The 48087-nt window shown below is 33.5% G+C and carries 41 protein-coding genes, 3 pseudogenes and 1 other annotated feature; of the genes and pseudogenes, 7 read left to right on the forward strand and 37 right to left on the reverse strand.

The features are described from left to right. On the reverse strand, positions 1-2852 hold a 2852-nt coding region (locus Q4528_RS11485), incomplete at its 3' end, for an SdrD B-like domain-containing protein (RefSeq protein ID WP_439848933.1). Here Q4528_RS11485 and Q4528_RS11490 point away from each other — a divergent pair. Then, positions 2779-3048 (forward strand): hypothetical protein, encoded by a 270-nt coding sequence (locus Q4528_RS11490; RefSeq protein WP_046466383.1) that lies wholly within the window; start codon positions 2779-2781, stop codon positions 3046-3048. The two genes, Q4528_RS11485 and Q4528_RS11490, sit on opposite strands and share 74 nt — an antisense overlap. Positions 3049-3168: 120 nt before the next feature. On the opposite strand, the pseudogene Q4528_RS17175 reads toward Q4528_RS11490, so the two are convergent. From Q4528_RS17175 to tadA, 4 genes and pseudogenes are all read right to left on the reverse strand, one after another. Continuing rightward, positions 3169-3322: pseudogene (locus tag Q4528_RS17175) on the reverse strand (YSIRK-type signal peptide-containing protein); the annotation flags it as partial. Positions 3323-3957: 635 nt separating this feature from the next. Further along, positions 3958-4524 carry an NADPH-dependent FMN reductase gene (locus tag Q4528_RS11500; protein ID WP_029056362.1) on the reverse strand — a complete coding sequence of 189 codons (567 nt, stop codon included), beginning with the start codon at positions 4522-4524 and terminating at the stop codon, positions 3958-3960. A gap of 27 nt (positions 4525-4551) precedes the next feature. Beyond that, positions 4552-5418, reverse strand: coding sequence for a Cof-type HAD-IIB family hydrolase (locus Q4528_RS11505; RefSeq protein ID WP_017637557.1), 867 nt, complete (start codon positions 5416-5418; stop codon positions 4552-4554). Between the two features lie 97 nt (positions 5419-5515). Further along, complete coding sequence (gene tadA, locus Q4528_RS11510; RefSeq protein WP_070451991.1) at positions 5516-5998, reverse strand: tRNA adenosine(34) deaminase TadA; 483 nt, start codon at positions 5996-5998, stop codon at positions 5516-5518. Between the two features lie 66 nt (positions 5999-6064). On the opposite strand from tadA, the gene Q4528_RS11515 reads away from it, so the two are divergent. Together Q4528_RS11515 and Q4528_RS11520 are read left to right on the forward strand one after the other, a co-directional pair. Further along, on the forward strand, positions 6065-6673 hold the full coding sequence (locus Q4528_RS11515; protein ID WP_017637555.1) for a deoxynucleoside kinase: 609 nt from the start codon (positions 6065-6067) through the stop codon (positions 6671-6673). 1 nt (position 6674) lies between these two features. Continuing rightward, on the forward strand, positions 6675-7337 hold the full coding sequence (locus tag Q4528_RS11520; RefSeq protein ID WP_303521668.1) for a deoxynucleoside kinase: 663 nt from the start codon (positions 6675-6677) through the stop codon (positions 7335-7337). A 72-nt stretch (positions 7338-7409) separates the two neighbouring features. On the opposite strand, the gene Q4528_RS11525 is transcribed toward Q4528_RS11520, so the two are convergent. The 5 genes and pseudogenes from Q4528_RS11525 to Q4528_RS11545 form a co-directional block, all read right to left on the reverse strand. Continuing rightward, positions 7410-8108 carry an HAD family hydrolase gene (locus tag Q4528_RS11525; protein ID WP_017637553.1) on the reverse strand — a complete coding sequence of 233 codons (699 nt, stop codon included), beginning with the start codon at positions 8106-8108 and terminating at the stop codon, positions 7410-7412. Positions 8109-8332: 224 nt separating this feature from the next. Further along, positions 8333-9409, reverse strand: coding sequence for a branched-chain amino acid aminotransferase (locus Q4528_RS11530; protein WP_017637552.1), 1077 nt, complete (start codon positions 9407-9409; stop codon positions 8333-8335). Between the two features lie 252 nt (positions 9410-9661). Beyond that, complete coding sequence (locus Q4528_RS11535) at positions 9662-10621, reverse strand: NAD-dependent epimerase/dehydratase family protein (RefSeq protein WP_017637551.1); 960 nt, start codon at positions 10619-10621, stop codon at positions 9662-9664. Between the two features lie 269 nt (positions 10622-10890). Then, positions 10891-11730: pseudogene (locus Q4528_RS11540) on the reverse strand (SDR family oxidoreductase). 121 nt (positions 11731-11851) lie between these two features. Further along, positions 11852-13486, reverse strand: a pseudogene (locus tag Q4528_RS11545) (ribulokinase). A gap of 211 nt (positions 13487-13697) precedes the next feature. On the opposite strand from Q4528_RS11545, the gene Q4528_RS11550 reads away from it, so the two are divergent. The 3 genes from Q4528_RS11550 (at position 13698) to Q4528_RS11560 (ending at position 16956) form a co-directional block, all read left to right on the forward strand. Beyond that, positions 13698-14765, forward strand: a complete 1068-nt coding sequence (locus Q4528_RS11550) for a zinc-binding dehydrogenase (RefSeq protein ID WP_029056355.1) — start codon at positions 13698-13700, stop codon at positions 14763-14765. A gap of 27 nt (positions 14766-14792) precedes the next feature. Further along, positions 14793-16028: an MFS transporter gene (locus tag Q4528_RS11555; protein ID WP_046466379.1), complete on the forward strand. Its 1236-nt coding sequence runs from the start codon at positions 14793-14795 to the stop codon at positions 16026-16028. Positions 16029-16185: 157 nt separating this feature from the next. Further along, the gene (locus Q4528_RS11560; RefSeq protein WP_017637546.1) at positions 16186-16956 is read left to right on the forward strand and encodes a DeoR/GlpR family DNA-binding transcription regulator; all 771 of its coding nucleotides are present in this window, start codon (positions 16186-16188) and stop codon (positions 16954-16956) included. Between the two features lie 75 nt (positions 16957-17031). Here the strand turns inward: Q4528_RS11560 and Q4528_RS11565 are convergent, their stop codons facing one another. The 3 genes from Q4528_RS11565 to Q4528_RS11575 form a co-directional block, all read right to left on the reverse strand. Further along, on the reverse strand, positions 17032-17979 hold the full coding sequence (locus Q4528_RS11565) for an ornithine cyclodeaminase family protein (protein WP_046466378.1): 948 nt from the start codon (positions 17977-17979) through the stop codon (positions 17032-17034). A 259-nt stretch (positions 17980-18238) separates the two neighbouring features. Continuing rightward, positions 18239-18757: a GNAT family N-acetyltransferase gene (locus Q4528_RS11570; RefSeq protein WP_046466377.1), complete on the reverse strand. Its 519-nt coding sequence runs from the start codon at positions 18755-18757 to the stop codon at positions 18239-18241. A 66-nt stretch (positions 18758-18823) separates the two neighbouring features. Next, positions 18824-20011, reverse strand: a complete 1188-nt coding sequence (locus tag Q4528_RS11575; protein ID WP_046466376.1) for a glycine C-acetyltransferase — start codon at positions 20009-20011, stop codon at positions 18824-18826. Between the two features lie 171 nt (positions 20012-20182). Here Q4528_RS11575 and Q4528_RS11580 point away from each other — a divergent pair, with 171 nt between their 5' ends. Beyond that, a complete protein-coding gene (locus tag Q4528_RS11580; protein WP_046466375.1) occupies positions 20183-21349 on the forward strand; it encodes a M20 family metallopeptidase in 1167 nt (388 codons plus the stop codon). 252 nt (positions 21350-21601) lie between these two features. On the opposite strand, the gene tuf is transcribed toward Q4528_RS11580, so the two are convergent. The 24 genes from tuf to radA form a co-directional block, all read right to left on the reverse strand. Beyond that, positions 21602-22786 carry an elongation factor Tu gene (tuf, locus tag Q4528_RS11585; RefSeq protein WP_017637541.1) on the reverse strand — a complete coding sequence of 395 codons (1185 nt, stop codon included), beginning with the start codon at positions 22784-22786 and terminating at the stop codon, positions 21602-21604. A 231-nt stretch (positions 22787-23017) separates the two neighbouring features. After that, on the reverse strand, positions 23018-25099 hold the full coding sequence (fusA, locus tag Q4528_RS11590; protein WP_029056350.1) for an elongation factor G: 2082 nt from the start codon (positions 25097-25099) through the stop codon (positions 23018-23020). Positions 25100-25218: 119 nt separating this feature from the next. After that, complete coding sequence (gene rpsG, locus Q4528_RS11595; RefSeq protein ID WP_303521678.1) at positions 25219-25689, reverse strand: 30S ribosomal protein S7; 471 nt, start codon at positions 25687-25689, stop codon at positions 25219-25221. Positions 25690-25760: 71 nt separating this feature from the next. Beyond that, positions 25761-26174, reverse strand: coding sequence for a 30S ribosomal protein S12 (rpsL, locus tag Q4528_RS11600; protein ID WP_002451222.1), 414 nt, complete (start codon positions 26172-26174; stop codon positions 25761-25763). Between the two features lie 89 nt (positions 26175-26263). After that, a complete protein-coding gene (locus Q4528_RS11605; protein WP_017637538.1) occupies positions 26264-26524 on the reverse strand; it encodes a ribosomal L7Ae/L30e/S12e/Gadd45 family protein in 261 nt (86 codons plus the stop codon). Positions 26525-26669: 145 nt separating this feature from the next. Further along, the gene (gene rpoC / locus Q4528_RS11610) at positions 26670-30266 is read right to left on the reverse strand and encodes a DNA-directed RNA polymerase subunit beta' (protein ID WP_176745280.1); all 3597 of its coding nucleotides are present in this window, start codon (positions 30264-30266) and stop codon (positions 26670-26672) included. Positions 30267-30424: 158 nt separating this feature from the next. Next, positions 30425-33976: a DNA-directed RNA polymerase subunit beta gene (gene rpoB / locus Q4528_RS11615; RefSeq protein WP_072291878.1), complete on the reverse strand. Its 3552-nt coding sequence runs from the start codon at positions 33974-33976 to the stop codon at positions 30425-30427. 217 nt (positions 33977-34193) lie between these two features. Continuing rightward, a complete protein-coding gene (locus tag Q4528_RS11620) occupies positions 34194-34802 on the reverse strand; it encodes a class I SAM-dependent methyltransferase (RefSeq protein ID WP_017637535.1) in 609 nt (202 codons plus the stop codon). Between the two features lie 157 nt (positions 34803-34959). Next, positions 34960-35328 (reverse strand): 50S ribosomal protein L7/L12, encoded by a 369-nt coding sequence (gene rplL, locus Q4528_RS11625; protein WP_017637534.1) that lies wholly within the window; start codon positions 35326-35328, stop codon positions 34960-34962. A 39-nt stretch (positions 35329-35367) separates the two neighbouring features. Continuing rightward, entirely contained in the window at positions 35368-35868 is a 501-nt protein-coding gene (rplJ, locus tag Q4528_RS11630; protein WP_017637533.1) for a 50S ribosomal protein L10, read from the reverse strand. Positions 35869-35906: 38 nt separating this feature from the next. After that, positions 35907-36051: a sequence feature (ribosomal protein L10 leader region), on the reverse strand. Between the two features lie 188 nt (positions 36052-36239). Beyond that, complete coding sequence (gene rplA, locus Q4528_RS11635; RefSeq protein WP_017637532.1) at positions 36240-36935, reverse strand: 50S ribosomal protein L1; 696 nt, start codon at positions 36933-36935, stop codon at positions 36240-36242. A 219-nt stretch (positions 36936-37154) separates the two neighbouring features. Continuing rightward, complete coding sequence (rplK, locus tag Q4528_RS11640) at positions 37155-37577, reverse strand: 50S ribosomal protein L11 (protein ID WP_017637531.1); 423 nt, start codon at positions 37575-37577, stop codon at positions 37155-37157. 181 nt (positions 37578-37758) lie between these two features. Then, positions 37759-38307 carry a transcription termination/antitermination protein NusG gene (gene nusG, locus Q4528_RS11645; protein WP_002451213.1) on the reverse strand — a complete coding sequence of 183 codons (549 nt, stop codon included), beginning with the start codon at positions 38305-38307 and terminating at the stop codon, positions 37759-37761. Between the two features lie 10 nt (positions 38308-38317). Beyond that, positions 38318-38500, reverse strand: coding sequence for a preprotein translocase subunit SecE (gene secE, locus Q4528_RS11650; protein WP_017637530.1), 183 nt, complete (start codon positions 38498-38500; stop codon positions 38318-38320). A gap of 53 nt (positions 38501-38553) precedes the next feature. Continuing rightward, complete coding sequence (rpmG, locus tag Q4528_RS11655) at positions 38554-38697, reverse strand: 50S ribosomal protein L33 (protein WP_026083498.1); 144 nt, start codon at positions 38695-38697, stop codon at positions 38554-38556. Between the two features lie 118 nt (positions 38698-38815). Further along, positions 38816-39397: a sigma-70 family RNA polymerase sigma factor gene (locus Q4528_RS11660; RefSeq protein ID WP_029056347.1), complete on the reverse strand. Its 582-nt coding sequence runs from the start codon at positions 39395-39397 to the stop codon at positions 38816-38818. Between the two features lie 70 nt (positions 39398-39467). Further along, positions 39468-39995: an NYN domain-containing protein gene (locus Q4528_RS11665; RefSeq protein WP_017638455.1), complete on the reverse strand. Its 528-nt coding sequence runs from the start codon at positions 39993-39995 to the stop codon at positions 39468-39470. After that, positions 39995-40741, reverse strand: a complete 747-nt coding sequence (gene rlmB / locus Q4528_RS11670) for a 23S rRNA (guanosine(2251)-2'-O)-methyltransferase RlmB (RefSeq protein ID WP_017638456.1) — start codon at positions 40739-40741, stop codon at positions 39995-39997. Before rlmB ends, Q4528_RS11665 begins: the two co-directional genes overlap by 1 nt. A gap of 4 nt (positions 40742-40745) precedes the next feature. Then, positions 40746-41135, reverse strand: coding sequence for a Mini-ribonuclease 3 (locus Q4528_RS11675; RefSeq protein ID WP_026083540.1), 390 nt, complete (start codon positions 41133-41135; stop codon positions 40746-40748). A gap of 1 nt (position 41136) precedes the next feature. Continuing rightward, on the reverse strand, positions 41137-42537 hold the full coding sequence (gene cysS, locus Q4528_RS11680; RefSeq protein ID WP_017638458.1) for a cysteine--tRNA ligase: 1401 nt from the start codon (positions 42535-42537) through the stop codon (positions 41137-41139). Next, complete coding sequence (gene cysE, locus Q4528_RS11685; protein ID WP_176745279.1) at positions 42521-43150, reverse strand: serine O-acetyltransferase; 630 nt, start codon at positions 43148-43150, stop codon at positions 42521-42523. Before cysE ends, cysS begins: the two co-directional genes overlap by 17 nt. A 365-nt stretch (positions 43151-43515) precedes the next feature. After that, positions 43516-44970: a glutamate--tRNA ligase gene (gene gltX / locus Q4528_RS11690; RefSeq protein ID WP_017638460.1), complete on the reverse strand. Its 1455-nt coding sequence runs from the start codon at positions 44968-44970 to the stop codon at positions 43516-43518. 284 nt (positions 44971-45254) lie between these two features. Further along, positions 45255-46328, reverse strand: a complete 1074-nt coding sequence (locus tag Q4528_RS11695; protein WP_017638461.1) for a PIN/TRAM domain-containing protein — start codon at positions 46326-46328, stop codon at positions 45255-45257. 26 nt (positions 46329-46354) lie between these two features. Further along, entirely contained in the window at positions 46355-47719 is a 1365-nt protein-coding gene (radA, locus tag Q4528_RS11700; RefSeq protein ID WP_017638462.1) for a DNA repair protein RadA, read from the reverse strand. Between the last annotated feature and the right edge of the window lie 368 nt (positions 47720-48087).

The raw sequence follows: 48087 nt of genomic DNA on the forward strand, positions 1-48087 counted from the left end.
GAGTCGCTATCTGAATCTGAGTCGCTATCTGAGTCGGAATCGCTATCTGAATCTGAGTCGCTGTCTGAATCTGAGTCGCTATCTGAGTCCGAATCACTGTCTGAGTCTGAGTCGCTGTCTGAGTCTGAGTCGCTGTCTGAATCTGAGTCACTGTCTGAATCGGAATCGCTATCCGAGTCTGAGTCGCTGTCGGAGTCTGAGTCGCTATCTGAGTCGCTATCTGAGTCGCTGTCTGAGTCGGAATCGCTATCTGAGTCTGAGTCACTATCTGAATCTGAGTCGCTATCTGAGTCGGAATCAGAATCGGAGTCACTATCTGAGTCGGAATCGCTGTCTGAATCTGAGTCGCTGTCTGAATCCGAATCACTGTCTGAATCTGAGTCGCTATCTGAGTCGGAATCGCTATCTGAATCAGAGTCGCTGTCTGAATCTGAGTCGCTATCTGAGTCCGAATCACTGTCTGAGTCTGAGTCGCTGTCGGAGTCTGAGTCGCTATCTGAATCTGAGTCACTGTCTGAATCGGAATCGCTATCTGAGTCTGAGTCACTATCGGAATCTGAATCGCTATCTGAATCTGAGTCGCTATCTGAGTCGGAATCGCTATCTGAGTCTGAGTCGCTGTCTGAATCGGAGTCGCTGTCTGAGTCCGAATCACTGTCTGAGTCTGAGTCGCTATCTGAATCTGAATCGCTGTCTGAATCTGAGTCGTCATCATAGTAACCATTATCTATAGTCATATCATCATGATCAGTAATAGTTACATGGACATCTTCACCATCAGCGTCTTTATCGTCTTCACCAGAATTAGTAGTTGTTTGAGTAAGTCCTTCAGGTTTATCAAAATGAACAATATAATCTCCACTATCTAAATCATCAAAACGATATTTACCATTTTCATCTGTAGTTGTTGTTTTAAGTACATTACCGTCTTTATCTTTTAATGTTACAGTTACACCTGGAATACCTTTTTCTGTATCATCTTGTTTGCCATCTTTATTTGTATCTTTCCATACATAATCACCTAAACTATATTTAGGTGTTTTATAGAAACCACTATCTAATGTCCAGTTATTAGCATCTTTAATAACGCCTGTAACAGTTAATCCATCTGAATCCACGGTATCATCGTTACCAGCGTTTGCAGTTGTTGGCGTATAACCATCTGGAGTTGTAAACTCAACTGTATATGTGCCATTTTGTAAGTTATCAAATTGATATTTACCAGAAGCATCTGTAGTAGTACGGTCAATTTCCTGACCTTTACTATCTTTAAGAATTACATATACACCTTCAATACCTTTTTCTGTATCATCTTGTTTACCATCTTTATTTGTATCTTCCCATACATAGTCGCCTAGTGAATATTTTTTGGCATCTCCAGTTGCAGTAGAAGAACCTGCTACAGCAGCATATGAATTTGACCATCCATAAGATTTTTCATTTGTTTCTAATTTATAATCAATTTTACCATTAGTGTCTGTAGAACTATCTTGAGGGTAAGCTACTTGTTGAATAATATATTGCTTATTACTACTTTTAGCTCCATTTAATAAGTCAATCGTCGCAGTTTGATTATTATTACTATAATTTATTTTAAAATTACTAGTTACATCCTTAAGGTTTGCAGTATTAGGTGCAAAACTATCAACAAACTGATTTTGATTAGTTACTTCATAAATTTTGAAATTATTTTTACTAGGATCAAACTTAAATCCAGTTAAATTAGTTGTGAATTTCTCAGTAGTAAATGTACTTTTAGGTTGATTAATATATGCAGTCATATGACGTGCTAATGTATCATTTTCTATATAATTAGTACTAGAAATAATCGGAACATTTTTATTACCATAGTCTACAATTACATTTTTTGAATATGAGTCACTTCCTAATGTCACTTGCATAGGATAAGATGTTTTATCTGTAGTTGCACTTTCTTTTTTGGCAAAAGCAACTTTTTCAAAACTACCTTTAATATTATTATATTGATCTACATAGTTAGTAAACGTATACGTTGTCGAATTAGACGCGCTATCATAAACTCCCTTAGCAACTAATCTTCCATTTTCATCATATAAATTTTGTTCTGTAGTAGGTAAAGTCACTGAACCTGGACGGATATATTGACCGTATTTAAAGGTCATTTGATCGCCTTCATGTACATCATCATCTATTGTGTAATCGGCTTTTACTTTTAATACATCACTTGATGTTGCCCAAAATTCTTTATTGCCTGTTTGAGTATTTGTATGACCTTTATCAATAGCTATATCAATATTAGAAAAATGTACTTTATTATTTACATTCGTACCTTGTTTTGCAGCAGCTAATTTTCTTACAGCTAAACGACTTACAGTTTTTGGTGTAGAAGTTATAGAGCGTTCAGTAGCATAAGTTGTTTCTGATTCTTTCTTATTTGAATAATCTTTAGCTAATGCATTTAATAATGTATTTTCATCAAGATTATTATTGTCTAAATCTAAGTTTTCAACTTGTGCTTTAGCATCTGCTTTACTTGTGTTATTTGCATTAGCAATATAATTAGTTAAAGCATCTTGTTTATCTTGTTTTGTTGTAGCATTTTGAACATCGTTAACTACAGTGTCAACGTCTTGTGAATTATTTGTTTTTTGTGAATTTTGAGATTGAGTTTTTGTTTGAGATGTTTCTTCTGAAGTAGTTTCTTTTGAATCAGTTTGATTTGATTCTGGGGTTTGTTCTGTAGTAGTCTCAGCTTTTGGTTCTTCTTGTGTTAGTTGTTCTTTAGTAGTGTTTGATTGTGTGTCTTCTGTTGTTGATTCTTCTTTAGTTGTTTCTGCTTTTGGTGCCTCTTTTGTTGGTTGTTCTTTAGTAATGTCTGTTTTTGTGTCTTCTGTCGTTGATTCCTCTTTAGTTGTTTCTACTTTTGGTCTTTCTGTTGTTGATTCTTCTTTAGTGTTTGCTTGTGTTGTAGATTCTTTAGCAGCATCTTCTTTTGTTACTTGTTCTTCAGAAGAATTTGCTTTTGAATCTTCTTGTGTAGATTGTTCTTCTGTTACGTTATTTCTTTAGTTAGATCTGTTTGTTCGGGACGATCATTGTTATTTGTAGTTTGTTCGTTTGTTTGAACAACATCTTTTTGTTTCACAGCATCATCTTGTGAGGACGTATCTTCACTTGTTTGTGCTGACGACTCTTCAGTAGTATTTTCAGCTGCTTTAGCTTCTTGGTTTCCAACACCAAATACTAATGTAGCTCCTACTAATATTGATGCGGTTCCTACTGTGAATTTTCTGATAGAATATTTGTTCAATTTGTTAGGTAAAAAATCTAGTCTTTTTTTCATATTTTCCTCCTAGCTACTTTTAAAAATTATATGTAACAACCATATATTTATACATATCGTTGTCATCTCAAATATAATATAAACAATATTGTTTTGCAACGCTTATTTATTTTTGTATATAAACAAATATATTCGTTATGTTTAATTGTTCTTATTTTTATTTACTAAAATTTAAAAAACTTCAAATTTTAGTAAACTTAATTTACAAAATAATTACAAAAAAAATTATCCTCTCAATTGTTCAATGTCTAGTTAGAGTTAGTGATTACAAGTTCAATCGTTTCTCTCTAAAAAATTGGACACAAAATTTAACAATTAAAAGGATTATCGTTATATGTATACTATATGCTTAATTACAATTGTACTTTTAATATTTAATTGTAGCGTTTCATTAGATATTGCAAGCCAATAAATGACTTCCAATGATTTAACAACATTATTGTATAATCTTTTTAAAAGAATATCAATCATAAAAATGCCATAAAATTAAATAACTTAATTCTAAAAATGTATAGAATTTACAAACAAATTACTTTTTAAACATAATAAAACTCAAACAATAATGATAGAGTTCTGAATAATTTAAACCCTTATCAAATATTTGTTTGAGTTAAGTTAGTAATTTATATAATTGTTTATTTCAAATGATCATATGGGCTATTATTAGCAAATGAAACAATTTGGTCGACAAATAATCTTGCACGTAATTGAAATTCATCATCTTCTAAGTATAAGGTACCATCATCCAATTTAGCATAATCACTGTCGTGTGTAGCAATTTGTGTTGGAACTGCTATTCCTAATAAGCTTCTAACGATAATCCGTAATTGTGAAAGTGGCTCCGAGCTTACTATACCTCCACTATTACCAATTAGACCAACAGGTTTCATTTTAAAATAATCCATGTTTAAATGATCTAATGCATTTTTTAAAATACCTGAAAATGAGCCATGATAATTAGGTGTTCCTAGTATAAAGAAATCTGATTCCATAGCTTTGCTTTGTAACATATCTACATTTTGTTTAATTTCATCAGTTGCTTGTGTTGTACCTGCAAAGTCCAATTGATGGATTGGATTTTTAGCTAAATCAAAAATTTCCAATTCGACATCATGTTCTTCAAATTGTCCTTGTAAATATTGGGCTAAGGCACTTGTATGAGACCCCAATTGTGCACTTCCTATTATTGCTATTCCTTTCATTATCTTGTTAACTCCTTTTTAGCTAAATTATTGATTGTCATTAATCAGTTTCATAATTGCTTTTCCTACACCACTATTTTCGTTAGTGTCAGTTGTATACTTTGCGATAGCTTTTACTTCTGGTGCTGCATTGTCCATAGCAACAGGATATCCCACACGTTCTAACATAGAAACGTCGTTTAAGTTATCGCCAATTGCCATTACGTTTTCCATTTTGACTCCTAATCGTTCAGCAATTGTTTCTAATGCAATGCCTTTTTGTGCATCTGAATGAGTAATTTCTAAATTTCCTCTTGAAGAAGAAGAAATAGCAAGGTTTGGTGATGCCGCAAGTTCTTGTCCAATACGGTCCATCTTTTCTAAATCTGGATTAAAAGCTAATACTTTCATGATTAATTCACCTGGAATATCCTCTATATCATCATAACTTTCGACGACTTTTAAAGTTCCATTATCAATACGTTTTTGAATTCCTGCTTTTATCTTTTCAACATCTGCCTGTTGACCAGCACGTTCAGCAATATCTATATATATATCTAAGTCTTTTTGAGGATTTTCAGTATAAATACCTCTATTAGTGTAAATTTGGTAGTATATACCTTCATCTTTTAATTTTGAAGTCACTTTATTAACTAATTCATGATTGAGATGAGAGGTACTCATAATATTAAATGTTTCATCGCGAACTTCCGCCCCGTTCAAACAAATATATGGCACTTTCAAGTCTGTATCAGCTACTGGTGTATTTGCTTCATAAAAAGCTCTACCAGTTGCGATGACTACAGTAATACCTTGTTCTTGAGCATATCGAATTGCTTGTTGATTCTCTGGAGAAATTTCATGTGATGCATTTAATAACGTACCATCCATATCTGTTGCTATTAACTTAATCATTCGTTAACCTCGTTCCATTCTATTATTTATTATCTAGATAATTTATTTACAATCAAACACTTGCTTTACTATTCTATTTTAACAAATTCTTTTGTATCTATTGAATAGCCCGTTTGTCTGATTTTTTCTTTTCTCTTAAATTTTTAAAAAATTTTCTCAGTAGATTACCACACTCTGCTTCTAACAATCCGCTTTCTACTTGTGCTCTGTGATTAAAATTCGGTTGATTCAATAAATTCATTAAACTACCCGAACAACCACCTTTAGGATCTGCAGCACCATATTTAATAGAAGGAATGCGACTCATTACTATAGTGCCCGCACACATAACACATGGTTCAAGTGTTACAAATAAAGTACAATCTTCAAGACGCCAACTTCCTAAAACATCAGCGGCACGCTCAATGGCTAAATGTTCAGCGTGTGCAGTGGGTTGTTGCATAGTTTCTCTTAGATTATGTGCACGAGCTATAATTTGATGATTTTTAACTATAACTGCACCAATAGGCACTTCGCCTAACTGTTCAGCTTTTTGGGCTTCTTCTATGGCAATTTTCATATAATATTCATCAGTTTCCATTCGTGTCCAGACACCTCACTTGTGTTACAATACTCACTGTCTATCTTAACATTTGGAGAAGTGAATATGAATAAACCATTTATCGCAATTGAAGGTCCAATAGGTGTTGGTAAATCTTCCCTTGCACACAAATTAAGTCAATCATTAGATTTTTATGAAGAAAAAGAAATTGTTGATGAAAATCCTTTTTTATCAGATTTTTATGAAGATATTTCAAAATGGAGTTTCCAAACTGAAATGTTCTTTTTATGTAATAGATATAAACAATTTCAAGATATCAACTTTAAACATAAAGGTATTGTTAGTGACGCACATATTTATAAAAATAAAATTTTTGCGAAAAATACACTACAACCTGAAGAATTTAATAAATTCACACGTATATATGACATACTTACCGAAGATTTATCGATGCCTGATACTGTTATTTTTTTAGATGCAGAATTAGAAACGCTTAAGGCGAGAATAGCTAAACGTAATCGTAGTTTTGAGCACCAAATTGAAGATGATTACTTATTAGCTTTGAAACATGACTATCATAATTTTTATGAGTCTTTACAAAATACAAACGTAAATACATTATTCATTGATACGACTAAACTAGACTTTGTTAATAATGAAGATGATTACCAAGGTATTTTAAAACAAGTAAAATCAATGATTGGAGATATATAAAATGAATTCGTTTAACATACCACAAGATGCTATTATTACAATTGCAGGTACAGTTGGAGTAGGTAAATCAACACTCACTCAAGCTTTGGCAGATAAATTAAATTTTAAAACTTCATTTGAGAACGTAGAACACAATCCTTACTTGGATAAATTCTATAATGACTTTGAGCGCTGGAGTTTTCATCTACAAATTTATTTTTTAGCAGAACGTTTTAAAGAACAAAAACGAATGTTTGAATATGGAGGCGGTTTTGTACAAGACCGTTCAATATATGAAGATGTTGATATATTTGCGAAAATGCATGAAGAACAAGGTACAATGAGTGAAGCTGATTTTCAAACATACTCTGAACTATTTAACGCTATGGTTATGACACCTTATTTTCCAAAGCCTGATGTGCTTATTTATTTGGAATGTAACTATGATGAAGTCATAGAGAGAATTAAAGAACGTGGTCGTGATATTGAAATTAATACTGACCCTGAATACTGGCAAAAACTATTTAAACATTATGATAATTGGATCAATAGTTTTAACGCTTGTCCTGTTGTCCGCGTTAACATTAACGACTATGATGTGCATAATGACCCAGATTCATTAAACCCTATTATTGAAAAAATTGCTCATGTTATTAAAACATATAGAGAAACTGACCCTAGATAAAAAAAGGATTATAAAATTTAACGCCAATATAGATATCTTTTTGATAAAGACGTCTATATTGGCGCTTTTTAATTATTTTTGTGAAAATTGATCAATGACATTTTTAACTTCTTTAGCACTTTCTACTATAACATCTGCCTCATGGAGTTCTTCTTCTTTAGCAATACCTGTTAAAACACCAATACTTAATCCTAGGTGGGCATTTATCGCAGTCTTCATATCATTTGCTGTATCGCCGACGATAGCAACTTGTTCAGGTTTAACATTATAAGCGTCAAATAATGGGTCCAATACTTTAGGATTAGGCTTTTCTTCAGCATGTGTTTCTGTAGAAATAACTAAATCAAATAAACTAGTGGATTGTGTTGCTTCTAAAAATTGAGTTGCTCCTTTATTTGTATCACTTGTAACGATTCCTATTTTATAACCTTTTTCTCGTAATTCTACAATTGTGTCATACACGCCTTCAATCCAATTATTTTCTGGTTCTCTTGAATCTACTAATTCTTGACTTGTATTTCTTGCCCATTCAGAAGTATCTTGTCCAGTAATATTATCAAATGATTTTATCATTTCGCCTAATGAACCCGAACCCATAACTGAATCAGGTACAATTTTGTCATCCATTATACCAAGTTGTCGATGTGCAACTTCTTTATCATGTACAGGAAATGTATCTAGTAATTTATCGACAAGACGTATACCAATTTTTTCCCAACTTTTATCAAATTCTATTAATGTGCCATCTTTATCGAATAGTATCCATTCCATTGATATCTCTACACTCCATGTTTATATTTTCTTTCAACATATACCATTGTAGTACAACCTTACTTAAAAAAATAGAAAAGTCACTTATATACAACACATGCGTATATATACTTTTTTCTACTTCATATGAATTTGAAGAATATAAAAATTTATATTACTTTCTCACATGTAAAAAAGCTAGAAACCTTTAAATTATAAGGCTTCTAGCTCATACTCTATATATTTTAATATCTTGGAACTACAAATCTCCAACCATGGCGATCTTCAAGTGTTCCGTTTTGAATACCAGTATATTCATTATATAGTTTTTGAGTAACTTCACCTGGTTCATTATTATTAATCACGATTTCACGGTCTTCATAACGTAAAGTACCAACTGGTGAGATAACTGCTGCTGTACCTGTACCGAATACTTCAGTTAATTCACCTTTATCGTATGATTCAAATAACTCATCAATTGATACACGACGTTCTTCTACTTCATATCCTAAATCTTGAGCTAATTCAATAATTGATTTACGTGTAATACCTGGTAAAATACTACCATTTAATGCTGGTGTAACAACTTTACCATTTTCAACGAAGAAGATATTCATACTTCCTACTTCTTCTACATATTTTTGTTCAACACCATCTAACCAAAGCACTTGGTCATAACCTAATTTATTAGCGTTCGTTTGTGCTAATAGACTTGCTGCATAGTTACCTGCTACTTTAGCAAAACCAACTCCGCCTCTTACTGCACGAACATATTCATCTTCAACGTAAATTTTAGTTGATTTTAATGTATCTCCACCATAATAAGCGCCTGAAGGTGATAAAATAATTAATAATTTATATGCTTGTGACGCTCTTACTCCTAAGATACCTTCTGTCGCAAATACAAATGGACGAATGTATAATGATTGACCTTCTCCTTCAGGAATCCAATCACGTTCTACATCCACTAATTGTTTTAAACCTTCCAATAATACATCTTCATCTACTTCAGGCATTTCTAAACGAGCTAAAGAATTGTTAATACGTTTAAAGTTTTGGTCTGGACGGAATAAAACTACTTCACCATTATATTTATATGCTTTTAATCCTTCGAAAACAGCTTGCCCATAATGTAAACCTTGAGCTGCTGGTGAAATTTCAAAAGGTGCGTATGGTACTATTTTTAAATCATGCCAACCTTTATCAGCATCATAATCATAACTCAACATATAATCTGTAAAGTATTGACCAAATCCTAAGTTAGAACTATCTGGTTTTTCTTTTAATGTTTCTCTTTTTTCAAAATTGACTTGTTCTGTCATGATAACGGCCTCCTAATATTGCTACCAATATAAATATGTATACTAGATTATAGCAATCGAAATAATACTATTCAATAAGTTTTCCGAAAATTCAAAATAAATACTTATGTATACAATATATCTTAAGTTAAACACTATCATCTACATCTTACAAGTTATCTTACTGATTAAGCATAAAAAACACTCCTTCTAATGTAAAAATAATTAGAAGGAGTAAAAATAGTATTTATATCGTTATATATATTGAACGGGTTATTTTGTAGCTTTTTCTTTCTTTTCAATAGCTTCTAACATTAATTTAGTCATGCTTTCTAAATCATATTTAGGATCGAATCCCCATTCACCACGTGAACAACTCGTATCAATGCTATCAGGCCAACTCTTAGCGATATTCTCTCTGACAGGATCTACATCATAGTCTAATGTGAAATCTGGATAATATTGTTGAATGGCTTCTTTAACCATTTCTGGATCAATACTCATCGCACTTAAGTTATAGCCATTTCTAGTTTCTAATTTTGCTCCATCCGCTTCCATTAACTGAATAATAGCATCGATTGCATCATCCATATACATCATATCCATGAATGTACCTTTATCAATATAGCTTGTGTAATGATTTTCTCTCACTGCTTTGAAATAGATTTCAACAGCATAATCTGTAGTACCGCCACCTGGTTCTTTAACATGTGAAATTAAGCCAGGAAATCTCACGCTACGTGTATCTACGCCAAATTTTGTGAAGTAATATTGGCATAACAATTCACCAGCAACTTTATTAACACCATACATAGTTGTAGGTTGTTGAATGGTTACTTGTGGTGTATTAACTTTAGGTGTTGAATCACCAAATGCACCAATAGAACTTGGTGTGAAGAAATGTAAGTCATATGTTCGTGCTGCTTCTAGAGCATTCATTAATCCACCCATATTTAAATCCCAAGCGAACATTGGGTTCTTCTCAGCAGTTGCTGATAATAAAGCAGCCATATGCATTAATGTATCTGCTCCAAAATTCTCAACTAATTCAAACATTTTATCTCGATCAGTCACGTCTAAAATTTCAAATGGACCATCTTGAACTGGAGAATCTGCTTCTGGTTCTCTAATATCTGTTGCAAGCACATTATCTGTACCATAAATTTTTCTACATTTTACAACTAATTCAGTACCTATTTGGCCTAAAGCACCTGTGATCATAATTTTCTTCATTATAAAATCTCCCCTTGTGTTTATAGAAAATTCATTGTTTTTCTTGTATGTACAAACATTCTATTTACATCTATATTGTAATATAAAAGCGCTTTCTTGTATATATAGTGAGTACAAAGTTAATATTTTAAAATAATTTGAATAACATTACTTTTATTTTTGAGTACTTCCAGTATTCATTTATTAAACACACATATTAAACACACAAAAATGGTTAATATAAAAATAAGTGACGATGTTTTTATATTAACATCATCACTATCTATCAATTACTTCATTAAAAATGATTTAAATGTCTGCGGTTTATCATTTACTAGCATTTCAAAATCATTAGACTGTTGATCTAAAAGTCCTCTTGCTCCAGCTTCATACATTGATGCTAATAAATCACCAAATCCTTTTGGTTCATCATACATTTTAGCAAATATCTCTAAAGAAACCGGATCATATTCAATTTTAGTTCCCGATACTTCCGAAAGTATATTTGCAAGTTCGTACATATCATAACTGTATCCGGATAATAAGTAGCGTTTCCCCCATGAATTGGGATTATTTAATATAGCGATAATTCCTCTTGCAATATCATGTCTTGAAATATAATTAATTCGACCATCCCCCACCGGATAAATCAATTTATGCATATTCATCAATTCTGGAAGATAGGGTTTTAAAGGATCCATATACATTGCCATTCTAACGTACGTAAAATCAATACCACTTGTAGCTAATAACCGTTCTGCATATCCAAAGTATGGACTCATATGAAATGGATTGTCGTGTTGATCTGCATAATATCCAATATATATAATATGCTTTACTCTGCTTTCTTTAGCTGCATCAACAAGATTCTCTACTTCTGGAATACGTTTTATAGAGGGGTGTATAATACTTGGAATAAAAATAACTGTATCAATATCATGAAAAGCACTAACCATACTTTCTTTATTGAAATAATCTAAGTGTCTTACTGTAACATGTTCTTTCTAATCTGTTGGTACCTTATCTAAATTTCTTACACCTATATAAAATTCTTTCATTTTATGTTCTACAGCTTGATTAGTAATATGTGTGCCCAAATTACCTGTTGCACCTGTTAACATGACCTTCATTTTATTCATCTCCCTTTTCCAATATATTTTAATATATTCGATGTTTCTTTATCATAAATAAACACTTAGTAAATTAACTATTGTCAATTCACTAAGTGTCCATTGCTAAATATATATCATTTTATGCTTCCATTAACTTACCGACATTGCGCATAATTCTTGCTTTTTTATAACCATGAAGATCATGTAACTCTTTATACGCACTAAATAATTTTTTATAACGTTTTACTTTTTCTGGATCAGGTGTCACTTCATATAATACAGGTTCTTTCATTGATTCAATCGCTTCATTTAAACTTTAGTGCGCACCACCACAAACAGAACCAAGAATCGCTGCACCAATTGCTGGAGCATATTCACTATCAATAATAGTTACTTTTTTATTAAGCACGTTTGCATAGATATCCATCATTAAAGGATTTTTCTTAGGTATTCCGCCGCAAGCAAATACATCTTCGACATCCATATTCCAACTTTGATATTGTTGCATAATCATTTTAGTACCAAATGCAGTAGCTTCTAAATATGCACGATATAATTCTTCATGTGTTGTTTGTAGTGACATACCGAATACGCATCCTTTAAGATTACTATCACTTAATACACTTCGGTTACCATTATGCCAATCTAAAACGACAAGACCACTTTCACCTGGCATTTGATCTTTTACTTTTTCATTCAATAATTCAAAAATTGAAATACCTCTTTCATTTGCTTCATCTACGTACTCTTTTGGTGATTGTTTGGCAATATACTCAAATAAATCACCGACTGCGGATTGACCTGCTTCATAAGCATATAATTCAGGAATAATAGCTCCTTTAACAGAACCAGAGATACCTGGTACTTGATGTTGTTGTTCATTTAACATTAAATGACATGTACTCGTTCCTATAACCATAGTCATTTGTTTGTCTTGTTGTGAACCAATTCCTAATAGACTTGAATGTGCATCTATAATAAATGGACTTACTTTAGTCTGTGTAGAAAGACCAAGTTTTTCGGCCATTTCTTCTGATAATTGTCCTACTGTTTCGCCAATTTTAACTATTGGTGCATCCACTTTATCACGAACAACATCTGATAATTGATCACTCACTTTATCAAATAAATCATAATGGAATCCTTCATTTTCTTCCCAGAATGATTTAAATCCTAATCCACAGTTCGAACGAACATTTTCACCTGTTAACTTATTAACAATCCAGTCGCCAGCTTCCATTATATTAGCTGTTTTATCTAACACTTCTGGTGCTTTGTTCATAACTTCCATAATTTTTGGAATCATCCACTCACTACTTACATTAAATCCGTAATAACCTAACCATCTACTCTTATTATCTAAAGCAGTTTGGAATAATTGGTCCGCTTCAGCTTGAGCACTATGATGTTTCCATAACTTAACGTATGCATGTGGATTATTTTCAAAACCAGGTAAATTATGAATAGGTTCTAAATTTTCGTCAGTAAACATAACTGTTGATGAAGTAAAATCTATTCCTATACCTACTATTTCTTCTGGTTTCACACCTGAAGATTGAATTAAATAAGGTACGCCTTCTTCTAAAACTTCCATATAATCGTTACCATTTTGAAGTGAAAAACTATGTGGCAATTTTACCCCATTTAAATCTTTTTCGATTGTGCCATGTGTATATGGCTTTATATATTTATCTATAATTTTTCCATTTGTAGTATCAACTAAAAAAGCTCTACCTGAGCCTGTTCCATAATCTACTCCAATACTATAACTCATTACTAATACCCCCATACTTTGTCTGCATCTCTGTTTAAGTAAGCGTTTTCTTTAGATGATACGCACAAATGAACAATAAATCAATAAAAAAACATAAAAAAGCATCAAAACAAACATTTTTGTGCAAAAACCATTGACACAAATGACTGTAAGCGTTTACCATTATTTACATAAATAAAAATGAACAGAAATTAAAGGGAGATGAACAGAAATGAGCATTGAATCAAAAGCATATCGTCTTATTCAACCAGGCGAATTTGAATATACAACAATAAATCATGAGTTTAGAGATGGTGATGTTATTGTTAATCCAGAAAAAGCAAGTGTCTGTCACGCTGACTTAAGATATTACACAGGTAATAGACGTAAAGAAGCACTAGATAAAAAATTACCAATGGCATTATTCCACGAAGGTATCGGTACTATTGAAGATTCTAAACATCCTGATTATCAAAAAGGAGATAAAGTAGTTATCGTTCCTAATATTCCTTCTCGTTTAAGAGCTGGTGATTTTGAAGAAACAGATTTACTTGATAACTATGATGAAAATGCCGTATTTATGGGTAGCGGTTATGATGGTATTTGCCAAGATAGAATGGTAGTACCTGGTGACAACATCGTTAAAATTCCAGATACATTAGATGAAGATGTTGCGTTATTAGCTGAACTTTGTTCAGTATCATTATTCCCAATCAATCAATTAAAAGAAATCACAACTAAATCTTCTCCACAAGTAGCTGTATTTGGTGACGGACCAGTTGGATATTTAGCTGCAACAGCTTTACATTATATTTATGGTATTGAACAAGAAAACTTAATTGTCTTCGGTGCTATTGAAGAAAAATTAAAATCATTTGAAAACTTTGCAACTACACATCTAGTTAATGATTATGATTTCAATAGTCATAAAGGTGTTCATACCGTATTTGAATGTTGCGGTGGAAAATTCTCTGAATCTGCTATTAACCAAGCAATTGACTTAATCGATAGACAAGGTCAAATCGTGTTAATGGGTGTAACAGAAGATTTAGTAGGTATTAATACACGTGACGTATTAGAAAAAGGTTTAACACTTTCAGGTAGTTCAAGAAGTACTAAACATGAATTCGAACAATTAATTGCTTCATTCGAAAATAAAGACTATCAACAAGCACTTAAAAAATTAATCCCTGATGATTACTATGATATCCATAGTACAGAGGATTTGAAAAAAGCAATGGATGATACTGCTGCTCACAAAGGTTGGAAAAAAACTTATTTAAGATATCACTGGTCATAAACCATTGTATCTAAGGGGAGATAACAAATGATGAATAAGACAACATTTTTAGGTATGCCCAAACAAATTGTTTGGGGTTACATAGGGATTTTAATATTTATGATGGGAGACGGCCTAGAAATTGGTTGGTTAAGTCCTTATTTACAACATAATGGTTTCAGCTCTAATGAAGTGAGTTGGCTATTTGGTTGTTATGGTATCACAGTCGCAATTGCAAGTTGGTTTAGTGGTGTATTTGCTGAAGCATTCGGTGGTAAACGTACAATGTTTATCGGCTTGATTTTATACATTATAGGAACTATTTGTTTCGTTGGTATTGCATTTCCATCTGAAAACTTAGCAATTATGTATCCAGCTTATGCACTACGCGGTTTAGGTTATCCATTATTTGCATATTCATTCTTAGTATGGATTTCATACCGTTCAGAACAACGCACATTGGGTGCAGCTGTTGGTTGGTTCTGGCTAGTATTTACTGGTGGACTAAACGTATTAGGTGCGTTTTATTCTATCTATGCGATTAAATACTTAGGTCATATTGGAACATTATGGAGTTCATTATTCTGGGTAATTTTAGGTGGCTTTTTAGCTATTGTCTTAAATAGAGATAAATTACCTACAGATAAAAGTAATGCTAAAGCTAAATTAAAAGAAATGATGAAAGGTTTCACTATTGTAGTTGAAGAACCAAAAGTATTATTAGGTGGTATTGTGCGTGTTATTAACACTACTGCACAATTTGCATTCCCTATTTTCTTACCTTTATATCTAGAATCATACGGAATACCAACTTCAAAATGGTTAGCTGTTTGGTCTGCCATCTTCTTCGGTAATATCGTATTCAACCTTATTTGGGGTATTATTGGAGATAAAATTGGTTGGCGTAATACTGTAATGATCTTTGGTGGTATCGGTAGTGGTGTTTCTTGTCTATTAATGGGTTATGTCCCAATATGGTCACACGGTAACATTATTTTATTAACAATTGTTGGCGTTGCTTGGGGAATCTTTATTGCAGCTTATGTACCATTAACTGCATTAATTCCTTCACTTGTTAAAAAAGATAAAGGTGCAACACTTTCAATCTTAAACTTAGGTGCTGGTTTACCAGTATTCATAGGACCAATGATAGTTAGAATTTTCTTAGAGCCACTTGGAGATTTAGGTGTAATTTGGATTTTAGGAATTATATACTTCATTAGTACAATCCTAACATTCTTCATTAAAATGCCGAAGAGTCAACAATATGGTGAAACGGAATAACGTTAAATAATTTATAGGCTGTAGACTGAATATATGATGATCATTTCATTGTCATACTTTCATCTACAGCCTTTATTATGTATTTGATATACTATAATTAAAATCGACTTAATCTTATCATTTTTATTATCAAAATTACTGAATGGAGACGTTTTATATGTTACCTGCTGAAAGAGAACAAAAAATCATTGCTTATTTAACTAAATATAAAACTGCTACTGTTCATACATTAGCAACAGAATTTAACGTACACGATGCAACGATTCGTCGTGACTTAGTAAAACTTGAACAATACAACCAAATCAGACGTACCCATGGTGGTGTCGTACTAAATAATGAAAATGTTTATAGTGAATTAAATTTCGATGATAGACAAACTTCTTACTATTATGAAAAATTAGGTATAGGATACAAAGCTGCTGAATTTGTAAATGATGGAGATACATTAATTATTGATTCAGGTTCTACCACTCTATTATTTGCAAAAGCTATTTTACAAAAGCAAAATTTAACTATTATCACTAATGACATTCATATTGCTTCTATTCTTCGCTCTTCTAACCATAAAGTGATTGTCACTGGTGGTACACTTTATCACAACAATTATGTATTAAATGGATTAATTACTACTCAAACCTTGCAATCATTTAATTCTATGAAAGCATTTTTAGCTACACCTGCTATGGATGCATTAAAAGGCGTGACGCACTACAGCGAAGAATTCGTAGATGCTAAACGCCAAATGGTTTATCAGTCTAAAGAGGTTTACATGTTAACAGATAGTTCAAAGTTAAATAAAGTAGCATTTTATCAAGTTTGTCCAACTAACAAAATTACTACGTTGATTACCGATAATCATGAAGATTTACAAGAATACAAAAAAACAATTCCTAATGTGATCTCCATTAATCCAAGTGATTATCAATAAAGCAAAAATTTTACTATCGCATACAAAAATAAAGAAGTGAGGTAGAAATAGTACATTTTCCACCTCACTTTATTTTTATTGTTGAGCTTTTTTATAAAAATAATTGGCAACTACAATGTCTACAATTGCTAAGCCCACTGATTTAAATAAAGTGATTTCGTTATCATTCATACGTCCTTGTTTATTCCCAGCAACAATGTCACCAAGTTCTGCATAAAGTGATTCTTGAGATAATATGCCTTCTTGTTCAGGAATTTTTAAATCTCCTGTTTCTTCCATTGCAGCTTCTGTAGATTCAACAATAATTTTATCTGCTACTTTCATTGATTCAGAAGGTAATTCTTGCATATCTGGTTTAAAAGAACCTACCGCATTGAGATGTACACCCGCTTCTAAAGTTCGACTAAACACAGGATGTGAAGAATTAGTAGCTGTCACAACAATATCTGCACCTTCTATTGCTTCATCAGCATTTTCAAATACTTTTACGTTAACATCATATGTTGTTTGTGACTGTTTTGCTAAACGCTCAGCTTTTTCCGTCGTTCTACTTGCAAAATGAATAGTATCAATATCTCTAACAGCTAAAACAGCTTCAATTAATCCTTCTGCTTGTTCTCCTGCACCAATTACACATAAAGTACGTGCATCTTCCCTAGCTAAATATTTTGTTGCTACACCAGAAATTGCACCTGTTCTAATTTTAGTTAAATAGCCTCCATCTAGGACTGATAACGTTTCACCTGTCTCATAATCACTCAAAATTACTGATCCACTGATAGTTGATTTACCTTTTTCAGGATTTTTAGGTGCAAATGTAACTGTTTTTAATCCCACAATTTTTAAGGCATCAGATAACGCAGGCATAACTAAATATCTATTTTCATCATTAAAAGGAATTGAATATCGTAATGGTGTTTCAGTCTTACCTTCTGAAAAAGCTTTCAAGGATTCTCCTACTTCATCTATTACTTCACGCATATTTAATAATTGTTGTTGATCTTTTTCATTTAAATATAGCATTCCTTTTCCTCCATAAAATTTAATTATTCATTTATATACCTAATACCCGATATTTTATAAAAAAATGTTGGCAAATTAAAGTTTATATTGTTCTCAAACTGTATTCATGCTATTCTTAAGAACATAAATAAAGAGACAGTTGGACATTATTGTGTCTTAACCATCTCTGCGATTTTGTTTAACTAAACAAAACTATTTAATTTAACTTTTGACGACATTCATTCTCCTACACTGGAGAATGATTTTTTTTTGGCTTTTTTTAGTTATTAATAGGTATATGATATCTTTTAACTGGTAATCCATTCTTTTTGATATATGGTTCTATTTCGTATCCTCCATATGATTTTATAACTTTTTGTGATGCAAAATTTTTAGGATTACACGTCATTAGCACATTTTTTATTTGAAACGGTTTTAAAATATCTATCGCTTTTCCTAACATAACAGTCGCATAGCCTTTACCACGTTGTGATTTTGCTACACCATACCCTACATGACCGCCAATACGAGTTAATTGTTCGTTAAGTTGATATCTAATATTAACTGCTCCTACAATTTTTCCATTTTTAAAATAAAAAAATGTACTGGTTTCAACCCAATCTTCCCTAGGTTTAGGTTGATTAATATAATCCACCATGTCTTTGAAACTAGTATACTTCTTTAAATCTGTATTACCAGGTACAATCTTCTCATTATGTTCGTACCACTCATTAATATATTGTAGGAATAATTGTTCATCTTTATAATCAAGTTGGCGTAATTCATCTACAACATCCATAATGTTCACCTCAAGATATTAAAAAAGCACTCACAGTTAATGAGTGCTTTATTTATTATTCTTATATTAAATAATGTTAAGTTCTTTTCCTACTTTTTCGTAAGCAGCTAAAGCTTTATCCAACATTTCTTTAGTATGTGCTGCTGTAGGCATATTTCTTACTCTACCCGTACCTTTTGGCACTGTAGGGAATACGATTGACTTAACATATATACCTTCTTCTTTTAATCGTTTACTGAATGCTTGCGTATCTTTTTCATCACCAATAATAACTGGTGTAATTGGTGTTTCTGATTCACCTGTATCAAATCCTAGTTTTGCTAAACCATCTTTAAGATATTGAGCATTTTCCCATAATTGATCATGCAATTCAGTTGAAGCCATTAATTTTTTAACTGCTTCTGTAATAGCTTTTGTATTTCCAGGCGCTAATGATGTAGAGAATAAGAATGGACGAGATTGTGCTTTTAACCAGTCAATTAATTCTTTAGTTCCTGCAACATAACCTCCAACAACACCAATTGCTTTAGATAATGTACCAATTTGGAAATCAATTTTATCTTGTAAGCCAAAGTGTTTAACCGTACCAGCACCTTTACCCATTACACCAGAGCCATGTGCATCATCTACATAAGTTAATAAACCAAATTCTTCAGCTATTTTAACAATTTCAGGCAGTTTAGCAACATCGCCATCCATACTAAACACACCATCAGTGATATACATTACTTTATTATACTGACCTGATTCTACAGCTTCTTTAGCTTTTGCTCTTAAATCATCCATATCTGAATGATTCACACGAATAATTTTCGCTTTAGATAAACGACAACCATCAATAATTGAAGCGTGGTTCAATTCATCAGACAGAATAGCGTCATTTTTATTCATTACAGCTGAAATCGCAGCCATATTGCAATTAAATCCAGATTGGTATGCAATTGCAGCTTCTGTACCTTTAAATTTAGCTAATGTTTCTTCTAATTCATCATGTAAATCTAACGTACCGTTAATAGAACGTACAGCACCAGCACCAACACCATGTGTATCAATCGCAGCTTTAGCAGCTTCTTTTAAATCTTCATTTGTTGCTAATCCTAAATAGTTATTTGAACTTAAATTGACATAAGTTTTACCTTCAATTTTAATTTCTGGACCATTAGCACCTTCAATTGAATCTATTTCATTGTATAAACCATTTTCTTTCAAATAATTAATGTTTTCATCTAAAAAATCATGTAGTGATTGAACCACAACGATATCCCCCTTGTTTCTCTATTTGTCTTTATAATACATCAATTTAGCCTTTCATGAAAGCCCTATCACTCGTGGTAATTTTAAAAAATAAATATTCATTTTCAACTATTTTGTAACATTAGATAGTGATATACTAATTATCATAATAATACGGAAGAAGTGATCGTTTTGTTTGATTGGTTTCAATTGGCTAGTAAAAAAGAAAAAAGAATGATTCAACTGCGACGTTATTTACATCAATATCCTGAACTTTCTTTTGAAGAGAAGCAAACACATGACTATATAGTTAATCAACTTAGCCAATTGTCATGTGACATTCAAACTCCAGTAGGTAGAAACGGAATTAAAGCAACTTTTAAAGGAAAAGAAAATGGACCGACTATCGCATTTCGTGCTGATTTTGATGCATTACCAGTTCAAGAACTAAATGATGTGTCTTATAAATCTAAAAACGATGGTTGTATGCATGCGTGTGGACATGATGGTCATACAGCCATACTATTAGGTGTTGCTGAAATAGTAAATGAGCATCGTCACCTACTTAAAGGTAATGTCGTTTTTATCTTTCAATATGGTGAGGAAATTATGCCTGGTGGTTCTCAAGAAATGATTAATGATGGTTGTTTAAAAGACGTAGATAAAATTTACGGTACGCATCTTTGGAGTGGCTATCCAACAGGAACCATATATTCACGACCAGGTCCAATTATGGCTTCACCAGATGAATTTAGTATTACAATTCAAGGTAAAGGCGGCCACGGCGCTAAACCACAAGAAACTATTGATCCTATTGTTATTATGGCTGAGTTTATTTTAAGTGCTCAAAAAATCATCTCACGCACTATAGATCCTGTAAAACAAGCTGTTTTAACATTTGGTATGGTACAGGCTGGTTCATCAGATAGTGTTATACCAGATAGTGCATTTTGTAAAGGGACAGTGCGTACATTTGATACACAAATTCAAAGTCATGTTAAACAAAAAATGGATAAATTACTACAGGGATTGGCATTAGCAAATGATATCACATATGATTTTAACTATATTAAAGGGTATTTACCTCTTCATAATCATGATCAAGCCTATGAAGTTGTTAAACAAGCAGCTAACGATATGCATTTACGCTTTAATGAATCTGATTTAATGATGATTGGGGAAGATTTTTCACATTATTTAAAAGTGAGACCTGGGGCTTTCTTCTTAACAGGTTGTGGCAATAAAGATAAACAGATCACAGCACCACATCATAATCCCTACTTTGATATAGATGAATCAGCATTCAAATATGCAGCAAGTGAATTCTTAAAAATATTAGAAATTGAAAAAGTTTTTTAAAAATATAAACCGATATCTATCCTGAAATAATTATGAACTTACAAACATCTCTAAATGATTAATAATCATTCATTTAGAGGTGTTTTTGTATATAAAAGCTAACACATTTCATATGTAATATTGAACTTAATTATGGAGTATGTATAATTCGTAATTAGCTGAATACGAGGTATATAGGCAAAATTCAAAGTACATATTTTATAAATAAAAAAAGACCCCTAAACGGGGCCTTTAATTATATCGAATAATAAATTATTCGTGGATTTCAGTTACAACGCCTGATCCTACAGTACGTCCACCTTCACGGATTGAGAAACGAGTACCGTCTTCAATCGCGATTGGAGCGATTAATTCAACTGTCATTTCAACGTTGTCACCAGGCATAACCATTTCAGTACCTTCTGGTAAGTTAACTACACCAGTTACGTCAGTAGTACGGAAATAGAATTGTGGGCGGTAGTTACTGAAGAATGGAGTATGACGTCCACCTTCATCTTTAGATAAAACGTAAACTTCCGCTTTGAATTTTGTATGAGGTGTGATTGAACCTGGAGCAGCTAATACTTGTCCACGTTGTACGTCTTCACGAGCAACACCACGTAATAATGCACCGATGTTGTCACCAGCTTCAGCGTAGTCTAATAATTTACGGAACATTTCTACACCAGTAACAGTTGTTTTAGAAGTGTCATGTAAACCGATGATTTCAACTTCTTCACCAACTTTGATTTGACCACGTTCAACACGGCCTGTAGCAACAGTACCACGACCAGTGATTGAGAATACGTCCTCAACTGGCATCATGAATGGTTTGTCAGAATCACGTTCTGGAGTTGGAATGTAGTCATCAACTGCTTGCATTAATTCTAAGATTTTTTCTTCGTATTTTTCGTCGCCTTCTAATGCTTTTAATGCAGAACCAGCGATTACAGGTACGTCGTCACCTGGGAAGTCATATTCAGTTAATAAGTCACGAACTTCCATTTCTACTAATTCTAATAATTCTTCGTCGTCTACCATATCAACTTTGTTTAAGAATACAACTAAAGCTGGTACACCAACGTTACGAGATAATAGAATGTGTTCACGAGTTTGTGGCATTGGACCGTCAGCTGCAGATACAACTAAGATACCGCCGTCCATTTGAGCAGCACCAGTGATCATGTTTTTAACATAGTCAGCGTGTCCTGGGCAGTCAACGTGAGCGTAGTGACGTTTGTCAGTTTGATATTCGATGTGTGCAGTATTGATTGTAATACCACGTTCTTTTTCTTCTGGTGCGTTGTCAATCATGTCATATGATTGTGCAACAGTGTCACCGTTTTTAGCTAATACAGTTGCGATTGCAGCTGTTAAAGTAGTTTTACCATGGTCAACGTGACCGATAGTACCAATATTGGCATGTTCTTTTGAGCGATCAAATTTTTCTTTTGCCATTATTAAATCTCTCCTATTCTTAATAAAAGTTATTTTCAAATTTATCTCTCATGATAGTTTCTCACCATCATGAGAAGATGATTGATTAAGTTGAGTCTAAAAGAAGTATTACTCAATTCATACTTCCTTTATAATGCATTTACCCATAAAAATCAATTCATAAAAGTGATTAGCCTATAACTAAGCTCAACCTGTATTTTAACCTAGCATAGCTAGTAAAAACAAGTTATATTATTCACCTTTATTTTTCTTAATGATTTCTTCAGAAATTGATTTTGGAACTTCTGCATAGTGGTCAAAGTACATAGTGTAAGTACCGCGACCTTGAGTGTTAGAACGTAATGAAGTTGCGTAACCGAACATTTCTGAAAGTGGTACATAAGCATTTACAACTTGTGCATTACCACGAGGTTCCATACCATCAACACGTCCACGACGAGATGTTACGTCACCCATGATATCGCCCATGTATTCTTCAGGCATTTCGATAGTTACTTTCATCATTGGTTCTAAGATAACTGGATCACATTTTTTAGCAGCTTCTTTAAGTGCTAATGATGCAGCAATTTTGAAGGCCATTTCAGATGAATCGACATCATGGTATGAACCATCATATAATTTAGCTTTAACATCAATTAATGGATAACCAGCAAGAACACCATTTTCCATAGCATCTTTAAGACCAGCTTCTACTGATGGAATGTATTCACGAGGAACTACACCACCAACGATAGCATTTTCGAATTCGAAACCGCCACCAGTTTCATTAGGTGTGAATTCAATATGAACATCACCATATTGACCACGACCACCTGATTGACGAGAGAATTTACCTTGAACTTGTGCTGATTGCTTGAATGTTTCACGATATGAAACCATTGGCGCACCAACATTACATTCAACGTTAAATTCTTTCTTCATACGGTCAACTAAGATATCTAAGTGTAACTCACCCATACCACCGATGATAACTTGTCCAGTTTCTTCGTCAGTATGTGCATGGAAAGTTGGGTCTTCCTCTTGTAATTTAACTAAAGCTTGAGTCATTTTATCTTGGTCAGCTTTAGATTTTGGTTCAACTGATAAGTGGATAACTGGTTCTGGGAATTCCATTGATTCCAAGATAATGTCGTTTTTCTCTCCACATAAAGTATCACCAGTACCTGTTTCTTTAAGACCTACCGCAGCAGCGATATCGCCTGAGTAAACAGTGTCAATCTCTTGACGTGAGTTAGCGTGCATTTGTAATAAACGACCTACACGTTCACGTTTGTCTTTAGATGAGTTTTTAATATATGAACCTGAGCTCATAGTACCTGAGTAAACACGGAAGAAAGTTAATTTACCAACATAAGGGTCAGTCATAACTTTAAATGCTAATGCAGCGAATTCAGCTGAATCGTCTGGTTTAGCAATTACTTCTTCTTCAGGATTGTTAGCACGGTGACCAACGATTGGTTTTACATCTAAAGGAGATGGTAGGTAATCAATTACAGCGTTAAGCATTAATTGAACACCTTTGTTTTTGAATGCAGTACCGCAAAGAACTGGGTAGAATTCTACATCAGTTGTAGCTTGACGGATTGCATTTTTTAATTCTTCAACTGAAATTTCTTCGTCACCAAGATATTTTTCCATTAATTCATCATTAGTTTCAGCTACTGCTTCAATTAATGTTGAACGAGCTTCTTCAGCTCTTTCTTTGTGATCATCTGGAATTTCAATTTCATCGATTTCTGTACCTAGGTCGTTAGTGTATTTGAAACATTTCATTTCAACTAAGTCAATGATTGCTTCAAATTCATCTTCAGCACCAATAGGTAATTGGATAGGTGCAGCATTAGCTTGTAAGCGGTCATGTAATGTGCTTACAGAATAATCAAAGTTTGCTCCTAATTTATCCATTTTGTTAATAAACACGATACGAGGTACGCCGTATGTTGTAGCCTGACGCCAAACTGTTTCAGTTTGAGGTTCAACACCTGATTGAGCATCAAGTACTGTAACCGCACCGTCAAGTACACGTAAAGAACGTTCAACTTCAACTGTGAAGTCTACGTGTCCTGGTGTATCGATAATATTTACACGGTGGCCTTCCCAAGCTGCAGTTGTTGCAGCAGATGTGATAGTAATACCACGATCTTGTTCTTGTTCCATCCAGTCCATTTGTGAAGCACCTTCGTGAGTTTCACCAATTTTGTGGATACGACCTGTGTAATAAAGAATACGTTCTGTCGTAGTAGTTTTACCAGCATCAATGTGAGCCATGATACCGATATTACGAGTATTTTTCAAAGAAAATTCTCTTGCCATGTATTTTTTCTCCTTCCAGTTATTACTGAATAAGTACTTTAGATATGGCGATGCCCTAAGCATGAGCCATTATTGGTAAACCAATCGTTTGGAACACACTCAGGGTAAAAGCTTCAATCTTACCAACGGTAGTGAGCAAATGCTTTGTTAGCTTCAGCCATTTTGTGAGTGTCCTCACGTTTCTTAACTGCACCACCTGTATTATTTGCTGCATCTAAGATTTCGTTAGCTAAACGTTCTTCCATAGTTTTTTCACCACGAAGACGCGCATAGTTAACTAACCAACGTAATCCTAAAGTAGAACGACGTTCTGGGCGTACCTCAACAGGTACTTGGTAGTTTGAACCACCCACACGACGAGCTTTAACTTCTAATACTGGCATAATGTTTTCGATTGCTTCTTCGAATACTTCAATAGCTTGACGACCACTACGTTCTTCAGCTAGGTCGAATGCTGAATAAAGAATTCTTTGAGCTGTTCCACGTTTACCGTCTAACATAATTTTGTTAATTAATTTTGTAACTAATTTTGAGTTATGAATTGGATCTGGTAATACGTCTCTTTTAGGTACTGATCCTTTACGAGGCATAATGTAAATCCTCCCTTCCTATTATAGTATATTGTGTTTCATTATTTTTAAAATTTACGTAATCTTAAAAATTAATTTTTAGGTTTTTTAGTTCCGTATAATGAACGACCTTGTCTACGTCCGTCTACACCTGAAGTATCAAGTGCACCACGTACAATATGGTAACGCACACCAGGTAAGTCTTTTACACGTCCACCACGTACAAGTACTACACTGTGTTCTTGTAAGTTGTGTCCGATACCAGGAATGTATGCGTTGATTTCAATGTTATTTGATAAACGCACACGTGCATATTTACGTAACGCTGAGTTAGGTTTTTTAGGTGTCATAGTACCCACACGAGTACAAACGCCACGTTTTTGTGGAGAATTCAATTCAGTGAATTGTTTCTTCTTACTGTTAAAACCTCTGTTTAAAGCTGGTGAATCAGATTTTTTTGATTTGCTTTGTCTTGGTTTACGTACTAATTGGTTAATAGTTGGCATTGAATATGTCCTCCTCTCTTCATTTTTTAATCCCACACATCCAGGTGGTTCATTTTAAGGTTAAATAAAATTTAGTAAGTAAAAACTTACTAATTCTCATTCAATATAGCAACGATTGTTGCATTAACATTAATACCTACATATTCTCCTAAATCCTTCTTAGATGAGAAAAGTGTATATGGTATGTTTTTTTGATTGATTTGGCTTAACACGCGAGTCATAAGATGAACCTCAACGTCTTGAGCAATAATCAATGATGTAACTTGATCTTTATTCAACGCTTTAAGCGTCTCCTTCAGACCAACTACATATTGTTGTTTGTTAAAGCGTGCAACTTTTTCATTAGACATTTATAATATCCTCCAAAGTTCTGCTTGCATCAACCTTTAATATAGTAACATTACATGACTACAATAGTCAATATTTATTCATGCATTTATGAAATAAATAAGAATCAAGAGACTAAAATTTTCGTTTAGTCTCTTGATTAAATAACTATTCGGTAACGTCTACCTCTTCTTCTGTACTAGCAACTGGAGCTACGTTTTTATCGAATTGAACATCGCTATAACGTCTCATACCAGTACCAGCTGGGATAAGTTTACCGATAATTACATTTTCTTTAAGACCAAGTAAATCATCGCGTTTACCTTTAATAGCTGCATCAGTAAGTACACGAGTTGTTTCTTGGAATGATGCTGCAGATAAGAAGCTTTCTGTTTCAAGAGAAGCTTTTGTAATACCTAGCAATACTGGTTTTGCAGTTGCTGGGCGTTTACGTTCTTTAAATGCTTCTCTGTTAGCATCTGTAAAGTTGTGGATATCAACTAATGAACCAGGTAATAACTTAGTATCTCCTGCTTCAATGATACGAACTTTACGTAACATTTGTCTTACCATTACCTCAACGTGTTTATCATCAATTTCAACACCTTGCATACGGTAAACTTTTTGAACTTCTTTTAATAAATAGCTTTCAGTAGCATTTAAACCAGCAACTGATAAGAAGTTTTTAGGTTCAATTGAACCTTCTGTTAATACTTCACCACGTTCAACTGATTGTCCTACTTCAACTTTAAGTCTAGAAGTTCCTGAAGCTAGATAAGATCTAGTTTCATTTTCACCTTTAACAACAATTTCTTGTTGACGGTCTTTTGCTAATTTAATATCTTCTACTACACCTTCAATTTCAGTGATTACAGCTTGACCTTTAGGGTTACGTGCTTCAAATATTTCTTGAATACGTGGAAGACCTTGAGTAATATCGCTTCCGGCTACCCCACCTGTATGGAATGTACGCATTGTAAGCTGTGTACCTGGTTCACCGATTGATTGTGCAGCAATTGTACCAACTGCTTCACCCACTTCAACTTTTTCACCTGTTGCAAGGTTTTTACCATAACATTTTTCACATACACCATGACGTGTATTACAAGTGAATGCTGAACGGATGTACATTTGTTCAATGCCAGCGTCAGTAATTTTCTTAGCAATTTCAGCAGTGATTAACTCATCTGGACGGATAATCACTTCATCAGTTTCAGGATGACGGATAGTTTCTTTTGAGTAACGTCCTTCAATACGTTCAATGAATGGTTCAATCATTTCTGTACCTTCTCTAATATCTGAAACAAGTAAACCTCTGTCAGTACCACAATCTTCTTCACGAACAATAACATCTTGTGCAACGTCAACAAGACGACGAGTAAGATAACCTGAATCGGCAGTTTTAAGTGCTGTATCGGCAAGACCTTTACGCGCACCATGAGTAGAAATGAAGTACTCTAACACTGTTAAACCTTCACGGAATGATGATGTGATTGGTAGTTCGATGATCTTACCTGATGGTGCAGCCATCAATCCACGCATACCTGCTAACTGTGTAAAGTTAGATGCGTTACCACGGGCACCAGAGTCACTCATCATGAAGATTGGGTTTGTTTTTTCAAGTGATTGCATTAATTCACCTTGAATTTGGTCCTTAGCATCTGTCCAAATTTCAACGACAGCATTGTAACGTTCTTCTTCAGTGATTAAACCACGATTGAATTGTTTAGTTACACGATCAACTAATTTTTCATGCTCATCTAAAATATCTTTTTTATCTGGTAATACCACGATATCAGATACACCAACAGTGATACCTGCTTTTGATGAGAATTTAAATCCTAGGTCTTTCATGCGGTCAAGCATCATAGATGTATCAGTGATACTAAATCTATTGAATACTTCAGCAATGATATTACCTAAGAATTTTTTATTGAATGGTTCAGTTAATTCTTTAGTTTCAAAGAATTCTTTTAATCCACCTTCACCTAACTCTGTTGGGTCAACAAAGTATTTATCAGGTGTTTTACCTTCAAGGTTAGCTTGAGTTGGTTCATTGATATAAGCAAATGAATCAGGAATGATTTCATTAAAGATAATTTTACCTACAGAAGTAGCTAAAATTTTATTGTTTTGCTCATCTGTAAATGTTGGATTATTGAATGAACTTGCATGTACACCAATTCTAGTGTGTAAATGAACATAGCCATTAGCATATGCTTTTAACACTTCGTTAGTATCATTAAAGATTGCCCCAGTGTTAACAGCATCTTTACGTTCTAATGTTAGGTAATAGTTACCTAATACCATATCCTGTGATGGTGTAACAACTGGTTTACCATCTTTAGGGTTCAAGATGTTTTGCGCAGCTAACATTAACATACGTGCTTCGGCTTGAGCCTCTTTAGATAATGGAACGTGAACAGCCATTTGGTCACCATCAAAGTCAGCGTTATATGCTGTAGTAACAAGAGGGTGTAAACGGATTGCACGACCTTCAACTAAAGTTGGTTCGAATGCTTGGATACCTAATCTATGAAGTGTAGGTGCACGGTTTAGTAATACTGGATGTTCTACGATAACTTCTTCTAAAACATCCCATACTTCATCGTCCATGCGTTCGATTTTACTCTTCGCATTTTTAATGTTTGTTGCAATTTCACGTTGAACTAATTCTTTCATTACGAAAGGTTTAAATAGTTCAAGTGCCATTTCTTTAGGTAAGCCACATTGATACATTTTCAGACTTGGACCTACTGCGATAACGGAACGACCTGAATAGTCAACACGTTTACCTAATAAGTTTTGACGGAAACGACCTTGTTTACCTTTTAACATATGTGATAGTGATTTTAATGGACGGTTACCAGGACCTGTAACAGGACGGCCACGACGACCATTATCAATTAAAGCATCAACAGCTTCTTGTAACATACGTTTTTCATTTTGAACTATGATTCCAGGTGCACCAAGATCTAATAAGCGTTTCAAACGATTGTTACGGTTAATAACACGTCTATATAAATCGTTTAAGTCACTTGTTGCAAAACGTCCACCGTCTAATTGAACCATTGGACGGATTTCTGGTGGGATGATTGGAAGTACATCTAAAATCATCCAAGCTGGATTGTTACCTGAATTACGGAATGATTCAACTACCTCTAAACGTTTGATAGCACGAGTAAGTCTTTGTCCTGTTGCAGATTCTAATTCATCACGTAAAGTTTTAAGTTCTTCATCTAAGTCAATTTCTGATAATAAGTCTCTGATACCTTCAGCACCCATTTTGGCAACAAATTGACCTGGATATTTATCATAATAATCTCTAAATTCTGCTTCTGATAATAATGTTTTCTTTTCTAAACCAGTTGGACCTGGGTCAACAACAACATAAGAAGCAAAGTAAATAACTTCTTCTAATGCTCTTGGAGACATATCTAATAATAGACCCATACGGCTAGGGATACCTTTGAAGTACCAAATATGTGAAACTGGTGCTGCTAATTCAATGTGTCCCATTCTTTCACGACGTACTTTTGACTTCGTTACTTCAACACCACATCTATCACATACCATGCCTTTGTAGCGTACACGTTTGTACTTACCACAACTACACTCCCAGTCTTTTGTAGGTCCAAATATTCTTTCACAGAAAAGACCATCTTTTTCAGGTTTTAACGTACGATAGTTAATTGTTTCAGGCTTTTTAACCTCACCATAAGACCATGAACGAATCTTTTCAGGTGAAGCTAATCCTATTTTCATATAATGGAAATTATTTACATCAATCAAGGAGCCTACCTCCTTCAATTTAGATTAGCTGTGCTATTTGATTGATTTACATTTATAGTATATAGAATTTGAGAAAGGTTTGAGCGACACTGATGTCGCCCCAACCTATATTCTAGTTATCTATGTGCATATTAATCAGTAGTTTCTTTTTGTGATTCTGGCGCATCTTTTTGTTGTAAATCTACTTTGCGTTCAGTTACATCTTCATCTTCGTTGTCAGCCATTTCGATTTCGTTATCTTGCTCATCCATCACTTTGACGTCTAATCCTAAACTTTGTAATTCTTTCATCAATACACGGAATGATTCAGGAACACTTGGTCTAGAGATATTTTCGCCTTTTACTATAGCTTCGTATGTTTTAACACGACCTACAGTATCGTCTGATTTATAAGTCAAGATTTCTTGTAATGTGTATGCAGCACCATATGCTTCAAGTGCCCATACCTCCATTTCACCAAAACGTTGTCCACCGAATTGCGCTTTACCACCTAATGGTTGTTGCGTAACTAATGAGTATGGACCAGTTGAACGCGCATGTAATTTATCGTCAACCATGTGTGCAAGTTTAAGCATGTACATAACACCAACTGAAATACGATTATCGAATGGTTCACCAGTACGACCATCATATAATACAGTTTTACCGTCACGAGCCATACCTGCTTCTTCGATAGTTGACCAAACGTCATCATCGTTGGCACCATCGAATACTGGAGATGCAACATGGATACCTAAGTTTTTAGCAGCCATACCTAAATGTAGCTCAAGTACTTGTCCGATATTCATACGTGATGGTACACCTAATGGGTTTAACATGATGTCAATTGGAGTTCCATCTGGTAAATATGGCATATCTTCTTCAGGAACAATTTTAGAAATGACACCTTTGTTACCATGTCGACCACACATTTTATCTCCGACGTGAATTTTACGTTTTTGAACGATATAAACACGTACTAATTGGTTAACACCTGGAGATAATGTATCATCGCCTTCTTCACGATTGAATACTTTAACATCTAGAACGATACCGCCAGCACCATGTGGCACACGTAATGATGTATCACGAACTTCACGTGCTTTTTCACCAAAGATTGCATGTAATAATCTTTCTTCTGCTGTAAGTTCTGTAACTCCTTTTGGTGTTACTTTACCTACTAAGATGTCTCCATCATTAACTTCAGCACCAACATAAACGATACCACGTTCGTCTAAGTTTTTAAGTGCACTTTCAGAAACATTAGGAATATCACGTGTAATCTCTTCAGGTCCTAATTTAGTATCACGAGCTTCTGATTCATACTCTTCAATATGAATTGAAGTGTAAACATCGTCTTTAACTAAACGTTCACTCATGATTACAGCATCCTCGTAGTTATAACCGTCCCAAGTCATGAATCCAACAACAACGTTACGGCCTAATGCCATTTCGCCTAATTCCATTGAAGGACCATCAGCTAGTATTTCGTTATATTCAACGATGTCACCAGCAGCAACAATTGGGCGTTGGTTATAACAAGTACCAGAGTTAGAACGTTTGAATTTCGCTAATGGATAACGATCTAATTCACCTTCGTGCTCTTGTCCATTTTGTTCAACTAGACGACGTACTAAGATTTCATTAGATTCAACATGTTCAACTCTACCTCTATAGTTTGCTGTAATAGCAGCACCTGAGTCACGTGCAGCAACATGTTCCATACCAGTACCAACAAATGGAGCTTCAGGGTTCATCAATGGTACTGCTTGACGTTGCATGTTTGCACCCATTAACGCACGGTTAGAGTCATCGTTTTCTAAGAATGGGATACATGCTGTAGCTGCTGATACAACCTGTTTAGGTGAAACATCCATGTAATCCATTTTTTCTTTAGCCATAACTGTGTTATTACCACGGAAACGACAAACAACTTCATCGTCTAAGAAACGGCCATTTTCATCTAATCGAGAGTTCGCTTGGGCAACAACATAACTATCTTCTTCATCAGCAGTTAAATAGTCAATTTGATCAGTAATTGCATTCGTATCTAAATCTACTTTACGATATGGTGTTTCAATGAAACCAAATTCATTCACACGTGCGTAACTAGATAAAGAGTTGATTAATCCAATGTTTGGACCCTCTGGTGTTTCAATTGGACACATACGACCATAGTGAGAATAGTGTACGTCACGAACTTCCATTTGTGCACGTTCACGTGTTAAACCACCAGGTCCTAAAGCAGAAAGACGACGTTTATGTGTTAATTCTGCTAATGGGTTAGCTTGGTCCATGAATTGTGATAATTGTGAACTACCAAAGAATTCTTTAATAGATGCAATAACAGGACGGATATTGATTAATTGTTGTGGTGTAATTGAATCCGTATCTTGAATAGACATTCTTTCTCGAACTACACGTTCCATTCTTGATAAACCAATACGGAATTGGTTTTGTAATAATTCGCCTACTGAACGTAAACGACGATTACCTAAATGGTCAATATCATCTGTATAACCGATACCACTTAATAAGTTAAAGAAATAACTCATTGAAGAAATGATATCTGCTGGAGTAATACATTTAACTTCTGAATCTGGTAATGCATTACCAATAACAGTTGTTGTGCGTCCTTCTTCATCATTAGGAACATATACTTTGATTGATTGAATTTCAACTGGTTCATCAATAACTGTTCCTTCTAATTCAAATACTTCACTATTAGCATTTGATTCTAAAACGTCCATAATTTCGTCTAATTTACGACGATCAAGAACTGTTCCTTCTTCAACTACAATTTCACCTGTTTCACTATTAACAATTGGTTCTGCTAATTTTTGGTTGAATAAACGGTGTTTTAAGTGTAGTTTTTTGTTTGCTTTGTAACGACCAACGCTTGCTAAGTCATAACGTTTTGGATCGAAGAAACGTGAATATAATAAGCTTTTAGCATTTTCTACTGTTGGTGGTTCGCCAGGACGTAAACGCTCATAAATTTCTAATAATGCTTGTTCTGTGTTTTCAGTACCATCTTTTTCTAATGTATTACGTAAGTATTCACTATCACCTAGTAAATCTACAATTTCTTGATCACTTGAGAAACCTAATGCTCTTAGTAATACAGTTAATGGTAATTTACGTGTTCTATCAATACGTACATAAACAACGTCTTTTGCATCAGTTTCATATTCTAACCATGCACCACGGTTAGGAATAATTGTTGCATCATAGTTTACACGGCCGTTTTTATCAAGTTTTTCATTGAAATAAACGGATGGTGAACGTACTAATTGTGATACGATAACACGTTCTGCACCATTGATAACAAATGTACCTGTATCTGTCATTAGTGGGAAATCACCCATGAATACTTCTTGCTCTTTTACTTCGCCAGTTTCTTTAATAATAAGACGTACTTTTACACGAAGAGGTGCAGCATAAGTAGCGTCACGGTTTTTTGATTCTTCTAAGTCGTATTTCGGTTCACCTAATCTATAATCTACAAATTCTAAAGATAGGTTACCTGTGAAATCTTCAATCGGAGAAATGTCTCTAAACATTTCTAATAAACCTTCTTTAAGGAACCAATCGTAAGATTTTGTTTGAATTTCTATTAAGTTCGGTAATTCTAATACTTCTGAAATTCTCGCGTAGTTTCTACGTTTACGATGTCTTCCATATTGGACAACTTGACCTGCCAAACAGATTCACCCCTCAAAAATTGTGTGGTTTGCTTTTACTCATAAAACAAAAGAGAGACTCAAGATTTAAAGACAAAAAGAAAACGGCAACACTTCAGATGACACCATTTTCTATTCTTTATTTATCTTGTTTAACTTATTTGTTTTACATAAAAGTACACACTTATTGAACATAAATTTTTACATTTTATAACTATATCAGAATACTACTCTTAAATCAAGCTTTTGAACTTTTTAATATATAGTACCCTTTACTTTTATTTACAACTTCCACATTGTTAAATAATTCATCCATTTTCTTTTTAGCGGAAGGCATACCTTGCTTTTTTTGGATGACGACAAATAACTCGCCACTTACTTTAAGTTTTTGGTAAGCTTCTTCAAAAATACGATGAACGACATCTTTGCCCGCTCTGATTGGCGGATTAGTTAATACAAAATCAAATTGGTTATCTTCAACTTGAGTCATCCCATCACTCTCTAAAATATCCGCATTTTCAATGTGATTTCTTTTTTTATTCTTTTTAGCTAATTCTAAGGCTCTTCTATTCACATCTAACATAGTAATATGATGATGTGGAGATACCTTAGCAATCATTAATCCAATTGGACCATATCCACAACCAACATCAGCAATTGTTTTACTTGGACCAGGTGGATTGTTATTTATGAATGTTTGAATTAATAAGTCAGATCCATAATCAACTCTATCTCTAGAAAAAACTCCATTATCTGTAATTAAATCTATTGATTGTTGATAACACTCATAAGTGATATGTTTTTCATCACTTTTTACATCCGGATTTTCATCATAGTAATGACTCATGTCTTCACCTCTATTAGTCTTTTGTATAACATTAATTGAAAAAATTATTATAAATGAATTAAAAACCCCGTTATCGCAATAACGGGGTTTTTAACTTCTCAAAGAATGTAGTCACAAATATAATTTGTAACTATATTATTTAGTTAGGAAACTAGAATTATTTTAATTCTACAGTTGCTCCAACTTCTTCTAATTGTTCTTTAAGTTTTTCAGCTTCTTCTTTAGGTAAAGCTTCTTTGATTACTTTAGGAGCTCCGTCAACTAATTCTTTAGCGTCTTTTAATCCTAAGCCAGTTGCTTCTTTAACTGCTTTAACAACTTTGATTTTTGAAGATCCAGCTGAAGTTAATTCAACATCAAATTCAGTTTTTTCAGCTGCTGCGTCGCCGCCACCAGCTGCACCTGCTGCTGCTACTGGAGCTGCTGCAGTTACACCAAATTCTTCTTCAATTGCTTTTACTAAATCGTTTAATTCTAAAACTGACATTTCTTTAATTGCTTCAATGATTTGTTCTTGATTAGCCATTTTATAATTCCTCCGTTATTTTTAATTTTTTATGCGCAATTATTCAGCGCTTTCTTCTTTTTGTTCTCCAACAGCTTTAACCGCATAAGCGAAGTTGCGTACTGGAGCTTGTAATACAGATAAAAGCATAGATACAAGACCATCGTGTGAAGGTAATGAACCAACAGTTTTAACTTCTTCTGCTGAAATAACATTTCCTTCCATAACGCCTGTTTTAACTTCTAACGCTTCATGTTCTTTTGCAAATCCTGCAATAACTTTTGCTGGAGCTACTACATCTTCAGTTGAAGTTGCGATAGCTGTAGGACCTGTTAAGAATTCATCTAAGCCTTCGATACCAGCTTTTTCAGCAGCACGACGTACCATTGTGTTTTTGTATACTTTATACTCAACACCAGCTTCACGTAATTGTTTACGTAATTCAGTAACTTCAGCTACTGTTAAACCACGGTAGTCAACGATCACTGTTGAAACTGAGTTTTTAAGTTGATCAGCAATTGTATCAACTAATTGTTTTTTAGCTTCAATGATAGCAGACATTCAGACACCTCCATTTAATTTTTTCGGTGCTTTTTTTAAGTTTAATAAAAAAAGCACTTTCTACCCACGGCAAAAAGTGCTTGAAAGTTAATAGTCACGTTCAAGTCAATTTTAGCCTCGGTAGGATTATGTTTTAAGTTATCAAATAACTCCTACTGTCTTAGGTAAAATAATCACAATATTTAATATAACTGCTTAATTGTAATATGTCAATATGTTTTTTAGAAACTCTTAGCATTTTAATGCTTAGAGTTTCTTATGCATGAGCTTTAGCTCAAGTGTTCCTCTCGTAATGCATTTTAATGCTTAGAGTTTCTTCGTTTTTAAAAATTAAACCTAGGACTTTAACAGCCCTAGGTTATATTTATTAATTATAATTTGAATGAAGAAGTATCAACTTTAACTCCAGGACCCATTGTTGTAGTTACAGCAACAGATTTGAAGTAAGTACCTTTAGAAGATGATGGTTTAGCTTTTGCTAATACATCTTGTAAAGCTTTGAAGTTTTCAACTAATTTTTCATCGCTAAATGAAACTTTACCGATAGAAGCATGTACGATACCAGCTTTTTCAGCACGGTATTCAACTTTACCAGCTTTGATTTCTTCAACTGCTTTTTTAACATCCATTGTTACAGTACCAGTTTTAGGGTTTGGCATTAAACCTTTAGGTCCTAATACACGACCAAGTTTACCAACTTCGCCCATCATGTCTGGAGTAGCAACAACTACGTCAAAGTCGAACCAACCTTGTTGGATTTTTTGTACGTAATCAGATTCACCTACGTAATCTGCGCCTGCTTCTTCAGCTTCAGTGATTTTATCACCTTTTGCAAATACTAATACACGTTGTGATTTACCAGTTCCGTTTGGTAGCACTACTGCACCACGGATTTGTTGGTCATTTTTACGTGTATCAATTCCTAAACGGAATGCAACTTCAACTGATGCGTCAAAGTTAGCAATGCTTGTTTCTTTAGCTAATTTAACTGCTTCTTCAACACTATAGTGTTGTGTACGGTCAACTTTATTAGCTGCTTCTTGATACTTTTTACCTTTTTTAGCCATTTATTGTTCCTCCTTTAGTGGTTTTAGCGGAATTTCCTCCCACATTTACTTGTGTCTACCACAAGTTAAGAGCAGATAACAGATAGTTTCTTAATCGTATCAGCCTTTTCAAGCTACTGAGTGCTAAGATGTCATAGACAAAATGGATTGTTTATACCTATTCTGTTACCTGCTTTTATCGTTTGAATCAGTTCATTTCAAATTAGATTTGATTGTTTATTATTCTACAGTGATACCCATACTACGAGCAGTACCTTCGATAATACGCATAGCTGCTTCTTCGTCTGCAGCATTTAAATCTTGCATTTTTTCATTAGCAATTTGACGTACTTGATCTTTAGTTACTGAAGCAACTTTGTTTTTGTTAGGTTCGCCTGAACCTTTTTCAACGCCAGCTGCTTTTTTAAGTAGTACTGGAGCCGGTGGAGTTTTTGTAATGAATGTAAATGAACGGTCTTCATATACACTGATTTCTACCGGAATGATTAAACCTGCTTGCTCTTGAGTACGTGCATTGAACTCTTTACAGAATCCCATAATATTCACACCTGCTTGACCTAATGCTGGACCAACTGGTGGTGCTGGGTTTGCTTTACCTGCAGGAATTTGTAATTTAACTACTTTTTCTACTTTTTTAGCCACGATGTGCACCTCCTTGATATCGTGATGTGGTCACAGGGCTCAGTTTTGCCCTCCCACTCTTAACATTTCGTGACGAAATGAACGCTCTAAAAGCGCGACCACATTATTTTAACACTGTTTCACTTCAGAAAGCAATAGTAAAATTTCAACTTTCATATATTATATATGTTAATTTTGTTTACTATAATTTTTCGATTTGATCGAATTCAACTTCTACCGGTGTTTCTCTTCCGAACATATCAACTAACACTGTTAATTTGAATTTTTCCGCTTCAATTTCTTGAACTTCGCCAACTTGGTTTGCGAATGGTCCAGATTTAATGCGTACTTGTTCGCCAACATCTAATTCGACATCGATTGTTTTTTCCTTTAATCCCATTTGTTTAAGAATAAAGCGAACTTCTTCTGGTAATAATGGGTTAGGTTTTGATCCAGCTCCAGCTGAACCGACAAATCCAGTTACACCTGGTGTATTTCTTACTACATACCATGATTCATCTGTCATTACTAATTCTACTAGTACATATCCAGGGAATGTTTTCTTCACAAGTTTTTTAGCTTTTCCATCTTTAACTTGTGTTTCTTCTTCTTCAGGTATGACAACTCTAAAGATTTGTTCTGTCATATTCATTGATTCTACTCTTTTTTCAAGATTCTTTTTAACTTTGTTTTCATATCCTGAGTATGTATGCACTGCATACCAACGCTTTGCGCCTACTTCTTCAGACATGTCGCCACTCCTAACCTAATAATAAATTTTTCAACGCTGTAATTCCTAAATCTAAGGCATAGAAAAAGACTAAGAAGAATATTACTGTCGAAACAACTATAACAGTGTATTTAAATAATTCCTCTTTAGTTGGCCAACTTGTCTTTTCCATTTCAGATTTTACACCTTGAAAAAAGCTATCTTTTTTAGCCACTAATAAAACCTCCAAATCTTTTAACAATATCTTTATCACATTCTGCGTATTGTTTATTTTGATTCTTTATGTACTGTATGAGCATTGCATCTTGAACAGTATTTCTTAAGGGTCAATCTTTCAGCAGAGCCTTCTTTTTTGGGTACATTATAATTTCTATTGCCACACTCTTCACAATTCAAGGGTACTTTTTTCACATTCATTCACCTTTACTCATTAATATACCAGTCTACTATACATAAATCTAAATATGAATGTCAAACTAGTATACGTCATATTAAGGTTATATCGTTTCTTGCATTCATATTATTATCACTATTTAAACTTATATTCTAAATGATGTCTTATTTTCATTTTACAACGTTGTATCGCATTGTAAACTACTTTGTCTTTAATAGATAATAGGTTAGCGATTTCCTTAGGCTTATAACCTTTAGTATATAAATCAAATACCTTTTGTTCTTGAAGTGTCAAATATTGTTTTATCACATTGATTGCTTCTATTATTTCTTTTCTCTGTAAATTGACCTCTATCTCGTCTCGATTAAGTATATTAATTTGGTAATCTATGACATATTCATTAACCAAATTTTTAAATTGCTTTTGATCAGAGAAACATTTTCTATAATAATCACATTTCACAGATTTAATTAAACATGATACGTATTTTACAAATGATTCATCACATTGGTAATTATACCGTTTGAGTGCTTTGTAAATTTTAATCAAGATTTCTTGATATAAATCATCTTTTTCAAATTGATTTTGAGAAATAGAATTAATCCTTTTGATAATTAATGGGTTGAATCGGTGTATAACCTTTTTTAAATCCATTTCTAATCTTTGCAAATCTGGCGATATTTGTTGTTGTTCTAGTTGTCCTTTTTCTTGTGTCATATAAATAGCCTTTCCAAAAATTTAAGACTATTTTATAAGATATCTATTTTAAATAGCAATATTGCAGAAATTAATCTTTTTTATGGTTACCCCTTCTTATTTTTTCAAATTCTGCAAGTATATCTTTAGACAACGGAATTCGAGTTCTTGGTTTCTTTTCTGTGATGTCTTCTAACGATTTACTAACAGTAATTTGATTTTCTTTTAATTCTCTCCACATTTCTCTAGAGGAAATTCGATATGCACCAGAACCAAAAATAGCATGTTGTTCGCTCATATCACTCGTCACAACTGTTATATGCGTTGTGTGTTTGTTATACAATTCATAAACATAGCGCTCAATAAAGCTATCGGCCGTTTCTTTTTCCTTAGTAAATACTGTTCTAACTCCGTGATACATATACTCTCTTTCGATGCCAGATTGTTCATAAGCATCGAATACGCAAACAATCTCGTCGGCGATTACAGCATTATAGTTTGCAATAGCGTCAATCAATTGTTCTCTTGCTTCTTCAAGGTTATCTTTAGCAATTTTACTCAGTGTCGTTGATTGGCCAATCATATTGTAACCGTCAATAATTAAATAACGTTCCTTCATTATTCGTCTCCGTTCGAATGTCTTTTACGGAATACCTCGTACATCATTAAACTTGCAGCAACTGATGCATTTAAACTATTTACATGACCAACCATAGGAATTTTAATATAGAAATCACATTTATCACTTACTAAGCGACTCATGCCTTGTCCTTCACTTCCTATTACAATTGCTAGAGACATATCGGCTTCTAACTCTCTATAGTCTGTTGCATTATTTGCCTCTGTACCAGCAACCCAAAAGCCATTATCTTTTAGTTCATCAATTGTTTTGGCTAAGTTTGTTACTCTGATGACAGGCACATGCTGTATGGCACCTGTAGAAGCCTTAGCAACGGTTTGAGTTAAAGAAACAGAACGTCGTTTAGGAATTATGACGCCATCAACACCAGACGCATCAGCTGTTCTTAAAATTGAACCTAAGTTATGAGGGTCTTCTAAACCGTCTAATATCATAACTGTAGATAATCCTTCTTTTTCTTTTTGTTGTTTTAAAAATTGATCGAAATCAGCATATTCATATGGTGCAATAAGTGCAGCTACTCCCTGATGGGGTGCAGTAGATAAAAAATCTAATTTAGATTTTGGCACTGTTTGTACTATGATTTTTTGATCTTTTGCATTTTTTAAAATATCGTTGATTTGTTGTTTTTTTATACCATCTTGTATCAAAATCTTATTTATTGAATGACCTGAAGTAATAGCTTCTTTTACTGCATGTCTACCAACAATGACTATATCTTCCACTTACTCACGACCTCTCATTAACTATTTCTATTATTTTATTTAGCAATTCTTTCAATCGTTCTTCATTATGTTCTAAATACAAATAACCAAGTACCGCTTCTATAGCTGAACTCTTACGGTAAGTTTGAATGTCTGTATTTTTAGCTTTAGTATAACTTTTAGCATTACGCCCTCTTTTTAATATATCCAGTTCTTCTTCAGTAAACCAACCTTCATCAATAAGCGTTTCAAGTGTTTGTGCTTGGCTTTTAGCTGAGACATATTGTTTTGAAACTTGATGTAATCGGTTAGGTTTACTGCGTAATTTGAGCACGATATATTCACGAACATGCTGATCTAAAACGGCATCACCCATATAAGCTAATGTTAAAGGATTAAGTAATTTCGTATTCATATTATCCACGTTTAAATCTAACACCTTGAGGAGTATCTTCTAAAATAATATTCTTCTCTTTTAAATGGTCTCTAATTTCATCAGCACGTGCGAAATCTTTATTTTTTCTAGCTTCATTACGCTCTTCAATTAATTTTTCAATGTCTTCATCTAATAAATCATCTTGTTGTTTTCCTTTTAATGGTACACCTAATACATCACTAAATATTTGATAAACTTCTTTAAATCTATGAATAACTTGAGTTGAAGTAACATTTTCTAATACATATCGATTGGCTAATTTCGCTAAATCATACCAAGCTGTTACAGCATTAGCTGTATTAAAGTCATCATCCATCACTGATTCAAAATTTGCTAAGATATCATTAATTTGGTCGATATATTCTTCTTGATTTTCAATATCAGTAGCTATTGCTTCTCTTTCTTCAATTAATTGATAACTATTTCTAATACGTTCTAGACCACTTTTAGCTGCACTTACAAGTTCTAAATTATAGTTAATTGGACTACGATAATGCACACTAATCATGAAGAAACGTAAGACATCCGGATCAATTTCTTTTATAATATCGTGCACTAAAATAAAGTTACCTAAAGATTTACTCATTTTTTCATTGTCGATATTTATAAAGCCATTATGCATCCAATAATTAGCAAATGGTGCATGGTTGTGTGCTTCTGATTGTGCAATTTCATTTTCATGGTGAGGGAATTGTAGATCTGAGCCTCCTGCATGAATATCGATTGTTGGTCCAAGCTCGTGAAATGCCATTACTGAACATTCAATATGCCATCCAGGACGACCTTCGCCAAAAGGACTTTCCCAACTAATTTCGCCAGGTTTCGCCTTTTTCCATAAAGTAAAGTCTAGTGCATCTTCTTTTTGGTCTCCTGTTTCGATACGAGCACCTACTTTTAAGTCATCAATCGATTGATGACTTAACTTACCATAATCTTTAAATTGACGTGTTCTGAAATAAACATCTCCGTTACTTTCATAAGCATAGCCTTCATCCACTAATTTCTTGATGAAATCTATAATTTCATCCATGTGATTCATTACTCTTGGATTTGATGTAGCTTTTTTAACGTTAAGCGCACCAACATCTTCATAAAATGCTTTTATATATTTATCTGCAATTTCTGGAACACTTTCGTTAAGTTCTTTTGAACGATTAATTAGTTTGTCATCCACATCAGTAAAGTTTGATACATATATTACTTCATAGCCTTTATATTCAAAATATCTACGTACGACATCATAGTTGATTGCAGGTCTTGCATTACCAATATGAATATAGTTGTATACTGTAGGCCCACAAACATACATTTTTACCTTACCTGGTTCTATAGGTTCAAAAGTCTCTTTTTGACGCGTTAACGTATTATATAATGTAATCATCTTGAATCTCCCCGTTTCTAGTTTTTTCAAGTTGTCTTTCTAAGTGTTTAATTTGTTCATATAATGGATCTGGTAAATTTCGATGATCAAATGTTTTACCAATGCGTTTACCATCTTGTTTAACAATATGACCCGGTATTCCTACTACTGTTGAGTAGCTTGGTACTGATTGTAATACCACTGAATTAGCACCTATATTTACATTAGAGCTAATTTGAATATTACCTAACACTTTTGAGCCGGCTGCAATTAACACGTTGTCACCAATATCTGGGTGTCTCTTTCCTTTTTCTTTACCAGTACCACCTAAAGTAACACCTTGATATATTGTCACGTTATCACCAATAGTACATGTTTCCCCTATAACCACTCCCATGCCATGGTCAATAAATAATCGTTTTCCTATTTTAGCGCCTGGATGTATTTCTATACCTGTAAAAAACCTTGAGATTTGAGATATTGCTCTTGCAGCTACATAGCGTTGTTTATTATATAATTTATGTGCAATTAAATGACTCCATACCGCATGTAGACCTGCATAAGTTGTAACGACTTCAATAGTTGATCGTGCTGCTGGATCCTGTTCAAATACCATTTTTATATCGTCTCTCATTCTTTTTAACAAAACATTCTCCCCCTTAGCCTTATTAGACTATCAACTAAAATTATTTAATAAAAAAGCACCTCTAACAATAATTGCTAGAGGCGCAAAAGCACGGTTCCACTCTTCATTTAGTAAATCACAATTCAATTAACTCAACATTTGATTTACTCTCATTTAATCCATATTTGAATTTATTTTATAGATCAAAGGTGCATTCATTAAATTCCATGATGTGCTCGCAGCAACCGCACACTCTCTGAATCATGTACTACTTAATTACTAATCCTTTGATTAACTCACTTATTACTTTTAATATTATGTGGTAAATTGTAATTTTTCAAGTGTGAATTTTAATTCAACTTTAATTTCACTTTTTAAATATACTGTTTCAAACGAGATAATACTTTATCTTTACCAAGTACTTCAATTGTATTTGGTAATTCAGGACCATGCATTTGACCAGTTACAGCTACACGAATTGGCATAAATAATTGTTTACCTTTTATACCAGTTTCTTTTTGAACTTCTTTAATTGTTTTTTTAATTTCTGTAGCTTCAAATGGTTCAAGTGCTTCTAATTTACCATATAAATGAGTCATTAATTCAGGAACTTGTTCTCCATTAATCACTTCTTGTTCTTCTTCTCCAAATTCTGGCATTTCTTTAAAGAACATTTCTGAAAGTGGTACGATTTCTCCTGCATAACTCATTTCTTTTTGATATAAAGCGACAAGCTTACGTCCCCAATCTAAATCTTCTTCAGATGGATTTTCTGGGATTAAGTTAGCTTTGATTAAATGTGGTAAAGCTAATTCAAATACTGTTTCAGTATCTTTTTGTTTCATATATTGGTTGTTTACCCAAGCTAATTTTTGTTTATCAAAGAATGCTGGTGATTTAGATAAACGTTTTTCATCAAAGATTTTAATGAATTCTTCTTTAGAATAAATTTCTTCTTCGCCTTCAGGTGACCATCCTAATAAAGTAATGAAGTTAAATAAAGCTTCTGGTAAATAACCTAAATCACGATATTGCTCGATAAATTGTAAAATTTGGCCATCACGTTTACTTAATTTTTTACGCTCTTCATTAACAATAAGTGACATATGAGCAAATCTTGGTGCTTCCCATCCAAATGCTTCATAAATCATTAATTGTTTAGGTGTGTTTGAAACATGATCGTCACCACGAATAACATCAGTGATTTCCATAAAGTGATCATCAATTGCTACTGCAAAGTTATATGTTGGTACACCGTCTTTTTTAACGATTACCCAGTCACCCATATTATTTGAATCAAATGAAATTTCACCTTTAACCATATCGTTAAATGCGTACGTTTTGTCTTTAGGTACACGGAATCTAATTGATGGTTGGCGTCCTTCCGCTTCAAATTGTTGGCGTTGTTCTTCAGTTAAGTGAGCATGTTGGCCACCATATCTTGGCATTTCACCACGCGCAATTTGAGCTTCGCGTTCTTCTTCTAATTCTTCTTCAGTCATATAACATTTATAAGCTTTATCTTCATCTAATAATTGTTTGATAAGTGGATTATAGATGTCTGCACGTTCAGATTGACGATAAGGTCCATAACCTTTATCTTTATCTACTGATTCATCCCAGTCTAATCCTAACCATTTTAAATTATCGAATTGTGAAGATTCTCCATCTTCTAAGTTACGTTTTTTATCAGTATCTTCAATTCGTACTACAAAATCGCCATCATAATGTTTAGCAAATAAATAGTTAAATAAAGCAGTACGTGCATTACCAATATGCAAGTAACCTGTTGGACTTGGTGCGTATCTTACTCTTACGCGTTCACTCATTTTATCCACTCCTGTAGTTTAAATTATTAATGTTTTATTGGTGTATACCAATTTTATTCAACTTTTTATTGAATAAGTAACGAATGATTATGTTTATACAGTAAACAATAGTCTGATAATGATTGACTTTGTCATTTACCTTCTAATTTATTAATCATTAATCTCACAAATTGTGTCAAAAATTATTGTAGCACTTCTCAGCTACTTTGATAAGTTACTCGCATTTATTTTTCAAGTAATATATTTCCAGATTATATGAAAATGCCTGCTTAAATTAAATTCATTTAATCAGTTGGTGTTTCATTTAAATTTTTAGCGAATACAATACGTCCGGAAGAAGTTTGTAGTAAACTTATAACTTCTAAATCCACGTGTTGTCCAATCAATTTTTTAGCATTATCGACAACAACCATTGTTCCATCATCTAGATAGCCGACACCCTGACCCGGCTCTTTACCCATTTTAGTTAATAAAATATTCAAATGATCTCCTTGGTGTACATTAGGTTTAATTGCCTCTGAAAGATCATTAACATTCAATGCACTAATTCCATGTACGTGACATACTTTATTAAGATTAAAGTCCGTCGTAATAATATGCGCATGATGTTGTTTTGCTAATTTAATTAATAACATATCAATATCACTATGTGATTTGGTTGGGTTAATGACACGTGTTGGATATTCTAAATCATAAATCTGATTGAGCTTATCCAAACCACGTTGTCCTTTTTCACGCTTTACACTATCATTAGCATCCGCTATAATTTGTAATTCGTTAATTACACCTTGTGGAATAAGTACTTCTCCGTCCATGAACCCACATTTCATAATATCGATAACTCTGCCGTCAATAATAGCACTTGTATCAATTATTTTTGGAACTGCTTTAAAAGAATGTTGAGACATTGAGCGTGAAATATTTTCCGGTAAGAACATCAACATCTCGTCTCTCTTTTTCAAACCAAATTGGAAGCCAAAATAACATAAAATCATCGTAATAATAATTGGTATAAAATGATTTAAAATGGAATTACCAATCAATTCCAAGATAAATGAAATCATAACGGATATTAAAAGTCCGATAATTAAACCAATAGTTGCAAACAAAATCTCTACTGCACTTCTCTTCATTACTGTATGTTCTAATTCTTTAAAAGCGTATGTAATATGTTTAATAAAGAAACCAAAAACAATAAAAAATACAACAATTCCAATTAATCCGTCTATATAATAGTTAGTGAGTATAGGATAATTACCTAAGCCTAAATCTTTTATAACTTCTGGTATTATAATGATGCCTAATGTTGCACCTACTACCATATAAATAACGATTACAATTAATCTTAATGGATTCATTTTTCACCTCCTTTCAATTAAATGATTTATGAATTAAATGCATGCTTTAATGCGTCATGAACTGATGATACACCGACAACTTTAATATCTTCAGGGAATGTCCAACCACCAATATTAGTTTGTGGAATAATCACCCTTTTAAACCCTAATTTTGCAGCTTCTTGAACACGCTGTTCAATTCTTGCTACTCGTCTTACTTCACCAGTCAAACCAACTTCGCCAATAAAACAATCTAAGCCGTCTACTGCTTTATCTTTAAAACTAGATGCAGTAGCAACTATAATACTAAGATCAACTGCTGGTTCAGTTAATTTCACTCCTCCAGCTACTTTAATATATGCATCTTGTTGCTGTAGTAGATAATTTTCTTTTTTCTCTAACACTGCCATTAATAAGCTCAAGCGATTGTGGTCAATGCCTGTAGCCATTCGACGTGGGTTGTTGAATGTTGTAGGCGTTACTAAAGCCTGAACTTCAATTAGTAAAGGTCTTGTTCCTTCCATAGTCGATACTATTGTTGACCCTGGAACATTAGTAGAACGTTCTTCTAAAAACATTTCGGAAGGATTCATAACTCCTTTTAACCCGCTTTGTTTCATTTCAAAAATACCCATCTCATTCGTTGAACCAAAACGGTTTTTAACGGCTCTTAATATTCTATAGGCATGGTGTTCATCACCTTCGAAATAAAGCACTGTATCAACCATGTGTTCGAGTAATCTAGGTCCAGCTATTTGCCCCTCTTTAGTAACATGACCAACAATAAATGTCGCGATATTCATTTGTTTAGCGATATTCATTAAGCTTTGTGTACTCTCTCTTACTTGAGAGACAGAACCAGGTGCGGAACTAATTTCTGGGTGATAAATTGTTTGTATTGAGTCAACGACTAATAAATCTGGATTAATATCTTTAACTGTCTGATAGATTACTTCTAGATCTGTTTCAGCCAACACTTGTAACTTGCTTGAGTCTTCTTCTAAGCGATCTGCACGAAGTTTTGTTTGATTAATTGATTCCTCACCTGTAATGTATAAAACATTTTTAGATTGAGAGAGAGAAGCACAAATTTGTAAAAGTAATGTTGACTTCCCAATACCTGGGTCACCGCCTATTAAGACAAGAGATCCATTTACAATGCCTCCACCAAGTACACGGTTAAACTCTTTTGATTCTGTGAGCACTCGTGGTGTAGATTCATGTTTAATACTGTCTAGTGTTTGTACTTTTCCTGCAGTTTCTTTGGATTTAACACCATGTTTTGGATTGGCGGCTTTTTCAACTATTTCTTCCATTTGGTTCCATGCACCACAGTTAGGGCATTTCCCCATCCATTTTGGAGATTGATAGCCACATGCCATACATTCAAATATTATTTTTTTCTTGGCCAAATTCGCACCCCCGTTTTATTTAAGAACAAATCTATTTTAAACTGACAAATTCATAATGACAAATTAAATGTTAATACTTTAATTAATTATTTAAAATTATTCAAAATCACTATGATTATGTCAATTTTTGTATTGTATTATTTGTTCGACACCTTCTTGTTATCAATTCATCGTTCTCTTCAATTCATACTAATTATTTCAAAAATCTTTGATATCATCGTCTATTATTATGGCACATCTTGATAGAGTATTCATTTATTTTTTATAATGATTCTAATTTAACATTACTAAATAAAGAGTCTGGGACATAAACCCTAGAGAAATAGCCAGTAAATGAGTTTTAACAAATTCATTTACTGGCTTCTTTA

The sequence above is a fragment of the Staphylococcus pasteuri genome, from assembly GCF_030547725.1.
GTDB lineage: Bacteria > Bacillota > Bacilli > Staphylococcales > Staphylococcaceae > Staphylococcus > Staphylococcus pasteuri.

Bases quoted from the DNA above. Each gene is read 5' to 3' on its own strand.
- gltX (WP_017638460.1), bottom strand. From the start codon at position 44,970: ATGAGTGAACGCGTAAGAGTAAGATACGCACCAAGTCCAACAGGTTAC.
- Q4528_RS11555 (WP_046466379.1), top strand. From the start codon at position 14,793: ATGATGAATAAGACAACATTTTTAGGTATGCCCAAACAAATTGTTTGG.
- tuf (WP_017637541.1), bottom strand. From the start codon at position 22,786: ATGGCAAAAGAAAAATTTGATCGCTCAAAAGAACATGCCAATATTGGT.
- Q4528_RS11535 (WP_017637551.1), bottom strand. From the start codon at position 10,621: ATGAAGAAAATTATGATCACAGGTGCTTTAGGCCAAATAGGTACTGAA.
- rpoC (WP_176745280.1), bottom strand. From the start codon at position 30,266: ATGAAAATAGGATTAGCTTCACCTGAAAAGATTCGTTCATGGTCTTAT.
- Q4528_RS11550 (WP_029056355.1), top strand. From the start codon at position 13,698: ATGAGCATTGAATCAAAAGCATATCGTCTTATTCAACCAGGCGAATTT.
- Q4528_RS11505 (WP_017637557.1), bottom strand. From the start codon at position 5,418: ATGATTAAGTTAATAGCAACAGATATGGATGGTACGTTATTAAATGCA.
- Q4528_RS11620 (WP_017637535.1), bottom strand. From the start codon at position 34,802: ATGAGTCATTACTATGATGAAAATCCGGATGTAAAAAGTGATGAAAAA.
- Q4528_RS11520 (WP_303521668.1), top strand. From the start codon at position 6,675: ATGAATTCGTTTAACATACCACAAGATGCTATTATTACAATTGCAGGT.
- Q4528_RS11660 (WP_029056347.1), bottom strand. From the start codon at position 39,397: ATGACACAAGAAAAAGGACAACTAGAACAACAACAAATATCGCCAGAT.
- nusG (WP_002451213.1), bottom strand. From the start codon at position 38,307: ATGTCTGAAGAAGTAGGCGCAAAGCGTTGGTATGCAGTGCATACATAC.
- rpsL (WP_002451222.1), bottom strand. From the start codon at position 26,174: ATGCCAACTATTAACCAATTAGTACGTAAACCAAGACAAAGCAAATCA.
- Q4528_RS11675 (WP_026083540.1), bottom strand. From the start codon at position 41,135: ATGAATACGAAATTACTTAATCCTTTAACATTAGCTTATATGGGTGAT.
- Q4528_RS11695 (WP_017638461.1), bottom strand. From the start codon at position 46,328: ATGAATCCATTAAGATTAATTGTAATCGTTATTTATATGGTAGTAGGT.
- Q4528_RS11570 (WP_046466377.1), bottom strand. From the start codon at position 18,757: ATGGATGTTGTAGATGAATTACGCCAACTTGATTATAAAGATGAACAA.
- cysS (WP_017638458.1), bottom strand. From the start codon at position 42,537: ATGATTACATTATATAATACGTTAACGCGTCAAAAAGAGACTTTTGAA.
- rplA (WP_017637532.1), bottom strand. From the start codon at position 36,935: ATGGCTAAAAAAGGTAAAAAGTATCAAGAAGCAGCTAATAAAGTTGAC.
- Q4528_RS11525 (WP_017637553.1), bottom strand. From the start codon at position 8,108: ATGGAATGGATACTATTCGATAAAGATGGCACATTAATAGAATTTGAT.
- Q4528_RS11500 (WP_029056362.1), bottom strand. From the start codon at position 4,524: ATGAAAGGAATAGCAATAATAGGAAGTGCACAATTGGGGTCTCATACA.
- Q4528_RS11560 (WP_017637546.1), top strand. From the start codon at position 16,186: ATGTTACCTGCTGAAAGAGAACAAAAAATCATTGCTTATTTAACTAAA.
- rplL (WP_017637534.1), bottom strand. From the start codon at position 35,328: ATGGCTAATCAAGAACAAATCATTGAAGCAATTAAAGAAATGTCAGTT.
- Q4528_RS11515 (WP_017637555.1), top strand. From the start codon at position 6,065: ATGAATAAACCATTTATCGCAATTGAAGGTCCAATAGGTGTTGGTAAA.
- rpsG (WP_303521678.1), bottom strand. From the start codon at position 25,689: ATGCCTCGTAAAGGATCAGTACCTAAAAGAGACGTATTACCAGATCCA.
- tadA (WP_070451991.1), bottom strand. From the start codon at position 5,998: ATGGAAACTGATGAATATTATATGAAAATTGCCATAGAAGAAGCCCAA.
- fusA (WP_029056350.1), bottom strand. From the start codon at position 25,099: ATGGCAAGAGAATTTTCTTTGAAAAATACTCGTAATATCGGTATCATG.
- Q4528_RS11530 (WP_017637552.1), bottom strand. From the start codon at position 9,409: ATGACAGAACAAGTCAATTTTGAAAAAAGAGAAACATTAAAAGAAAAA.
- Q4528_RS11665 (WP_017638455.1), bottom strand. From the start codon at position 39,995: ATGAAGGAACGTTATTTAATTATTGACGGTTACAATATGATTGGCCAA.
- cysE (WP_176745279.1), bottom strand. From the start codon at position 43,150: ATGAGAGACGATATAAAAATGGTATTTGAACAGGATCCAGCAGCACGA.
- Q4528_RS11605 (WP_017637538.1), bottom strand. From the start codon at position 26,524: ATGTCTAATGAAAAAGTTGCACGCTTTAACAAACAACAATATGTAGTT.
- Q4528_RS11565 (WP_046466378.1), bottom strand. From the start codon at position 17,979: ATGCTATATTTAAATGAAAAAGATCAACAACAATTATTAAATATGCGT.
- rplJ (WP_017637533.1), bottom strand. From the start codon at position 35,868: ATGTCTGCTATCATTGAAGCTAAAAAACAATTAGTTGATACAATTGCT.